Here is a 54553-nt window from a genome sequence, read left to right as displayed (position 1 = left end):
CGGCGTCTCCTCCATCGCCCTGCACGCCCGCACCGCGTCCGAGTTCTACTCCGGGCACGCGGACTGGAGCGCGATCACGAAGCTCAAGGAGACCGTCACCTCCGTGCCGGTGCTCGGCAACGGCGACATCTGGAGCGCCGACGACGCGCTGCGGATGATGGCGGAGACCGGCTGCGACGGCGTCGTCGTCGGCCGTGGCTGCCTCGGCAAGCCGTGGCTGTTCGGCGACCTCGCCGCCGCGTTCGGCGCCGGCGTCGCACCCGCGCCGCCGAGCCTCGGCCAGGTCGCGGACGCGTTCCGCCGGCACGCCGAGCTGCTCGTCGACTTCTTCGGCGACGACGCGGACGGCGGCGAGCACCGCGGCTGCCGGGACATCCGCAAGCACGTCGCCTGGTACTTCAAGGGCTACGGCGTCGGCGGCCAGCTGCGCGCGCAGCTCGCGCAGGTCGAGTCGCTGGCGCACCTGGACGAGCTGCTGTCCCAGCTCGACCGCGAGCAGCCGTACCCGGGCGAGGCGGCGGAGGGGCAGCGCGGCCGCGCGGGCAGCCCGAAGTCGCCCGCGCTGCCGGACCGCTGGCTCGAGTCGCGCACCCTCGACGACGACGACCGTGCCGCCGTCGCCGGCGCGGAGCTGGACTCGAGCGGTGGCTGACGCGAACGACGCCGACCTCGGCTACGGCGAGCACGACCGCGAGCGGTGGCTGCCCGAGGAGCACTCGTCCCGCCGCAGCGACTTCGCCCGCGACCGGGCCCGCCTCCTCCACTCCGGCGCCCTGCGGCGGCTCGCCGCCAAGACGCAGGTGCTGTCGCCGACCCTCGGACTCGACTTCGCGCGCACGCGCCTCACGCACTCGCTCGAGGTCGCCCAGGTCGGCCGCGAGCTGGCCGGCAACCTCGGGCTCGCGCCCGACGTCGTGGACACGGCGTGCCTGGCCCACGACCTCGGCCATCCGCCCTTCGGGCACAACGGTGAGCGCGCGCTGAACGAGTGGAGCCGCGAGATCGGCGGCTTCGAGGGGAACGCGCAGTCGCTGCGGCTGCTCACCCGCCTCGAGCCGAAGGTGTTCGGGCCCGACGACGAGGCGTACGGGCTGAACCTCACCCGCGCGAGCCTCGACGCCTCCCTGAAGTACCCGTGGGGGCTGGAGGCGCCGGTCGGCGACCCGAGCGGCCGCGCCAAGTTCGGCTACTACCCGGAGGACGAGGCCGCGTTCGCGTGGCTGCGCCGCGGCGCGCCCGACCGCCGGCCCTGCATCGAGGCGCAGGTCATGGACCTGTCCGACGACATCGCCTACTCCGTGCACGACTTCGAGGACGCCGTGGTCGGCGGCTCCGTGGACCTCGCGGCGCTGCGCTCGAACGCCGCCCAGCGCGACGTCGTCGGCGCGATGTGGGCGTGGGTCGGCGGCGCGTTCGACCAGGACGAGCTCGTGGAGGCGCTGCACCGGCTGCGTGCCGCGGACTCCTGGATCGCGGAGTGGGACGGCTCCCGCCGGGCCCACGCCGCGCTGAAGAACCTGACCAGCCAGCTGATCGGGCGGTTCGCGGGCGCCGCGACGGCGGCCACCCGACGCGCCCACCCCGCTGGCGAGCTCGTGCGGTTCCACGCCGACGTGGAGGTGCCGCGCGGCATCCAGGCGGAGATCGCGGCGCTGAAGGGGATCGTCGCCGCGTTCGTGATGGCGCACGACACCCGCCGACCCGTCTACGTGCAGCAGCGCGAGCTGCTGCAGGAGCTCGCGGAGGCGCTGCTCGCGGGCCCGCAGCACCTCGACACCGCGTTCGCAGCGGACTGGGACGAGGCCGAGGACGACCGGGCGCGCAAGCGCGTCGTCGTCGACCAGGTCGCCAGCCTCACCGACCAGTCCGCCCTGGCCTGGCACGGGCGGCTCGTGCGGTGAGCCGCCGCGCCCGCCGGCTGCCGACCGCGCCGCAGCTGCAGCTCGAGGGCGTGCTGCTCGCGGGTGGCCTGCGGGCCCTGCTGCTGCAGCTCGCGCACCCGGCGGTGGGGCACGGCGTCGCCGAGCACAGCGCCTTCGAGACGGACCCGCTCGCCCGCCTCCGCAGCACCCTGTCGTACGTCTACGTCGTCGCCGCGGGGGAGGAGGACCTCGTCCGCCGCGCCGCCCGGTCGGTCGGCCGCGCGCACCGCCCCGTGGTGAGCGAGCCCGGCGCCGCGGTGTCCTACGACGCGCGGGACCCCGCCCTGCAGTTCTGGGTGGCCGCGACGATCCACGACACCGCCATCCGCATCGCGGAGGCGGTGTGGGGACCGCTGCCGCTGCCGCTCGCGGACGAGCTGCTCGCCCGCATGGGCCGCATCGCCACCGCCCTCGGGCTGCCGGAGGCGGAGTGGCCCCGCACCCGCGCCGCGTTCGACGCGGCCTTCGCCGCCGCAGCGGCCGACCTGCGCTTCGACGAGCAGACGGTGCCCGTCGTGCGGGCCCTCGTCGCCGCGCGGGCGACCCCGCTCTGGATCCGCGTCGTGATGCCCGCCTACCTGCGGACGACGCTGTCCACCCTCCCGTCGCTGCGGCCCGCGCTCGATCCGCTGCTCGGCCGCGGCGCGCCGGACCTGCTGCCGCTGGCCCTGCGGCTCGCGCCGGCCACGCGCCTCCTGCCGGCCGGGCTGCGACGCCTCCCGGCCCGACGGATCCTCGCCGCCGCCCGGCGCGCAGCCGCCTAGCCCCTCCGCGGATCCGCAGAAGTCGGCCGACACGCCGGTCACGGACGCGCTCCAGCGGCGTGCCGCCGAGGATTTCCGGATCCGCGCACGATCTGCGGATCCGCGAGCCGTCCACAGGGGAGGCGGGCGGGCCGGCGGGGTCGCCGGACGAACCTAGAATCCGGTCTGTGGCAGGCCGGATCCGTCGAAGCGATGTGGACGAGGTCCGCAGCAGGACGGACATCGCGGCGGTCATCGGCGACCAGGTCGCGCTGAAGCCCGCGGGCGTCGGCTCGCTGAAGGGCCTCTGCCCCTTCCACGACGAGCGCAGCCCCAGCTTCACCGTGCGGCCCGCGGTCGGTCGGTACCACTGCTTCGGCTGCGGGGTCGACGGCGACGTCATCAGCTTCCTGATGGAGCTCGACCACCTGTCGTTCGCGGACGCGGTCGAGTCGCTCGCCGCGCGCATCAACTTCACGCTCACCTACGAGGACGGGCAGCCGCAGCAGGACGTCGCGAACCGCGTGCGCCTGCTCGAGGCGAACCGGCTCGCCGCGGAGTTCTTCGTCGGCGAGCTCGCGACCGCCGCCGCGGCGCCCGGGCAGCAGTTCCTCACCGAGCGCGGCTTCGACCAGGCCGCCGCCGCGCACTTCGGCGTCGGCTGGGCGCCGAAGTCGTGGGACGCGCTGCTGAAGCACCTGCGCGGCAAGGGCTTCTCGGACACCGAGCTGTCGACCGCGGGCCTCGTCTCCAGCGGCGACCGCGGCGTCTACGACCGCTTCCGCGGGCGACTCGTGTGGCCGATCCGCGACCTCACCGGCGCGACCGTCGGGTTCGGCGCCCGCCGCCTGCTCGAGGACGACCAGGGCCCGAAGTACCTGAACACCCCCGAGACGCCGATCTACCACAAGTCGCAGGTGCTCTACGGGCTCGACCTCGCCAAGCGGGAGATCGCTCGGGGCGGCCGGGTCGTGGTGGTCGAGGGCTACACCGACGTGATGGCGTGCCACCTCGCGGGCGTGCCGACCGCGGTCGCGACGTGCGGCACCGCGTTCGGCGTCGAGCACATCAAGGTGATCCGGCGCATCCTCGGCGACGCCGCGGGCTCGAACGGCGAGGTGATCTTCACCTTCGACCCCGACGCCGCCGGCCAGAAGGCGGCGGTCCGCGCCTTCGCGGAGGAGCAGCGGTTCTCCGCCCGCACCTTCGTCGCGGTCGGCGCGGACGGGCTCGACCCGAACGACCTGCGCGTGCAGCGCGGCGACCAGGCCGTGCTCGCGATGATCGAGACCAAGCGCCCGATGTTCGAGTACATGATCCGGCGGGTGCTCGACGCGCACGACCTCGACTCGGTGGAGGGGCGCGCGGGCGCGCTGCGGGAGGCTGCGCCCATCGTCGCCGACATCCGCGACAGCACCGTGCGGCCCGGGTACACCCGCGAGCTGGCGCGCTGGCTCGGCATGGACCTCGCCGAGGTGGAGCGCGCGGTGAAGCGCGGGCACGCCGGCGAGCGGCGCGACGCGGACCGGCGGGGCGCCGACTCCCGCGAGGCGACGCGGCGCGACGCCGAGGCGGCGCAGCAGCCGACGCGGCCGCCCGCCTCGCTCCGATCGCTGCCCGACGACCCGGCGACGCGCCTCGAGCGCGAGGCGCTGATGATGATCGTGCAGGTGCCGCACCTGGTCGGCGGCGACCTGATCCGCCGTTCGACCGAGGCCGGCTTCCACAACGCGACCCTGGCGATGGTGCGCGACGCCGTCACCTCGCAGCTCGGCGCACTGGGCGGCGCGGGTTGGCTCGAGCGGCTGACGGCCGAGGTGCCGGAGCCGATCGCGCCCATCGTGCAGGAGCTCGCGTTCCTGCCGCTGCCCGTGCGGACCGCGGGGGAGGAGCAGCTCGCCCGCACCGCGAAGGCGACCGTCGCCTCCCTCGTCGACCGGCACCTGCTGCGGCAGAAGGCGGACCTCGTGCGCCAGCTGCAGCGCACCGAGGGCGCCGCCGACGCCGAGCGCTTCCGCGCGCTGCGGCAGCAGCTGGTGGTCGTCGAGGCCGACCGCCGCACCCTCCGCGCGGTCTGATCCGACCCCTCCGCCGTGCGCCCCAGTCCGGGGGTGTCGCGGGGTCGTGCGGGCCGCCCCGGAACTACGCTCGCCCCGACCGGAGGGGGTAGGCGATGGTCGACGACGGCGCAGTGGTCGTGACGAGGGATCTGACCGTGGGCTACCCCGGTGCCGCCCGCTTCGAAGCCGTGCGCGGCGTCGACCTGCGGGTCGAGCCCGGCGAGCTGGTCGGGATCGTCGGCGAGACGGGCGCCGGCAAGTCCACCCTCGCCCGGGTGATCGCCGGCCGCATCGCCCGCCAGCCGGGGGAGCGCGGACCGCGCGTCGACGGCGGCTCCGTCTCCGTGCTCGGCATGCGCGCCGACCGTCCGGGTCGCTCGGCCCGCCGGGTGCTCGGCGCCCAGGTCGGCTACCTGCCGCAGCACGCCGGCCGCACGCTCACGCCGGGCCTGACCGTCGCCGAGAACGTGACCCAGCCCCTGTACGCCCGCGACCACCGCTTCGCCGAGCGCGAGGCGGGGGTGCGCGCCGCCGAGCTGATCGACGCGGTGCAGCTGCCGCTCGCGATCATGGACCGCTACCCGTGGGAGCTCTCCGCCGGGCAGCGCCAGCGCGTCGCCATCGCCCGGTCGCTGATCCTGCAGCCGATGCTCTGGGTGGCCGACGAGCCGACCTCCAGCGTCGACGTCGCCACCCGCGGGCCCGTGCTCGACACCCTGCTCGAGCTGCACCGCGAGCGCGTGTTCTCCGCGGTCGTCGTGAGCCACGACGCGGCCGTCATGCACCGCACGACCGACCGCGTCGTCGTGCTGCACCGCGGGGTGCTGATCGCCTCCGGCACCGCCGAGCAGGTGTTCACCGACCCGGTGCACCCGTACGTGCGCGGTCTGCGCGACGACTACTTCCTCCGCACGGGCGCCATCGGCCTGCCCGCCCGCCCTGCGCCGGAGCCCGCACCGGCCCAATAGTCTCGATCCGGGCGCCTGGCCCGGGAGGACGGTGCGAGTGCCCGGTCTGGTCCTCCGCGCGCTGCGCTGGCGAGCCGCGCTGTCGATCACGGTCTGGACCTGCGCGGTCGTCGTGTGCGCCGGCGCCGCCCTCGGCCCGGTCTTCGCGCTGGCCGCCGCCGAGAGCGGGCTGCAGGACGTGCTGCGGGACGCAGGAGCCCGCACGGGCGTGCGGCTGCAGGGCGACTCGGGCGGCTCCCCGCAGCTGACGGTGGAGGAGGCGGAGCAGCGCCTCGACACCGCGGCGGCGCTGCCGCCCCTCGCGCACCGGCCCGACCGCATCGGCTCCCTGTTCCTCGAGGCGCGGGCCTCCGCGGGCCCCGACCTCGGGAGTATGAACACCCGGATGCTGTGGCGTGACGGCGCCTGCGCCCTGGTGCGGCTCGACGCCGGACGGTGCCCGGACCGACCCGGCGAAGCGATCGTGTCCTCCCGCTCCGCGGCGCTCCCGTACGGGTGGAAGCGCGGCGCGACGCTCGTCGTGGGGTCGGCGCTCGACGGCGCGTCCGTCTCCGTGCGGGTCGTCGGTGTCTACACCCCGCGCTCGGCGTCGTCGCCGCGCTGGTCGGGGCAGCCGTACTTCCAGGTCGGCGTCGACTCCAAGGGCGTGCCGATCACGGACGCGGTGCTGGTCGATCGCGGCACCTTCGACCGGCTGGAGCCGCTGCCCGTCGCGCCGGATGCGGTGCCGGCGAAGCCGCTCGTGCAGGAGGCCGTGGACCTGCCGCTCGACGTCCGCTCCGTGCGGCTGGCGGACATCGGCTCCCTCCGCTCCCAGGTCCGCGCCCTGGAGCGCTCCGGCGGCGTCGACGCGTTCACCGTCGCCACCTCCCTCCGGGCGGTGCTCGCCGAGGCCGAGCAGGTGCGAGCGCGCATCGACGTCGCGACCGCGCTCGTCGTGCTGCAGCTGTGCGTGCTGGGGTGGCTCGTGCTGCACCGCGTGCTGGTCGACGCGGTCGACGCGCGCAGCGCCGACATCGCGCTCGCGAAGCTGCGCGGCTTCGACCGGACCGCACTGCTGCGCTTCGGCCTGGGGGAGCCCGTGGTGCTCCTGCTGCTCGCCGCGCCCGTCGGCGCGCTGCTCGCCGTGCTGGTCGCGACGCGGCTCGCGGACGCCGTGCTGCTGCCGGGTACGCCCGTGCGCTTCACCTGGGTGGCGCTGCTCGCGCTCGTCGGTGCCGTCGCCGGCGGCGCGGCGGCGGTGGTGCAGAGCGCGTGGTCGACGCTGCGCCGACCGGTGCTCGAGCAGTGGCGCAGGACGCGGTCGAGCAGCGGCGGGTCCCCGGCGGGACTCGTCGCCGACGTCCTGGTCGCGGCGCTCGCCGCCCTCGCCTTCGTCGCGCTGCGGGTCGCGGGACCGGAGGCCGGCGCGCTCACGCTGCTCGGTCCGGGGCTGCTCGTCTGCGCGGCGGGCTTCGCGGGTGCCCGACTGCTGCCGATCGTGCTGCGGCCGGCGGTGCCGGCGACCGCCGCGTCGCGACGCATCGCGGTCTTCCTCGCCGTGCGGCAGGTGGTGCGACGGCCGGCCGGTCTGCGGCTCGTCGCCCTGCTGACCGTCGCGGTCGGGCTCGCGGTCTTCGGCGTCGGCGGCGAGGTCGTCGCCGCGCAGAACCGCGTGACGCGGGCGGCCGCCGAGATCGGGGCGACGCGCGTCGAACGGGTGCGGTTCACGCCCGGGCAGGACGTCGCGGGCCAGGTGGCGCGAGCCGATCCGGACGGGCGCTGGGCCGCTGCGGCGGCGAGCTGGCTGCCCTTCGGCGGCGACGTCACCGACCCGGTGCTCGCGGTCGACGCGGACCGCCTCGCGGCGGTCGGCGCGGCGGCACCGGGGCTGCCGTCGGCGGGCCGCATCGCGGCGGTCGTGCACGAGGGCGCGGCGCCGTCGACCGCGGTGCGGGGGCGGGAGCTCGCCGTGCGGATCCGGGTCGCCGACCGCGTCGGCGGGCCCGCGCCGCAGGTGGTGCTCGCCCTCCGCGGGCCCGACGGCGTCGAGGTGGACGTCCCCACGTCCACGCTCCGCCGGGGTGCCGCCGTGTACCGGGCGGCCGTGCCGTGCGCGCAGGGCTGCGAGCTGATCGGGCTGAGCTGGGTGGGCGACGTGCTCGCCGAGGGCACCGTCTCGGGGACCGCGCTGATCGACCGCCTGACCGTCGACGGGAAGGCGGTGGCGACGGGGTTCTCGACGTCCGGGCGGTGGCGCTCCGCGATCGCCCAGGGCGACGCGAGCGACCGGGTGCGGCCGACCGCTGAAGGGCTGCTCGACCTGTTCCGGATCGGCCCGGGCGGCACCGGCGGTGCGGTGCTCGCCGATCTGCCCGATCCGGTGCCCGCGCTCGTCGCCGGTGCGGGCGCGCGATCGGGCCGGATGCTCGACGTCGCCTCGCCGGACGGGGCCGCAGCGCGCCTCGTCGTCGCGGGCGCCGCGCCCGTGCTGCCCGTCGTGCTCGATGCGGGCGTCGTCGTGGACCTGCGCTCGTTCCGCGCCGCGCTGCCCGGCTTCGCCGTCGACGCGCAGTGGTCGGTGTGGCTCGGGCCGCACGCGCCCGCGGACGCGGTCGCGCGTCTCCGGCACGCGGGTCTCGTGATCGACGGCGAGCAGAGCCTGGCCGCCCGGAACGCGGAGCTCGCCCGCCAGGGACCGGCGCTCGCACTCCTGCTGCTCGCCGTGTGCGCCGTCGCCGGCGCGCTGCTGGCCATGGGCGGCACGGCGGTGTCGATCGCGGCGGCGGTGCGGCGCCGCTCCTACGAGGCCGCCGCCCTGTCCACCGTGGGTGTCCGGCGGGGGCAGGTCTACCGCGCGGCGATCCTCGAGCAGCTGCTGCTGCTCGGCACCGCGGTCGTGGTGGGCCTGCCCGCCGGCGTGCTCGCGCTGGTGCTGGCGCTGCCCGCCGTGCCGCAGTCCGCCGACGACACCCCGGTGCCGCTCGCCGCGCTGCCGCCGGCCACGCCGCTCCTGCTCTGCGCCGCCGTACTGGTCGTCCTGGTCGGCGGAACGGTGCTGCTGTCCGCGGGCCGCGTCGTGCGGGCCGGGTCGAGCTCGCGCCTGCGGGAGGCGGAGGAGTGAGCGCGGGGCTGCCGGTGCGGGTCGAGCACCTCGGGCACGAGTACGACGCCGACGGCGAGCGGTTCGCCGCGCTCGTCGACGTCTCCTTCTCAGTGGGCGCGGGGGAGCGGTTGACCGTCGTCGGCCCCTCCGGCTCCGGCAAGTCGACGCTGCTGACGGTGCTCGCCGGGCTGCAGCGGCCGACGAGCGGCCGCGTCCTCATCGGCGACGACGACCTCACCGGGCTCACGGAGCGCGAGCTGTCGTCGGTGCGCCGCCGGTCCGTGTCGGTCGTGGTGCAGGACCCGCGCCGCAACCTGCTGCCCTACGGCACCGCGGTGGACAACGTGCGGTTCGCGCAGCGGCCGGCGGGCCGACGCGCGCCGAAGCGGGACCCGCTCGACCTCCTCCGGGCCCTCGGCCTGCAGTCCGTCTCCGGCGACCGCGTCGACCGGCTCTCGGGCGGCGAGCGGCAGCGGGTCGCGATCGCCGCCGGAGTCGCGCGGGATCCCGACGTGCTGCTGGTCGACGAGCCGACGAGCGCGCTCGACGCCCGCTCCCGCGACGAGGTGCTCGACCTGCTCGAGCGCGTGGCCGACGAGGCGGGCGCGACGCTCATCGCGATCACGCACGACCGGGTGGTCGCCGACCGTCTCGGCGGAGTCCTCGCACTCGACGGCGGCAGGGTGGTGACGCCGTGAGCGGGCCCCTCGTGCGGCTGCGCGGTGCGGGTGCGCGGCGTGCGGGCCGCACGGTGCTCGCGGGCGTCGACCTCGAGGTCGCCCCCGCCGCCTCCCTCGCGCTCGTCGGCCCGTCCGGCTCGGGCAAGTCCACCCTGCTCGCGCTGCTGGCCGGGCTGGAGGCGCCGGACACCGGCTCGGTCGAGCGCACGGTCCCCGCGGAGGCGGTCGGGCTGGTGCTGCAGGGCCACGGCCTGGTCAGCCTGCTCACCGCGGCGGAGAACGTCGCGCTCCCGCTGCAGGCGCCCGGCCGGCCGCGCACCGCGCGTGCCGAGGTGCGGCGGCGCGCGCTCGAGGCGCTCGAGCAGGTGGGGCTCGCCGCCGTCGCGGGCTCGCTCGTCGAGGCGCTGTCGGGCGGCCAGCAGCAGCGGGTGGCGATCGCCCGCGCCCTGATCGCGCGGCCCGCGCTGCTGGTCGCGGACGAACCGACCGCCGCGCTCGACGCCGACAACCGGCGGCACGTGGCGGACCTGCTCCTCGCGCTGCCCGCTGCGGGCACTGCCGTCGTGCTCGCGACGCACGACAGGACGCTCGCCGCGCTCGCCGACCGGGTCCTCCGCGTCGACGGCGGTGCCGTCCGCGAGGACTGACGCGCGGTCCCCACCACGCGCGCCGTCCTGAGCAGGGGCGCCGGGTGCAGTACACTCGTCGGGCCGCGGTGCTCGTGCACCGCTGATCCTCGATAGCTCAATTGGCAGAGCAGCCGGCTGTTAACCGGCAGGTTCTTGGTTCGAGTCCAAGTCGGGGAGCCGAAGGCCCGGTCGATCAGGAGAGCTCCTGATCGACCGGGCCCTTTCTCGTGCACGGGAGCGGCGCCCGCCCGATCCACCCAGCCGGCGGAGCGCAGGATCGGCGCATGAGCCAGTACGACAAGCGCGACCCGAAGACCCTCTACCCCGCCCCGCCGTTCCCGAAGCAGGAGCAGTCGCTGCCGGGCGCCGCCTGGAAGATGGACCCCCGCCCCGACCACGGCGAGCAGAGCTACGTCGGCAAGGAGCGCCTGCAGGGCTACCGCGGCATCGTCACCGGCGCCGACTCGGGGATCGGCCGCGCGGCGGCGATCGGCCTCTCCCGCGAGGGCGCCGACCTCGTGCTGGCCTACCTGCCCGACGAGCAGGAGGACGCCGAGGCCGTGCGCGACCTGCTGGAGGGCGAGGGGCGCCGCGCGGTGCTGTTCCCCGGTGACATCAGCGACGAGCAGTACTGCAAGGACCTGGTCCAGAAGGCGGTCGACGAGTTCGGCGGCCTCGACACGCTCGTGATGGTCGCCGGCCGCATGGACAGCAACGACGACATCCTCACCCTGGACACGGCGGCGATCGACTCCACGTTCAAGACGAACATCTACTCGCTGTTCTGGCTGACCAAGGCGGCCGTGCCGCACATGGAGCCCGGGTCCACGATCGTCACGACGGGATCGACGCAGGCCTCGTCGCCGTCGCCGGACAAGATCGACTACGCGGTCTCGAAGGGCGCCATCAAGCTCTTCACCCAGGCGATCGCGCAGCAGCTCGCGCCGAAGGGGATCCGCGTGAACTCCGTCGCCCCCGGCCCGGTGTGGACGCCGCTCCAGCCGGGCTCCGACGACGCCGAGACGGTGTCGTCCTTCGGCGAGGACTCGCCGCTCGGGCGACCGGGCCAGCCGGCGGAGCTCGCCGCCGCGTACGTGCACCTCGTCAGCCCCGAGTCGAGCTACCAGACGGGCTCGACCATCGCGATCGCCGGCGGCATGCCCGTCTTCTGATCGCCGACCGCGGTCACCGTCGGGGCGCGACGCAGCGCGGGCCCTCGTCCTCGGAGACCACGACGACCGACGTCGCCGTGGTCTCCGGGGCGGACCGCCGACGCGGCTGCGCCGTCCGTCCTGGCCTCAGACCTCCCAGACGGGCGGCGTGTAGGACTTCGACCACCCGTCGCGGAGGCGGGTCACGGCCCGGTCGTACGCCTCGAGCACGTCCATGTGGGGGCGGAGCATCGACTGCAGCTGCAGCCCCTCGTACATCGCGATGAGCTGCTCGGCGCCGCGCGCGGGGTCCATCGTGTCCGGCTCGCGGCCGACGGCGACGTCGTGCACGAGCGCTCGCTGCACGAGCGCGTGGAACTGGACCCACTGGCGCTGCAGCAGCGGCGCCGACGGGTGACCGGGGGTGGCCGCGACGTTCGCGAGCGCGGTCAGCAGTCGCATCAGCGCGGGGTCCTCGACGTTGACGGCGACGATCGCCCGGAGGAAGGCGGCCGCGCCGCGGCTGTGGGCGACCGGCAGGATCGGCTCCATCCGCCGTGCGTTCCACACCTGCACCACCGCCAGGACGAGGTCGTCGGCGGTCGCGAACTGCTCCGTCACCTCGGGCAGCGTGAGGCCGGCCTCCGCCGCGACCAGTTCCAGCGTGACGGCGTGGAAGGCGCGGACGCGGAAGGCCGCCATCGCGGTCTCGACGCAGAGCGCCCATCGCTCGGCACCGGTCCGCAGCTCCTCGTCCGCATCAAGAGCAGGCACACGGCCGCCGTCGAAGTCGTCCATGTCCGTACCGCTCTCATCCGTGATGCGCAGGTGACGAGCGGTTCCCCGCCGCCGTACCGGCCCGGAATCCGTTCCGAGCGCTCTGCCGCAAGGATGCTTCCGAGCGCACGTCCCGCGCGGAAGCTCCAGATCGAGGGACTCGCCGCACGGCCCGCCTGGACCGGTCGAGGGTGCTCCCAGGCGCACGGCCGCTCGCCGCCGTCCGCCGGCGACGGTCACAATCGCTTCATGGAGGAGCGGGGCTCGCTGGGCTGCAGGAAGGATGCGCTGCGCGCCGGATGGAGCCACCCGCTGGGACGGGATCGGCTCTGGGCGGCGCTGCGCGAGCGGGGCGTGCGGCCCGATCTGCTGGCGCTCGCGATGCCGGACCCCGAGGAGCGGTCGCTGCTCCTCGTCCGGGTCCGGCGCTCCAGCGACCTCAGCCACGAGGGCAGGTGGCGCAGCGCACGCGAGGACGCCCGCGGGGTGGACCCCGTGACGCTGCGGATCGGAGCGCTCCCGCGCGACCGGCTCCGCGCGGGACGGGACGCGCTCGAAGCCGGCACGCTGGACGCCGCGCTGCGGTGGATCGTCGAGGCGCGGGGTCGGGGGAACGCCTGGCAGGCGACGGAGCGGGTGTGGACCGCCCACCTCGTCGACGACGCCGTGGTCGTGGCCGAACAGCAGCGGCAGGCGAGAGGCGCATACCTCGGCTTCACCGGCGTCGAGGACCTCTGAGCCAGCGCGCTCTCGAAGCGCGGTCGTCACACTCCCGGCGGACCGGACATGTCCCTGGTGAGCGTCCGTACCGGGCGCTCATCGAGTCGGAGGACCACCATGCAGCTCCACCCCGCCCACCTCGTCGCCGCAGTGCTCGTCGCCGTGAGCGCTGCGACCTCCGTCGGCGCGGCCGGTGCGCCGACGCCGGTCGCCGACCAGCACGTGAGCCGGTTCGTCGCGTACCAGACGTGCCAGGCCCGGATGTGGGAGTGGACGGCGGAGAACGCGAGCGAGGGCACCGCCGTCGGCTCCTTCCGCCACCACTACCGGGCGAAGGACGTGTGGCGCGTGAAGGGCGGCTGGCACGTGCAGGTCGGCGGCACGCGCGGCGAGCGCGCCACGGCGACCAACGGCGTCGCGGACTGCGTGATCGGCGGCACGAACGCCCAGCCGAAGCTCGTGTCGTACACCTTCCCGCGCTGATCCGCCGGGGAGTCGGTCCGGGTGCCTCGCGGACGCAGCCGCCCGGAGAGCCGCCGGCGCACGTCAGGCGTCCAGCCCGCTCCCCGGGGGAGTTCCCCGCGCGGTCCCGCCCAGGTCGATTCCTGTTCATGTAAACCGCATGTGCTTCTCCAGGCCGTTCCACTGCGGGGCGGACCAGGCGCCCACCGGCGCGATGGAACGAAGGAGCTCTCATGAAGACCCGACCCCGACGCCTGCTCGTCGCCGGTCTCGCCGGCGCGACCGCCCTGGGCGTCACGCTCGCGGCCGCCCCGCTCGCGACCGCCGCCGACGCCTCCCGCCACCACGCCGCCGCGAAGAGCGTCATCTTCGTCAACGGCGACGGCATGAGCGCCGCCCACCGCGAGGCCGCGCGCCTCGCCCTGAAGGGCCGCTTCGGGCAGCTCGAGATGAACAAGCTCCCCGCGACCGGCCTCGAGGCGACGACGCCCGACGACCCGAAGACCGTCATCACCGACTCCGCCGCCGCCGCCACCGCGTGGGCGACGGGGAAGAAGACCTACAACGGCGCGATCAGCGTCGACACCGCCGGCAAGGCGCTCTCCTACCTCGGTCGGGAGGCGAAGAAGGCCGGCAAGGCGACCGGCATCGTCACCACCGCGCAGGTCACCGACGCGTCCCCGGCCGCGTTCTTCTCGAGCACCGCGCAGCGCGGCCAGCAGAGCGAGATCGCCCGCCAGTACCTCGAGGTCAGCAAGCCCGACGTGATCCTGGGCGGCGGCGAGGACTGGTGGTACCCCGCCGGGAACCCGGGCGCGTACGCCGACAACCCGCCGAAGGACCCCTCCGAGCAGAGCAAGAGCGACAAGGGCGACCTGATCGCGGAGGCGAAGACGAAGGGGTACCAGTACGTCTCCAGCGCGAGCGGGCTGCAGAAGGCGAACGGCAAGAAGCTGCTCGGCCTGTTCTCGAACGAGGAGATGTTCGAGCAGCGCCCCGAGGGCGAGGGCGACGTCTACGACCCGAAGCCGACGCTGCAGACGATGACGGAGAAGGCGCTGAAGACCGTCTCGAAGAACAAGAAGGGCTTCTTCCTCTTCGTCGAGGAGGAGGGCGTCGACGAGTTCTCGCACGAGAACAACGGCGAGAAGATGCTGAAGGCGATGGCGGCCCTCGACCGCACGGTCGGCATGCTGCGCAAGTACGTCGCGAAGCACCCGAACACGCTGCTCGTCGTCACCGGCGACCACGACTGCGGCGGGCTCACTGTCGAGGACACCGCGACGACCGACGAGTCCGGCGACGGCATCTCGGCCGAGGACGGACCCTTCACGGTCGCGGGCACGAAGTACACGTTCGACCTGGACTGGACGACGAGCGGTCACACCGGCGTCCCCACCCCGGTCACGGCCGTCGGCCCCGGCAGCAGCGACCTGACGGGCGTCTACCAGAACACGCACGTGCACTCGGTGCTCAAGCGGGTCCTGCTCGGCGAGTAGTCGGTCCAGCCCGGTCGATCCGAAGCGAGGGCCCCGCACCCGGAGGTGCGGGGCCCTCGTGCTGCCCGGGGTCAGTCCACGACCGCGGCGACCGCCTCGATCTCCACGAGCTGATCGGGCCACCCGAGTGCCGCGACGCCCAGCAGGGTGCCCGGCGGGGTGCGGTCGCCGAACAGCGCGTGCACGACGGCCCAGACGGCGGCGAGCTGCGCACGATCCGCCGACGCGACGAGCGCCCGCACGAACACCACGTCCTCGATCCCGGCGCCCGCGGCCGCGAGCGCGACCCGCATGTTCTCGATGCAGGCCGTCGTCTGCGCCACGACGTCGCCCGGCGCCACGACCCGCCCGTCCGCGTCGAGCGGGCACGCGCCGGCGAGGTGCACCGTCTTCGCGCCCGGCGGCGTGCTCGCGGCGTAGGCGTAGGGCACGCCCGGGTGGAGCCCGTCGGGGTGGAGGAAGGTCGCAGCTGCGGTCACGGCACGATCCTGCCGCCGTCGCTGCGCTCGGTCCTCTCGCCGCCGCACCGCTGCAGCTGCACGCGGACGAGCGCTGTCACGGTCGCGGCGCCGGCCACGGCGAGCAGCAGCCCGAGGACGAGCGCCGCGGTGAGCGGTCCGCGGGCGTCGACCTCCTGCCCGAGATCCCCGCCTCGCCAGCGCGGCCGGTGCAGCGCGACGAGTGCGCTGACGGCGATCGCGGAACCTGCGATCGCGGTCAGGGCGGCGACGACCAGCACGACGGCGCGGCGGTCGCTCATCGGCTGCACGACCCGCGCCGTTCCGGACTCGCGATGCATGAGGCGATCACCGCGTCCAGAAGTCCTCGGGCCGGCGGCCGGGACGGAACCCGAAGTGCTCGGCCATCGCCATCGCCTCCGGGAAGTTCCGCGCGATCGTCTCGGGCGCGAGCGCGTCGTGCGCATCGCTGCCGAAGGTGATCGCCCGGCCTCCCTCCTCCGCCCACCACTGCGGCAGCCAGGGCCAGAGGCGTCTCGTGTTCATCTCGAGCGCGCGCCCCGAGGCCGCGACGGCGCGCATGGCCGCCCGGAAGAGCTCCTCGTACCGGCGGGGGTCGAAGGGGCCGGCGGTGTCCGCGGGCCAGGACCGAGCCGCGTAGTCGAGGTGCGTGACGACCGCGATCGTCTCCGATCCGTCGACCATCCTCGGCACCTCGAGCAGGTACGCGGTGATGACGTCGTCCGGAGCCCACGTGCGGAAGAGCGTCCCGGGCTCCGCCCGGTCGTCGCCGTCGCGCAGGGTGTGCAGCGAACCGTTCACGCGGTCGAGCGCGCCGAGGTCGAGCAGCCGGCGCGCCTCCTCCTCGAACAGGTGCGGCTGTCCGAACTCCACGCCGGTGAGGATCCGGAGGTCGGGGAAGCGGTGCCGGCAGCGGTCGATCGAATCCAGGTAGCCGTCCACGTCGAACGGCGGCAGGATCAGGTGTCCGTCGTCGTCGAGGTACTTCTGCTGCTGCGGCAGCAGGTCCTGCGGGTCGAACCGGACGCGTCCGTCGAAGTCGAGATGCTCGGTGAACGCGATGGCCGGCAGCCCGATGCGCTGCGCCTGCAGGCACATCGCCGCCATGCGGCCCGCGTTCTCGGGGACGGGACCGCCCGTGTCCCAGGACCACTCGCTGTGGACGTGCGCATCCGCGGGGAGGTCCATCGCCCGAGGTTGCCAGCCGCTGAGGCGGAGGGCAACGCTTCGCCCCGCCTCGGGCTACGCGGCGTCGTCCGCCTGCGCGCCGCGAGCGCAGTCGGCTCCTCGATCACCGACGGCACGACCTCCGGCTCCTCGGCCGAGTGCGAACCCGTGGGCCAGGTACTCGGTGCCGAGTCGGCATGCCGATGCGGTGCAGTCCGGATCGGCCGGAGGCTCGCTCGGCACGTGCGCGCAGCGCCGCGGCCGCGTGCACGTTCTCGCCATGCGCCACTTTCGCAAGGAGGGCGCGCGACCATGGAACGGTGAGTGGCCAGGACCTTCTGCAGGCCGTGCAGACCCTCATCGACCTGGACGAGCGCGACCGGGCCGAGCAGGGCGCTGCGCAGCTGCCGGACGAGCTGCCCGTCGCCGACCTGCTGCGGGCCGCCGACGGCGCCCAGCGGCTCGCCCGTGCGCTCGCGCGACGCCGGCGCGACGGCGTCCCGATGAGCAGCGGAGCGCCCGGGCACGACCCGCACGACGTGCAGTCGCTCTACTCCTGAACCGCGGGTGGGGCGGAAGCCGCCTCAGACCCAGTGCGGCTGCGCGAACACCCCCTGCGGGTCCGCGCTCGCCGCGATGCGGCGCAGCCGAGCGGTGTTCTCCCCGAAGTACGCCGACGGGTCGGTGATCGCCGCGTCGCAGTAGTTCGCGTACGCGGCGTCGCCCCAGGCCGGTCGCAGCGCGGCGCGGAAGCCGCGCACATACGCGTCGAACGGCGCCGCATCGCGGCCGTCGGCGAAGCTCGCCGTGTACTGCGCGGTCCAGAGCGCCGACCGCCACGGGAAGGCGGTGTCGTCCGCGCCGAGGTCGCCGACGGCCCCGCCGAGCGCGTCGAGCGCGACCCCGCCCTCCGTGAGGCCCGGCACGGTCGACGCCTTCCCGACCTGGTCGAGCAGCGTGCGGATGTCCCCGGCGGCGAGCGGTCGGGTGCCGATCGACGACGTCGCCGCCTCCGAGACGCGGGCGCCGTTCCCGGCGTACCGCCGCATCGCGTCGCCGTAGGTCGTCGCGGTCGCGGTGTGGGCGAGCGGCCGGGCGCCGGTGTCGTGGAGAAAGGCGTCGACAGAGGCGTCGGCGCCGGACTTCGGCCCGGTCCACGTGCCCGACACGGTGACGGAGGGGCCGGACGGGTGTCGTGCGCCGCCGAGCAGCTTGAGGGACGACCACAGGCGTCGGTCGGCGGCGGGCGCCCACCGCTGCCAGGCGGCGACGACGTCGGCTGCAGCCGACCACGGGAAGCTGACGAAGAACATGAGCACGTCGGGTGCGGGGCGCGTGCGGAAGGTCAGCGAGGTCACGACGCCGAGCGTGCCGCCGCCTCCGCCCCGGCAGGCCCAGAACAGCTCGGGCTCGGCGCCCGCGGAGACCTCGTGCACCCGGCCGTCGGCGGTGACCAGCGTCGCGCCGGTGAGCTGGTCGCACGTGAGGCCGAACGAGCGCACGAGCACGCCCAGCCCGCCGCCCAGCGTGAGCCCGCCGATGCCGACGGTGGCGCAGGAGCCCGCGCCGATTGCGCGACCCGCTGCCGCCAGGCGCTCGTAGACGTCCAGCAGCCGTGCGCCCGGACCGATCGTCACCTCGGAGCCGTCGTCGGCGAGGCGGACGTCGCGGAGGTCGGCGGTGCTGAGCACGAGCGAGGGCGGCACGTCCGTGCCCGGGGCGCCGCCGGCCGACCAGCCGGTGTAGGAGTGGCCGCCGGCGCGCAGGGCCACCGGGGTGCCGGTGCGCTGCGCGAACGCCAGCCCGGCCTGCACGTCGGCGTTCCCGGCGACCCGCAGGACGGCCAGCGGGTCCGCGCCGTCATAGCGCGGGTTGCGCAGCACCCGCGCCGCATCCCATCCGGCTGAACCGGGCCGCAGCAGGGCGCCGGTCGTCGCGGCGGCGAGGCCGCTCCAGGTCCGTGGACCCGCCGCGACCGTGGGACCGGCCGTCGGACTGCGCGGTGCGCTGCTCGAGGCGGTCGGCAGCGGGGCGGGCGCCGCCGCATCGGTGCAGGCGGCGAGCAGCCCCGCGGCGCCGAGTCCCACCCCTGCGGTCAGCAGCGCACGCCGTGACAGCCGACCGCTCGGTCCCGCCATGCGCTCCCGCCTCCTCCGACCGATCGGACGCTACGCCCGCGAACGGTGCACCGGCGGCGCGACACCGGCTCGACCCGTCAGACGCCGAAGGTGTTCCAGTCGACGACCCGCACGCGGGCGAACGCGCGAGCGTGCTCGACATCGGGATAGGGGCGTCCGTCGTAGTGCTGGGAGAGGCGGTCGATGACCGCGCGATCGGGGTCGTCGCCGAGCTCGACCGCCTCCCCGTGCAGCGTGACCTGGCGGTACCAGCCGTCCTCGTCGAGCACCGTCAGCGTCAGTCGGGGATCCCGCTCGAGCTGCCGCCGGCGCGGACTCGCCGCGCCCATGCTCAGCAGCACCTCGCCGCCGCTCCACAGGTACCAGACGGCCGCGCTGACCGGTGCGCCGTCGCGGCGCACGGTGGCGACGACGGCCGGGTTCGGGCGCAGCAGCAGGTCGATGACGTGCGCGGGCAGCGCTTCCATGCCGGGATCCTGCGGGCCCCCTCCGACAGCGGTCCGTCGTCCCCGCCGGGCGGCACCGCTCGGTACGGTCGCCGCATGAGGATCGGGAGGCGTCGCCGCCTCGCCTGGACGCTCGGCGCGGCCGCTGCAGCCGTGCTCGCCGCCGTCGCTCTTGCGCTGCTGGTGCCGGTGCGCGGACCGACGCGGGGTGTGCAGCCCTACGCGGTCAGCCGCGTGCTGCGGTCCGCGGCGCTCGAGCGCTGCATCACGGTCTCCGTCCGGGGGGAGCTCGTCGGCACCCGGTCCGAGCGCTTCGCCGCCGTGCGCTGGTCGGGCGTGCGCGTCGTGGGCCCCACCGTCATCGCGGAGGGGTCGCTGCTCGACCACGGCAGGTGCGACCGCTCGCGGACGTGGCGGATGCGGGCCGTCCTCGCCCAGACCTGGACCGCCGACGGCGCCGCGGTCGGCACCCGGAGCACCGATCAGGGACCGGCGACCGGCCCCCTGCGCCAGTTCAACAGCGGCACGCCGATCGTCGTGCCGGACGTGCTGCGGCTCCGGTCGCCGGGAGCGGCTCCGGCGCTCGAGCTGCGGGCCCTCGTCTCCGTGACGGCGCGCACGGCCGCTGCGGAGGACGCGGTGCGCCTCCCGGTCGAGGTCGTGCTGCGCTGACGGCGGCAGGCGTCCGGGACTAGGAGGCGGAGCGGTCGGGCTCCGGGGTCCGCAGGGTGATGCCGAGGTGGCTCTGCGCGACCGCGTGCAGCAGCAGCAGCCGGTTCACGTCGCTGTCGTAGCCGACCAGCGAGTAGGCGTTCACACCGTCGGTGACGGCGAGCAGGTGCGTGGCGACCTCGTCCGGGTCGTCCGCGAGGAAGTCGCCCGACTCGATGCCCGATCGCACGACGGCGGCGACGAGCGTGTGCCAGGCGAGCTCCTCCGTGCGCACCGCGGCCCCGAGCGCGCGGTTCCGGCGGCCGAGGCTCCACGACTCCACCCACAGCGCGTCGAGGTGCGGCACCGGTTCGGCGAGCGACGCGAGCAGCTCCGTCAGCCGGTCGATCGGGGAGTCGTGCCCGAGCACGTCCTGCTGCACCTCCGCCAGCTCCGCGCCGACGACGCGGGAGAAGGCCATGGCGACCAGGGCCTCGCTGCTCGGCCACAGGCGCTCCACGAGCTTCCGGTGCACCTCGAGGCGATCGGCGACCGCCTGGATCGTCAGCGCGTGGAGGCCCAGCTCGACGGCGACCTCCGCCGCGGCGGCGAGGACCTCGTCCTGCTCGACGTGCCGGCGCTTCGGGTTGCGCATGGTGCTCCGCTCGTGATGGTCCGGCGGCCGCGGGGGAGCCCGGGTCGACGGACCGATGATGCGGCGTCGGGAGTGCGCATCCGGTCCCCGCCACGCGGGCGGCGGCCCCGATCTGGGGTCGTCAGGCGGCGTCGCGGCGCATACGCGCGGAGCGCACCGAGAGCCAGACGGCGAGCCCCATCACGATCGCGGCGACGACCACGTGCACGGGCGTCAGCGCATCGATGCCGAGCGTGGAGATCGCGTGGCCGAGCAGCCACTGCACCACGGTCGCGACGAAGTAGCCGGCCGCCGCGATCGGCAGCCCGCGGACGCCGCGGAAGCGCGTGAAGGCGACCACCGCGGCGACGAGCGCGAAGACCATGACCGGGTAGGCGCCGAAGCCGTGGACGTCGGTCCACACCTCGCGCGTGTGCTCCGGCATCCCGTCGGTGATGAACTCGCCGGAGGTGAAGTACTGGAAGACCACGAACAGCGCGCTGAGGCCGATCGAGATCGCGAAGACCCGGCGCGGGCCGGCGGCGGCGTGCGCGGTGGTGGTGCGGGCGGTGGTCGTCATCGGGAGCTGCTCCTCGTCGTCGTCGTCGCGGCCGCTGCGGACGCCGCGCAGCGACCCTCCTGCCGGGGGACCAAGGAATCGCCAAGACGGGACCGCCTCCCAGCAGCAGGGGGCGCGGAGGGCGCGCACCTCGAACGGCCGATCGGCGAGCGGCGCGGACGGTGCCGCCATGGCGGAGGACTCGAGCACGGACGTGAAGCGGCGCGCGGGCGGAGGCGCGGGACGAGGACGCGCCGCTCCATCCCGTGATCGCGGAGTCGCAGGAGCTGATCGACACCGATCCCGTGGTCCGCATGGACGTGACGCGGATGATCGAGCAGGGGCCGGCAGGCGAGCGGTACAGCGAGCGGCACGTGCAGGACGTGCCCAGCTGCTGCGCCTGATCGACGAGGTGCTCACGATCGCGCCCGAGTTCAGCGAGGGCTGCACGGTCAGCACACCGCCCGCCGCGGTCCTCGAATGGACGATGGCGACCCCTGCGGGGTTCGCGGCCCACCGGGACCCGCGGATCGACGCGATGCCGAAGAGGATCCTGAATGCATGGGGCGAGTTCCTGAGCAGCCCGGCGTCGCTGTCGCCGCCTCGCGGAGGGGGCTCGCCCGGTCGCAGCGCCGGACGACGACGAGGGACCGGACGCCGCGGAGCCCGAGGACTCGCGGGGCTGCATCGCGCGCCTCGCGACGCGGGCGTTCGTGCTGATCCGCGCGGCCGATCCCGTGATGGGACTCGTGGCGTTCGTCGCGATCGGCATGGTCGACGTCTCCTCCTGCCTCATCGGCGACCACGTGCGGCCCGGGTACCGCCTGACGAAGGGGGAGGAGCTCGGCTGCTTCCAGTCCGGCGGCTCCAGCGAGTGCCTGATCTTCCGTCCCGGCGTGATCGGCGGGTCCACGCTCGCCGCGATCCCGCAGCCGGGCGACGCCGACGCCTCCCCGGTCCGCGTGCGCTCACGGCTCGCCGTCGCGGGCTGACGCCCTACGGTGAGCGCGTGAACAGCCGTCCCGCGCGCATCGTCCTCCTCGTCGTCGGGGTCATCGCCCTCGTCACCGGCCTCGTCTGGGTCGGTCAGGGGGCGAACCTGATCCGGCAGCTTCATGACGGGCAGCCGCACCTGGTTCGCCATCGGCCTGGTCACCGCCGTGGTCGGCGTCGTCCTCCTCGCGGCGGGAGCCCGCCGGAGGTCCCGGCCGCGTCGCTGAACCCCCGCGGACGGGCGATCCGCACCGGCCTCAGACGCCGGTCGCACGGCGCGCGTACGATCCGGGAGGACCGGCACCACCGACCCCTGGAGGACCACCCATGGCCATCGACGACGACGACATCACCACCGGCCCCACGAGCAGCGGCGAGGGTCCTGCCGACGGCGGTGCGAACCCGAACGGACACGACGGCGGGGCCGACGGCTCGGCCGACGCGGGCGAGGGCACCGCGGACGGCGGCGCGAACCCGGGCGGCCACGACGGCGGTGCGGACGGCTCCGCGGACTCCGGTGAGGGTCCTGCGGACGGCGGTGCGAACCCGAACGGGCACGACGGCGGTGCGGACGGCTCCGCGGGCGAGGGTCCGGCCGACGGCGGCGCGAACCCCGGCGGCCACGACGGCGGGGCCGACGGCAGCGCTTGAGCACGACCGACATGCCCGTCTCCGACGGCATCGTGACGACCGAGGGCGAGCCGGGCGACCGGCCCGCCCTCGGGCGGTGCATCGCCGTCCCCGCCGACCGCTTCGCCGCGGAGTTCTGGGGACGTCGCGCCCTGCTGAGCCCGGCCGCCGATCTGCAGCGGGGCTTCGACGACCTGCTCACCGCCGACGCGGTCGACGAGCTGCTCGCCGACCGCGCCCTCCGCACCCCCTTCATCCGCATGGCGAAGGAGGGCTCGGTCCTGCCGCCGTCGCGCTACACGGCGCCCGGCGGGTTCGGCGCGGAGGTGTCCGACCAGGTCAGCACGGACCGGGTGCTCGCGGAGTTCGCGGCCGGCGCCACCATCGTGCTGCAGGGCCTGCACCGAACCTGGCGCCCGCTGCAGGACTTCAGCCGCCAGCTGATCCTCGACCTCGGCCACCCCGTGCAGATCAACGCGTACATCACGCCCGCGCAGTCCCGCGGGTTCGATCCGCACTACGACGTGCACGACGTGTTCGTGCTGCAGATCAGCGGCGAGAAGCGCTGGGTCGTGCACGAGCCGGTGCGCGAGCACCCCTTCGCCGACGAGCCCTGGTCGCAGCACGCGGCGGCCGTGCAGGCGCGTGCGGCCGAGCCGCCCGCGATCGAGACGGTGCTGCGGCCCGGCGACTCCCTCTACCTCCCGAGCGGCTGGATCCACTCCGCCGTCGCGCAGGGCGGCACCACCGTGCACGTCACGGTGGGCATGCCGGCGTTCACGCTCGCGGACATCGGCCGCGACCTCGTCGCCTCCGCCCTCCGCGCCGACGCCCTGCGCGAGCCGCTGCCGATCGGCGCCGACGTCGGCGACCCGCAGGCTCTGGCCGCCGCGGTGCAGGCCGCGTCCGCCGCACTGGTGGCGGCCCTGTCGGGCGGCGCCGACCCGACGGGCGTCGCCGACGTGCTCGGTCGGCGGCTCACCCGCATGACACGGCCCGAGCCCGTGCGGCCCTTGGCGACCGTCGACGCGCTCGCCGCACTCACGCCCGCGGCGTCCGTGCACTGGCGCCACGGGCTGCGCGCGGAGGTGCGGGCGACCGATGCGGAGGTGTCGATCCGGCTCGCGGACCGCACCGTGACCCTGCCGCCGCAGACGGCGGAGGCGATCACCGCGCTGCAGGCGGGGGCGACCCCGTCCGCAGGCGCGCTGCCGGCGCTCGACGAGCACGACTCCCTGGTGGTGGCACGGCGGCTGGTCCGCGAGGGCGTGCTGGTCCTCGCTCCGTGACGCGGTCGTGAGCGGCATCCGCTCGACCGTGCCGCGGGACGGCCTGCTGCCGCATCCGGCGGGCGGGCCGGCCTGCAGCGCCGCGTCCCGCCTCGCCGAGGAGTCGCTCGGCGCCACGGCGTCCCCCGGCGCCCGCTGGCTGCTCGTCGAGGTCGCCGGAGCGTGGGGCTGGAACGCCTTCACCGAGTCGCCGGTGCTCGACCCGGCGATCGGTCGTGCGCTCGCCCTCCGCGCGCACCGCGCCGGGATCCGGCTCATCGCGATCCGGCGACCGGGTCGCGCCCGCGGGCAGGGCCGGTGGCGGTGGGCCGTGGTCGACGCCCGCGCCGGCGTCGAGTCGGTGCGCTGGGGGGAGGCGGCCGCGCCGGAGGAGCTGCTCGAGCTGCCGCTCGACGGCTCCACGGGCGTCCCCTCCGCCGAGCCCGTGCTCGCCGTCTGCACGCAGGGGCGGCACGACGAGTGCTGCGCGGTGCGCGGGCGGCCCGTCGCCGCGCTGCTCGCGGAGCGCTGGCCCGAGGCGACCTGGGAGTGCTCACACATCGGCGGCGACCGGTTCGCGGCGACGATGATCCTCTTCCCGCACGCGCTCACCTTCGGGCGGATGGACGACCACGACCCGGTCCGCGTCGTCGAGGAGTACCTGGCGGGTCGCGTGGCGACGGAGGGGTTCCGCGGCCGGGCGACGCTGCCCCGCGTCGTGCAGGCGGCGCAGGCCGCGGCGTACGAGGCGACCGGCGACCGCCGACTGGCCGCGCACGCGCCGCTCGGGCTGCACGAGGGCGACGGGGCTTGGCTCGTCGACCTCGCGGGCGACCCGGACCTGCAGGTGATGGTGGAGGGGGTGCAGGAGGATCCGCTCTTCACCACCTGCCTCGCCACGGTCCCCGTCACCGCCGCCGGCTTCCGCGCGACGGTCGAAGGGGTGCGCCGCCGCATCGAGGACGTGCACGGCCTCGCGCGGCCGCTGCCCGCGGATTCCGGCCTCAGGAACACGACCGGCGCCTCGGACTGACTCGTCGATCCGTCGTTCCGTGCGCCTCCGACCTCCGCACCCGCACGATTCGTAGACTCGCGCGCATGCCGAGCCTGCCTCAGACCACGTGGCTCGCGATCGCGGGCGGGCTGCTCGTGCTCGCCGCGGTCCTGCTCGTGCTCTGGATCGCCGCCCTGCGCCGACTGCGCGCCGAGCGCCGCGCGGCGGGGGAGCGGTCGCAGCACGCCGCCCGCCTGCAGGTCGCCGTCGCGGATCAGGGCGGCCGCCTGCGCATCATCCGCGAGCTGCACGACGTGGCCGTGCACCGGGTCTCCGCGATGATCGCGCAGGCGGACGGCGCCCGCTACGCGGGCGCCACCGATCCGACCGCCGCCGTGCGGGCCGCGCAGGCGATCGCCGAGACCGGCCGCACCACCCTCGCGGACATGCGCCGCGTGATGACGCTGGTGCGCGAGACGGAGGCGGAGGCCGGCCCGCAACCGCGGCTGAAGACCACGCGCGAGCTGTTCAAGACGATGCGCGACGCCGGCCTGAACGTGGTCGTCGAGGAGCACGGCGAGCCCTACGACCTCGACTCGAGCGCCGAGCTCGCGATCTACCGGATCCTGCAGGAGGCCCTGTCGAACTCGCTGAAGTACGGCGGGGACGGCACGGAGGTGCGGGTCGGCTTCACCTGGACCGCCTCCGGCATCGCGGTGAAGGTCGACGACGACGGGTTCCGCAACGCGGTGCTGCAGCGCGGGCTGTCCGGGGACGAGGCGGCCGCGGAGCTCGCCTACGGCGTGGAGGAGGACCTGCGGTCGCTCACGCAGCAGCTCGCGGGCCCCGGCATCCAGGAGATGCGCGCCCGGGCCGAGCTGTTCGGCGGCACCCTGACCGCCTCGGAGACGCCTGGCGTCGGCTTCTCGATCAGCGCGACGTTCCCCTCCATCCGGTTCCACAACGGGGTCCACGGCGTCGACCTGTCGCGTCGGTGAGCCCCGAGCCGATCCGCGTGCTCCTCGCGGACGCCGATGCGCTGCAGCGGGAGGGCTGGCGCCGCATCGTCGACGCGCAGCCCGACCTCGAGGTCGTGGCGGAGGTGCCCGACGGGGTGCAGGCGCTCGCGGTGCTGCGGCGGGTCCCGGTCGACGTGGCCGTGGTCGACGCCCGCATGCCGCGGCTCGGCGGCGTGCAGGTGACCGCGACCGTCGCCACCGACGCGCGGATCCGGCTGACGCAGCACGCCCCGGTCACCCGCGTGGTGCTCGTGACCGCGACGGACCTCGACCGGTTCGCGACCAGCGGCCGCGAGGCGGGCGCCGACCGGGTGCTCTACAAGGACGCCGAGCCGGAGGTGCTGCTCCGCGCGATCCGCGACGCGGGCGCCCTCCGCAGGGTCCCGCCCGCCTGACGTCCGCGGAGGTCGTGCGGAACCCGGAGCGGGGTCAGGCGAGCAGGTGGGCGCGGTCGGGGTGCTCGTCGAACCACTGGGCGACGTACCAGCACATCGGGCGGACGCGCCTGCCGGCCGCCTCCGCCTGCTGCACGGCGTGCTCGGTGATCTCGCCCGCGTGGCCGCGTCCGCGGAACGGCGGGTTCGTGAAGGTGCGGGTCATGGAGACGACCTCGCCGTCGTCGGCGTAGTCCAGGGCGCAGACCACCTCGCCGTCGATGCGGCCCAGGTAGCGCCGTCGCGCCTCGTCGTGCTCGAACTCCACGGTCACGCCTCCAGGTCGTCGACCCCCGGCGTCCAGCTGTTGCCGGGCCGCCCCCACTTGTTGCCCTTGATCGCCTTCGTCGCGCGGCGCTGGTTGAGGAAGTCCAGCCGGTCGACGTACAGCACCCCGTCGAGGTGGTCGGTCTCGTGCTGCAGGACCCGGGCGAACCAGCCCCGCGCGTCCAGCGTGAAGGGCTTGCCCTCCAGGTCGACGGCGTCCAGGCGGGCCCTCGGCGCGCGGCGGAGGGGGAAGCGCTCGCCGGGCACGGAGAGGCAGCCCTCGCTCTCGGCGTCCTCGTCCGCCTCGCCGGTCGGCGTCGGCGTGATCCAGAGGGTCGGGTTGATGGCGACGCCGCGCTGGGGGCCGTCGGGGTCGTGCTCGTAGCTGTAGACGAACAGCCGCAGCGGCACGCCGACCTGCGGGCCCGCGAGGCCGACGCCCGGCGCCGCGTCCATCGTCTCGAACATGTCCGCGACGAGCGTGCGCAGCTCGTCGTCGAAGGTCACGACCGGCGCCGCCGGCTCATGCAGCACGGGGTCTCCGGTGATCCGGATCGGCAACACGGTCACCCTGCAGAACCTCCGGTACCACTTGCGAAACAGGCGTCTCATCAGCGTAGTGCCGTCCCTCTGAGCGATGCGTTCGCTAGGGTTCGGCCGTGCCGACCCTCCTCGAACTGCACCTCGGCCCGGAGGTGCTCAACACGGCGCAGGCCGTCGGCATCCCCATCGCCCTGGTCGGAGCCGTGTTCCTCAGCTTCGGCGCGCAGTTCCAGTCGCGCGGGGTGAAGCAGGTCGAGGCGCGGCGCCTGACGGCGGGCACGGAGCTCGGCGGGTCGGAGCTGCTGCGGCTCGTTCGCACCCGCTCGTGGCTGATCGGCACCGTGATGCTCGGCCTCGCGATCGTGCTGCAGCTGACGAGCCTCCGCTTCGCCGCCCTGATCGTGGTGCAGCCGATCGGCGCGATCGCCCTCGTCGTCACGGCGATCCTCAACGCCCGGATGAACCACGTGCACATCAGCCGCAAGGTGGTGCGCGCGATCGTCCTGTGCGTCGGCGGCGTCGGGATCTTCGTCGCGATCGCTGCGCCGAACGCGACCGACACCGCGATCAGCGACGACGACCTGCGCACGATCCTCGTGCTGCTCGCCGTGGTGCTGGTCGTGCTCGGCACGCTCTACGCGATCTACCGGGCGCGCATGACCCCCGTCGCCTACATCGCGGGCGCGGGCATCCTCTACGGCTTCGTCGCGACGATGGCCAAGACGGTCATCAACCGGCTGATCGCGGGCCAGTTCGACTGGTTCACCGTGCTCTGCGGCGTCGGGCTGCTCGCCGCGGGGGCCGGCGGCCTCTACCTCGTGCAGACCGCCTACGCCGTCGGCCCGCCCGACCTGGTGATCGCGGGCCTGACCGTCGTCGACCCGATCGTCGCCGTCGGCATCGGCGTGCTCGTGCTGGGGGAGGCGCAGACGGCGCCGTGGTGGGCCGGACCCGCCTTCCTCGCCTCCGGCGCCATCGCCGTGTTCGGGGTGTTCCAGCTCGCTCGGCACCACCCCGAGGTGGGCGAGCGGGAGGCGCCCCGAGCGGGCTGAGGCGCGCCGCGGCGCGAACGCTGCCCGTTCCCGGGCATGCGCTACCGTCGAAACGCCCAGGCCCCCGTGCGGGGGTACGAAGACGCCCGAGGAGACCGCCATCAGCGACCCGACGGACGAAGCGGTGCCGAGCGCCGGCGCGGAGCCGATCGACGAGGCCGCCCTGCCGCGCATGACCGTGCTGATGGGCGGCGACACGTTCGCCCCCGATGTGAACGGCGCGGCCAGCTTCTCGGTGCGCCTCGCGGCGGGCATCGCCTCCCGCGGGCACGACGTGCACATCATCGCCCAGAGCCACGGGCAGAAGCAGGGCGCGTACCGGGAGGAGCACCTCGGCGAGGTCCTCACGGTGCACCGCCTCAAGAGCTTCCGTTGGCCGCTGCACGACTGGCTGCGGGCCGTGTACCCGTGGGCCATCCACCGCAACGCGGCGCGCATCATCGACCAGGTGCGGCCCGACGTGTCGCACATGCAGTCCCACATGCTGATCGGCCGGGGCCTGACGAACGAGTCGGCCAAGCGCGGCATCCGCGTCGTGGCGACGAACCACTTCATGCCCGAGAACCTCATCGAGCACACGCCCTTCCCGAAGGCGACGTGGCCCCTCATCACCTGGCTGGCGTGGAAGGACTGCACGCGTCTGTACCGCAAGGCGGCGGCGCTCACCACGCCGACCAGGCGGGCGGCGGCGTACCTCGAGTCGCGCACCGGGCTGCGGCACGTGCACGCCATCTCGTGCGGCATCCGGATGAGCGACTACACGCCCGACTTCGGCCCGAAGCCCGACAACCGGATCGTGTTCGTCGGCCGGATCACGGGCGAGAAGATGCTGCCCGACCTGGTGGAGGCGGTCGCCCGCCTGCCGAAGGAGCTGGACGCGCAGCTCGACCTCGTCGGCGAGGGCGACCAGCGCAAGGCGCTCGAGCAGCTCGCGCAGCGCCTCGGCGTGAGCGACCGGGTGCACTTCCCGGGCCGCGTCAGCGACGCCGAGCTGCGGTCGATCCTGACGCGCGCCACCGTGTTCGCGATGCCGTCGACCGCCGAGCTGCAGTCGATCGCGACGATGGAGGCAATGGCGAGCGGGCTGCCGGTCGTCGCCGCCGACGCCATGGCGCTGCCGCACCTGGTCAAGGACGGCGAGAACGGGCACCTGTTCCCGCCTCGGGACGTGGCCGCCCTGGCGGATCGCCTCGAGCGGGTGCTGCGCATGCCGCACGACGAGTACGAGGTGATGCAGCGCGCCTCCCTGCGCCTGCTCGAGCCGCACGACATCGACACGACCATCACGATCTTCGAGCGCCTCTACCGGGGCGAGGAGGTCACCGACCCGGTGACCGAGGTGCCGCCGCTGTCCGCCAAGGTGCGCGAGCAGTTCCGGTCGATCGCGAGGCGCGCGCGCAGCGCGATGACGGATTGACCCGGCGTCCCCGCCGCGTCCATCAGCTCCTCCCCGCGCTCCTCGTCGTCGGCCTGCTGACCGGCTGCACGAGCGGCGCGACCGCGCCCGGGCGCGAGCAGTCGAGCGCGCCCGCCGCAGCGGCGTCCACCCGCCCGCCGGTGACGCCGACGCCCTCCCCGACCCCCGCGATCGACGCGCGGGCGACCGCGCTCGTCGCCGCGATGAGCACGAGCGAGCGCGCCGGCCAGCTGCTGATGACCGCCGGCACCGTCGCCGAGCTGCCGGGCCTCGCAGCGACCGTCCGCCGCTACCACCTCGGCGGCGTCATGGTGCGGGGCCGCAGCAGCGCGGGCACCGCCGCGGTCGCGAAGGCGCTCGCACCGCTGAAGGCCGCCGCGCCGCCGGACCTGCCGCTGCTCACCGCCACGGATCAGGAGGGCGGCACCGTGCAGGTGCTGAGCGGCCCCGGCTTCTCCGCGATCCCGAGCGCCGTGCAGCAGGGCCGCGGCTCGGCCGCCTCGACGCGGCGCGACGCCGAGCGCTGGGGGACCGAGCTCGCGAAGGCGGGCGTGCGCCTCGACCTCGCGCCCGTCGCCGACGTGCCGTGCGCCGCCACCGTGTCCGACAACCCGCCGATCGCGGACCTGCGCCGCCAGTACTCCTCCGACCCGGCGACCGCGGGCGCCCACGTCGCGGCGTTCGTGCAGGGCATGCGCGCCGCCGGCGTCGCGACGACGGTGAAGCACTTCCCGGGCCTCGGCTGCGTGCGCGAGAACACGGACACCGTCACCCACGTCGTGGACGCGGTGACCACGGCCGACTCCGCTCGGCTGCGCGCGTTCTCCGCCGGCATCGAAGCCGGTCCCGGGTTCGTGATGATGTCGAGCGCGGAGTACTCGCGCATCGACCCCGGCGTGCCCGCCCTGTTCTCCTCCCGCATCGTGCACGACCTGCTGCGCGAGCGCCTCGGCTTCACGGGCGTCGTCATGTCCGACGACCTCGGGGGCGCGGCCGCGGTGAAGCGCTGGTCGCCCGGGCAGCGCGCGGTGAAGTTCGTGCGCGCCGGCGGCGACCTGATGCTCGACATCGTGCCGGCGGACCTCGCGCCGATGCAGCGCGCGATGGTGCAGGAGGCGTCGAAGGACCCGCGGTTCGCGGAGGCGCTCAGCACCGCGGCGGCGCGCGTCGTCGCCGCCCGCCTCCGCCTCGCGGACTGATCCGCGCCGACTCCTGGGCGGCCCGACCAGCCCGCCTCGGTCCGGACGCGCCCGGGCCAGCGTCTCAGTCGGTGAAGAAGGCGGCGATCCGCCCGCCGAGCGCCCGCAGCTCGTCGGGGGTGTCGAGCAGCGCGAGCGTCGAGTCGGGCAGCAGGTCGTGCAGCAGCTCCGCCGTCGAGACGGGGTGACCCGGGTCGCCGACCCACGGCGCGAGCAGCACCGGCTGCCGGATCTCGGCGACGACCTCCGGCGCGGGGAAGTCGGTGCCGGCGGCGCCCCGGAAGACCGCGGGGAGGATCGCGGGGTCGATGTCGGGCGGCGGCGCGACCGTCCAGCCGCCCTCCTCGAGCAGCGGCAGCGGAGCGAAGGCGCCCATGGCGCGCACCAGCGCGTCGTAGCCGCGCTCCTCGGCCATCCGCGCCATCTGCCGGTAGCCGTCGCCCTGCCCGGCCCGGGTCGCCCACGCGGTCGGCGGGATCACGAGCGCCAGGCGGCGGAACCGCTCGGGCCGGCGCGACACGGCGTGCAGCAGCGTGCCGACGCCCATGGAGACGCCGATGGCGTCGACCGGCTCGTCGGGGGAGACGACGTCGAGCAGCGCGAACAGGTCCTCGGCGAGCGCGGGCCAGGCGTAGTCGTCGGGCTCCGCCCGTCCCGTCGAGCGGCCGTGCCCGCGCGCGTCGTACCGGACGAGCACGCGGCCGGCGCGGGCGACGGGGGACCAGTCGAAGAACCCGGCCGCGTCCTCGCTGCCGCGGGAGGAGGACAGGCCGTGCAGGGCCACGACGATCGGCCCGGCCCCCTCCTGCACCTCGTACGCGATCCGGGCGCCGTCGACGTCGAGCTGCAGGTCCGTCACGCCGCCCAGGCTAGAACGGCCGACCGACCGCGCAGCCGGGAGGGGCGCGGTGGTCGCCGGGTGCGGAGGGGAACCAGGGCACCGGTCATTCCGCTGGTCAGGGACCCCTTAACGTGTGCACGTGTTCGTCGTGGGTCTCCTGCTGCTGGTCGCCGCCGTCCTCGTCTTCGTCGTGCTCGCCGCCCGTTCCCGTCGGCGCAAGGGCGCCGAGTCCGCACCGCAGCGCCGCAACCGCCTGATCGGGCTGGCGAGCGCAGCGGCCGCCGCCGTGCTCGGGGTCGTGCTGCTCGGCGGCTCGAGCGTGTACGCGCAGGACACCGGCGACGCGAGCGTGATCGTCTCCTGGACCGGCGACATCCTCGGCCAGGAGATCACGCCCGGACTGCACGTGAAGGCGCCGTGGAGCGAGGTGAAGACCTTCAGCGTCCGCAACCAGCAGGTCGTCTTCGCGGGCAGCCGTGCGGAGACCGACTTCACCGGTGGCTCCGCCACCGGCCCCGACATCACGGTGCAGGACTCCGACGGCGTGACGAGCAACATCGACATCGCCGTCCGCTACTCGATCCGCCCGGACCAGGTCACCACCATCTACAAGCAGTTCCGCGACGAGACGAACTTCGTGTCGCAGTTCGTGACGCAGGACATCCGCTCCACGGTGCGCGACGCACCGAACGGCTTCTCGACGCTCGACCTGATCACGAAGCGGGCGGAGCTGAACACCGCGATCCAGAAGTCGCTGGAGCAGCGCTGGCAGGGCACGGGCGTCACCGTCGATTCGGTGAGCCTGCAGCAGATCACACCGCCCGCGAGCGTCACCGCGGCCTACGCCGCGGCGCAGAACGCGCAGATCAAGGTGTCGACGGAGAAGAACCTGCTGCAGGCCGCTCAGGTGTCCGCGCAGCAGCAGGTCGTGCAGGCGCAGGCGAAGGCCAAGGCGAACGACACCTTGAACAAGTCGCTGACCTCGAACGTGCTCAAGCAGAACTACATCGACACGCTCTCGAAGCTCGCCGCGTCGGGCAACGTGGTCGTCGTGCCGGAGGGCTTCGGCGGCATCGTCAACGTCAAGTAGCTGCCGCGGACGCGGGCTAGGGTCTGTGGCGGGGCGGTAGCTCAGCCGGTTAGAGCAGCGGACTCATAATCCGTCGGTCACGGGTTCAAGTCCCGTCCGCCCTACGGGATCCGGCGCCGTGCGACTCGCGCGGACCCATCACTGCGACGCCCTTCGCATCCTCGGCGTGTCGGCCGTTGTCGGGGTGCCGCTGCTGGTCATGGTCCTGCTCGGCGTCGACCTCGGGTCGTCCTGGGACCAGCTGCTATCCGGCTTGCTGGGCCTCACCGCGGTCGCAGCGGTGCTGCATCTGCATCGGAACCGTCGCCGCTGCTCGCAGGTGTTCCGGGTGGATCACCACCACTGGCGGGTCCTGGTCGACCGGGGCTGCGCCGACCCGCGGGTCACCGCTCGTCCTCGTGCCGGTCAGGCGAGCGTGCGACCGCGACGTCGCGGTGCACCGCGCCGCAGGACAGGCACACGACCGCCTCCACGTCCTCGTGACCGGGGATCAGCACCGCCACCAGGCGCCGCTCGCCGCACGACCCGCACGGTGAGCTCATCGGTCCACCCGCTCGACGGCGCCGGCCCACAGCCACGCCTCCTGCTGCCGGTCGTGCGAGTCCGTCCAGATCACCCGCACGCAGCGGCGGGTCCACGCGACCGCGGAGCCGAGCACCTGCGCCGAGGCGTTGCCGTAGTCGACCCACGCCCGGACCGCGACGGGCTCGCCCTGCTGCACCGGATCACCGCCCCGCTCCACGTCGGACAGGGTGCGCGGCACGAGCGCGTGCGACTCGGCCTCCCGGTTGAAGCGGCGCCGGGCGTTCCCGTCCGCGTAGCGCTTGCTCGTGCCCACGAGGGCCAGGCTAGAACGCACGTTCGACATCGCCTGCGGCGCCGCGGACAGCGTGCCGGTGGCCGTCCAGACGACTGCGCCAGAGTGGCCGGCCGAGGAGGCCCGGATGCGCGCGCGATCGACGACCCGAGGGCCCGAGTGGTCGACCACGGTGCTCGTCGACGGGTACCGGGTCGGCGTCACCGTCGCAGGCGAGGGCCCGCCGCTCCTGCTGCTGCACGGCATCGGCCGCGACCGGCGAGACTGGTCGGAGGTGCTGCCCCGCCTCGCCGAGCACCGGCAGGTCGTCGCCGTCGATCTCGAGGGCTCCGGCGACTCCGAGCCCTGGGCGGATCGGGTCACGCTGGCCTCGATGACGGCGGTGGTGCGCCGCACGCTCGTCGCGATCGGCGTCGTCGAACCGGCCGTCGTGATCGCCAGCTCGATGGGCGGCGCCGTCGCGCTGCGGCTGCACGAGGACGCGCCAGAGGCGGTGGCCGCTCTGGTGCTGGTGTCCTCCGCGGGCTTCGCGGCCGGCGCCGCCCTCGGGTTGCGGCTCATGGCCGTGCGCGGCTTCGGCCCCGCGCTGCTGTGGTTCCGGCCGATCGCCGCCCGGGTGCAGGTGCGCACGCTGTTCGCCGACAAGGCCTTCGCCACGAAGCGCCTCGTCGCCGAGGGCGTGGCCCGCCTCCGCCCGCGGCTGACGCGACGCACCTACTTCCAGATCGTGCACGACCTCGGCCGGTTCCGCGGCGTGCGGCCGGAGTGGCGGGCGAGGTCCCTGCACGCGCTCGCGATGGCGCGCACGCCGACGCTCGTGCTGTGGGGCGAGCGGGACGCGGTGCTGCCCGTCCGGCAGCTGGCGGCCGCCCGGGCGGCGCTGCCGCATGCCCGCGCCCGGGTGCTGCCCGGCGTCGGGCACATGGCGCAGATCGAGGATCCGGACGGCTTCCTCCGCGAGGTGCACGCGTTCCTCCGCGACGAGGTCGTTCCGCACGCCGCGGCTGCCGAGGTGCCGCCCGCGACCGAGCGCTGAGCCGCGCCGATCGGACGGCGACTGCGATCGCCCTCCACCGATCGGACCGCCCCGGGCGCCTCCACAAAGGAAGCAGGGGCTCGCGCGATACCCGCGACCGCCGGGCATGGAACCATTTCCCCCAGGAACTCCGCAGCCCGCCGGCGGCACGCTGAGCGCCTGACCCTCGGCCCGGACGGTCGTCGAGCGGATCACGCGGCGACGACGCCGCGGGGGAGCGGGGACGGATGAGCATCGAGCGCCGGACGGTCGCCACATCGGACTTCGACGTCGCGGTGGCGACGATGCGCTCGGTGTTCGGCGACGTCGAGCTGCAGCGCCCCGAGGGCCCGACGACGGACCTGGCGGTGCGGACCGCGACCTCGACGGAGCTGGCCGCGACGCGCTGGAGCCTCGCGGGGGTCGGCGGCGGAACGCTCGACCGTCACGAGTCGCCCGCGCCCGCAGTCCTCACCGGCGTGCTCATCGAGGGCGGGCTTCGGATCGACGCGGACGGCACCGAGGTCGACACCGGCAGGCCCTTCCTCTACCCGGAGCGCATCGACTCCGCCCTCGACCGCGTGGACATGGCGAACATGGCCGTCTCCCTCGATGTGCTGCAGAGCCGGGCGAGCGCGATGACCGGCGGCCGGATGCGGGAGGTGCGGTTCACCGGGACCGCGCCGATCAGCCCGGCGCTCGACGTCGTGTGGCGCGACACCGTCGTGTACGCGGCCCGCACGCTGGAGAGCCTCGCGGACCTGCCGGAGGCGACGCTCGCCGCGCGGAGCCTCGCGGATCACGTCGCGCTGATGATGCTGCGCACCTTCCCGAACTCCGCGCTCGAGCACGAGGACGAGCAGCGCATCGGCGGTGCGCGGCTGCCCTCCCTGCGCCGCGCGCTGCAGTACATCGACGACAACCTGGACAAGCCCTTCTCGGCCCCCGAGCTCGCGGAGGCGTCGCGGTTGTCCCTGCGCGGCCTGCACGCCATGTTCCAGCGTGAGCTGCAGGTCACGCCGATGGCGCACGTGCGCCGCGCGCGGCTCGCTGCCGCCCGCGCCGAGCTCGAGGCGGCCGATGCGGCTGCGGTCGACGTCGCCGCTGTGGCGTCCCGGTGGGGATTCGCGCGGGTCGCGCAGTTCACGGCCGCGTACCGCCGTGCCTACGACGAGAGCCCAAAGGAGACGCTCGAGCGCTGAGGTCGAGCCCGACCGTCCATCGGATCGCTCGACGTGTCCCGGGAAGCAGGGGTCGAACGGCGCGGGCAGGCATCGATCCGGATGTCGTGGAGGCAGGGAGGCGGCTCCGCGCGGCATGCTGCCGACATGGCGGCCGGAGACGAGGAACGACGTGGGGCGGCGATCTACGGCCGTGAGCCGGACGCCGCGCTGATCGCCGCGCTCGTCGCCGCCGAACCGGTGCGCTCCGCGCCCGAGACGGGGGAGGAGGCGTCGCACCGGGGCCGGTCCGGCCGCCGACCGCCGGTCCTCACCGCGGTCCTGGTCGCGGCGGCCGCCGTGGTCGCCGCCGGCGTCGCGGTGCACGTCGGGACCTTCGGGCGCCGCGCCGCGCCGGCCTTCCAGGCTCGTCCGAGCGCGACCGCGATCGCCGACGAGCTCACGAGGACGCGGACGATCCCGGTGTCGATCGCCGGCGCCCCCGAGGGCTGCCGGGTGGCCGTCGAGCTGACCCTCCGGGATCCGTCGCTGAGCGGGATCGCGCAGCTCGCCCGGCTCGAGTCCTTCCTCAGGACCCACGAGTGGTCCGCCGCCCCGACCGTCCCACGCGGGACCACGCCGAGTCCGGACCCGAGGACGGCGCAGTCGCTCCTCGTGTTCACGGCCCTGCGGCAGGGGATGACGGAGTTCCAGTCGCGACCGCGGGACGCGCACTGGCCGGACCGCGTGGCGATGCTGACCACCAGCCGATGCGACCGGGACTGACCGCATGACGTCGACCGAGGAGAGGACACGGCGTCCCGGCGGGCGGTCGTTCGTGCGCGACCTGGTCGTGGTGGTGGCGCTCGCGGTGCTCGCGTCCTTCCTCATCAAGACGTTCCTGATCCAGTCCTTCTACATCCCGTCCCAGTCCATGGAGAACACGCTGCTCGGCGACCCGGGGCACCACGACCGCATCCTGGTGGACCGCCTCGTGCCCGGCGCGATCCCGCTGCAGCGCGGCGACGTGGTCGTGTTCGAGGACCCGGGCGGCTGGCTCGCACGCGACGGCGCTCCGGCTCCGGCCCGCGCACCGGATCCGCTGCAGCGCCTCATCGGCGTCGTCAACCCGTTCGGCGCGGACAGCGACGACCACCTCGTTAAGCGGGTGATCGGCCTGCCCGGCGACCGCGTCGCGTGCTGCGACGCCCGCGGGCGCATGAGCGTGAACGGCACCCCGATCGACGAGCCGTACGTCCACCTGCCGCCCGGGGTGACCGCGGTCAGCCAGGACCGCTTCGACGTGGTCGTGCCGCCGGGGCGACTCTGGGTCATGGGTGACAACCGCGACGAGTCCGCGGACTCCCGGTACAACCGGGACACGCCCTCGAAGGGCTTCGTGCCCGTCGGCGACGTGACCGGACGGGCGTTCGTGGTCTCCTGGCCCGTGTCGCGCTGGAGCTGGCTGTCGAGCCACCCGACGACCTTCGCGGAGGTGCCCGCGCCGGTCGCCGCCCGCTGACGGTGCAGGCGGCTCGTCCTGGATCGGAAGCAGATGTGTGCGGTGTGCACATCGGGTCGGCGTCGATCCGGGTGGGAGACAACGTGGACGATCGGCTCCGGACGTCGGTCACGCCGATCCGCGTGGCGGACCTGCTCGCCGGCGACGAACGGCACGACGGTGTGCCGCGTGACCGGCGCACCGCGGGTCGCGTTCGTCGGGCACGGCGACGGCACGCAGCTCGGCTCGCCCGCCGAGTCGTCCGAGCCGACCGCACCGGCCGTCGTGATGCTGCGGCCCGGCGACGCGGCGCGGGCAGCGCTGCAGCACACGAACATCGACGAGGGCGGGGGTCCCCTCGACACCGCGTGCCAGGCGGAGCGGGCCGACGGCTACCGCGTCCGCCCGCCGCACAGCACCCGCTCCGTGTTCGTCCCGTCACCGCAGTGGGCCTGCGGCGCGGAGGAGCACTGGGGCAGCGTCTCCGCCGTCGACACCGTGCCCGTCGGCACGGCGAGGGGTGGTCGGCCGTGCGTGAACACGGCGAAGATGCCCGCCGGTGCCGTGATCGGCAGGACCGAGGACGTCGACCAGGACGGGCTCGCGGACACGCAGTTCTCCGGCGCTCGCGACGGTCGCCACCTCTACGGCATCCGCACCGCGGCCGGCGGCGTCTACACGATCACGGATCCGCTCACGGGCTCGGGAGTGCACGGCGGCTGGACGGTGAACACCGACAGCGTCGGGCGCACGATCACCGTCATCGACGACCAGCGCACGGCGAAGCTCTACGACTTCCGCGACTGCCGGTTCATCGCCGTGCAGCACCGGGGCGGCGGGGCCTACGAGTTCGCGATCGGCAGCACCGCGAAGCCGGGCACCGGCGTCGCGTGCAACGACCTGAACGGCGGCATCATGCCGATGCGGGCCGCCACGAAGCAGCGCAGCGGCGGCCGCTACGACATCGTCTGGACCCTGGTCCGGGTCAGCGCCGACGGCCGGACCGCGGTGCAGGACTCCACGAGCACGATCGTACGGTGGCCGGACCTGAAGGCCACCGATCCCCGTGTCGCCCAGGCGCAGGGGAGCAACTGCTTCGCCGCATTGAAGGTGGAGGCGCGGACGGACTGACCCGACCCGTCCGGCACACCGGCTCGGCGCCCGCACCCGGCGGTCGCCGTGCCGGTCGCCGTGCCGGTCGCCGTGCCGGTCGCCGTGCCGGTCGCCGAGCCGATCGCCGCGCCGGTCAGCCGGCGTCCACGGCGCCGAGCTCGCCCGACCGGGTGAGCCACAGGTTCACCCGGTCGCCGCGCTGCTCGTCGTCGGCCCCGCCGGCGGCGTAGGGGAGGACCCGGGCGCGCAGGCCCGCGCGCTCGACCATGGCGACGACGGCCTCGAGCCGCAGCTCGCCGAAGTCGAGGTCGTGGGCGTCGAGCCACGCCTGGGCTCGAACGGGTGCGCACTCCACCCCGTCAGTATCGGGCGGGGCGGCGACACCGGCCGCTCAGTCCTCCGTGTCGCCCGGCTCCTCGGGCTCGGCCCGCGTCTCGGCCACGCGGTCGCGCAGGTGGTCCGCCATCGCGCCGGCCCCCTCGTCGCCGTGGTCGTGCTCGACCTGCTCGATCAGTCCCGAGAGCTTCTCGTGCTGCGTCGCGTCGTCGCTGCCGTCCATGATCGGCCCGTCCTGCGTGTTCCCACTCATGCACCGGACGCTACGGCCGCCGCCTGGGCGCCGGGCGGGGTCAGAAGTCCGTCGGCCAGTCGAGCGAGAGGAACTGCTCGGAGCCGTCGACGTCGGCGTCCTCGTCGGGGATGTCGATCACCTCGAGGAGGCAGTCCACCGTCGGCGTGATCAGCACCTGGGGCGGTTCGGGCCCGCGCACGGGGATCGTGACCCACGCCGGCGCTCCCGCTGCCGCCGCCGCGATCTCGGCGAGCGTGCGGGCCGCTGCCTCCGGTTCGGTCAGCACGAAGACGCGCCCGTTGATCGTGATCCGTCGAATCCGCACGCCCGCCCCCGACCTCTGCTGCCCGCGACGGTACTTCGGCGCGTCCGCGGACGCGCAGGATCGGGCGAGGGCTTGACGCGGGCGCCGATCAGCGATCACCGGTCGGCGCGGCACGCCGTCGCGGGGGGTGCGGCGGCTGCGGGAGGATCGTCGGGATGGTCGTGCACGTCGGGTCGCTCACGCCGCTGCAGGCGCTCGGCATCCCGGTCGCGCTGATCGGCTCGGTCCTGCTCGCGCTGGGGGCGGAGTTCCAGCACCGGGGCGTGCGGCGCAGCGCCCGCCCGGACGGGACCTCGAGGGTCGGTCGCGTGCTGGCGCTCGTGCGGGAGCGGACGTGGCTGCTCGGCACGCTGCTGCTCGCGGCGGCGATCCCGTTCCAGCTGCTCAGCCTGTTCCTCGCGCCGCTGACGGTGGTGCAGCCGCTCGGCGCCGCGGCACTCGTCGTCTCCGCGCTGCTGAACGCCCGCGCCTCCCCGGGGCGCACGGACGGGCGGCTCGTCCGGGCCGTCGCGCTCTGCGTGCTCGGCGTCGGCCTCTTCGTCGCGGTCGCCGCGCTGACCACCACCTCGCGGCCCGTGCGCGACCCGCAGCTGCTCGCGGTGCTGGGCGTGCTCGCCGTCGTGCTGGTCGTGCTGGCACCCGTCGTCGTGCTCGCCCGTCGCCGGCTGCCGCCGATCGCGCTCGTCGCCGGTGCAGGTGTGCTCTTCGGCTTCGTCGGCTCGCTGACGAAGGTGGTGCTCGACCGCCTCCACACGATCTGGGCGCTCGGCACCGGCTTGACCAGCACCGACTGGCTGACCGCCGTGTGCGTGGTCGGGATGGGCGCCGCCGGCGCCCTCGGCGCGGTCCTGGTGCAGACCGCCTACGCCTCGGGGCCGCCCCACCTGGTCGTCGCGGGTCTGACGGTGATCGACCCGCTGGTCGGCGTCACCCTCGGCGTGGTCGTGCTGGGGGAGGCGGCGCAGGCGCCGGCGTGGGCGCCGGTCGTCTTCCTGGTCACCGGTGCGATCGCGGTGTCCGGCGTCGTGCAGCTGGCGCGCCACCCGATGCAGGCGGCGGCGCTGGAGGAGCGCGCCCGGGAGCAGGCGTCCGCGGGCTGAGGCGGCGGCTCCCGCAGGGGTTCCCGCTACTGTCCGAGCATGAGCGGCTCCGCTGACGACGTCGTCCCGCGCTCGAGCTCGGCCCGTCTCCGGCTGACGGACGAGGAGCGCCGCTCGATCCTCGACCGCGCCGTGACGAGGTACGTGGAGCACGGCTACCGCGTGCGGTCGAACACCGGGCGCCAGGCCGTGGTCGCGAAGCGGCAGTCGGTGAACGTGCCGCTCAACGCGGTGCTCGCGATCCTGACGGGCGGGTTCTGGCTGATCCTGCTGGCGGTCCGGCTGCTGAACTGGCCGACCGACCTCGTCGTGCTGAGCGTCGACGAGACCGGCGAGCTGCAGGGGCGGTTCTCCTAGTCGATCAGCCGACGTCCGACGGGTCGACGTCGGCGAGGTAGGAGATCGCGAGCTCGTCGCCGCCCTGCGCCGCCTTCCAGACCCACTCCTGCGCCTCGGGCCCGCGTCCCGTCTCCCACATCAGGACGGCCAGGTTCCACGCCGAGTAGGCGTCGCCGAGCTCGTACGCCCGTCGGTACAGCGCTTCGGCCGAGTCCTCGTCGCCCTGCTCGCTGAAGATGTTCGCGAGCGGCAGCATGCACTCCACGTGGCCGTCGCGCACGCCGTCCGCGAGGGTCTGCACGCCCTCGTCGCGGCGTCCGGTCGACATCAGCAGCTGGGCCAGGTCGGCCCGGGCGTCCGGGTACGCCTCCATCCCGGCGCGCAGCAGCGGCTCCGCCGTCACCTCGTTGCGGTGGTCCCACCGCCAGTGCCCCGCGACGCCGATCGGGTAGAGGCGGTCCGGGTCGTCCTCCAGCAGGGCGGCGACCTCCTCCATCAGCTCGATCGCGCGGGTCACGTCGCCGCGGTCGTGCTCGAGCCAGGCCCACTCGTACCAGCCGGAGAAGTAGCCGAGCTCGGCGACCTCGCGGCAGACCGCGACCGCGTCGTCGATGCGGCCGGCCGTGCGCAGCGCCTCGGCGTATCGGGTGCCGGTCTCGCCGTCGCGCACGGCATCCCACGCCTCCCGGAAGGGCTGCAGCTCCGACTCCTCCGCCACGCGTCCGACTGTAGGTCGCCCGTCCGGGCGCAGCCGCCGGGCGGCTGGACGGACGCCCCTGGATTCGGAGCCGGATCCCAGGGATCGCGGCGCACCGTGGATCCATGAACGAAGGACCGCGAATCCGGAGCCCGGACGAGTAGAGCGGACTCCATCCGATGAGCGCCCCGTCCTCCGAAAGCGGAGGGCGGGGCGTTCGCCGTCTCAGCGAGGCGCGGGGACCTCGAGGCGCACGCCGGTCAGCCGCTCCGACTCCGCGGTCAGCCGCCGCTGCAGGTCGCGCTTGCGGGACGAGCGGCTGGAGCCGACGACCATCGGCGCACCGCGCACCTCGGCGACGCCGCTCGGACCGACATAGGAGCCGCCGGGCAGGTCGCGCGCCGTCGCCGCGAGCAGCGTGGGCATCGCGCCGGCCGCTGCGCTCTGGCCGAGGACGCGCAGCAGCGCCTCGGACACGCCCGACACGGGCGCGGGCACGTGCAGGTCGCGCGTCAGGTTGGTGCCCGCCATCCCGGGGTGCGCCGCCATCGCCCGCAGGCTCGAGCCCGCTTCCGAGAAGCGGGCCTGCAGGTCGAACGCGAACAGCAGGTCGGCCAGCTTCGAATCCGCGTACGCGGCCCAGCGCGAGTAGCGGCGCCGGGTGCGGTTGAGGTCGTCGAAGACGAGCCGGCCGCCGTAGTGGGCGAGGCTCGACGTCATCACGACCCGGTCGGTGAGGCGGGGCAGCAGCAGGGCGGTGAGGGCGAAGGCGCCGAGGTAGTTCGTCGCGAACTGCAGCTCGAAGCCGTCGACGGTCCGCGTCTCGTCGGCGGCCATGACGCCCGCGTTGTTCACGAGCACGTCGATCCGCTCGGGCGCGTCCGCCGCGAACGCCCGCACCGACTCCAGCGAGCTGGTGTCGAGCAGCCGCACCTCGGTGCTGCCGATGATCTTCTTCGCCGCCGCGTCGCCCCGCTCCCGGTTGCGGACCGCCAGCACGACGTGCGCGCCCGCGGCCGCGAGGCGCTTCGCGGTCTCGAAGCCCAGGCCGCTGTTGCCGCCGGTGACGACGACGGTCCGCCCGGTCTGGTCGGGGACGGGCAGGGAGGAGGGGGAGGCCATCGCCCCTTGCTACCCGACCGACCTGGGGTCGGGCCCCGGCCCGCGGACCGCCGGGTCCGCGTCCAGTGCGGCACGATCGGTCGTCCGGTCACCGGATCGGTGTCGCTCGGCGAGGCGTCGGAGGGCGATCAGTCGGCGCCCCGGCAGTGATCAGGCCCTATCGCTGCCTGCTTCCGACGCTCTTCCGACTCGCGGAAACGTGACCGAATCGTTTTGCGTACCCCCGGAAGTCATGGCACTCTCACACCACTCGCTGAGGAACCGGTGACCAGGAACCATCGGACCCCCTCCTCCGCGGACTACTTGCCCGGTGCGGCCACGCCTTGCGCTACCCCCAGACCGCACCGTCTCGACCGTTCCGTTCTCGTCAGGGTGGGTAGCGGCGTGTCGAATCCCGGGGACGGGGCGAGCGGCGGCGGACCCGTCGGAGCACGTATCCATGGTCCTGTCCTTCCCTCGCGCCCTCGTGTCGGGTCTCGCCGCCGGTGCACTGGTGCTCGGCGGCGTCATCGCCGGCGCCGCACCTGCTGACGCCGCCGCCACCTCCACCTGGGACAAGATCGCCGCCTGCGAGTCGGGCGGCAACTGGCACATCAACACCGGCAACGGCTACTACGGCGGCCTGCAGTTCAGCATGGGCACGTGGCGCGCCCACGGCGGCAGCGGCAACCCCGCCGGTGCGAGCAAGAGCACGCAGATCCGCATCGCGGAGAAGGTCCTGAACAGCCAGGGCTGGGGCGCCTGGCCCGCCTGCTCGAGCCGGCTCGGCCTGCACGGCAAGCCCGCCAAGCACCAGGCGGTGCACCACGCGAAGAACCGCGTCAAGCACGCCCAGACGAAGAAGAAGGCGCACCAAGTCGCCGTGTCGAAGCGCACCGTCGTCGTCCACGCGGGCGACACCCTGTCGCGCATCGCGCAGCGCGCCCACGTGAAGGGCGGTTGGCGCAAGCTCGCCGCCGCGAACCCGCAGCTGAAGAACCCGAACGTGCTGCGCATCGGCCAGCGCCTGCACCTGCCGGCCTGATCGCTTCCGTCGAGCCCCTGCTCAGCCGTCGTTCGGACGGCGGTCGGCGGCCGCTCGGTGCCCGCTGAAGCGGCGCCGAGCGGCCGCCCACGCGGTCGTCGAGGGACGTCGGAGGAGCGCTTCCGCGGTGCGGAAACAACTCACCACCGGTGCGTCGTGCCCCCGGAATCCATGGCAACCTCTTCCCGCCCTCGGGGGAGCCGGCGAGCAGGAACCGCCGCGCAACCCTCCTCCCCGGGCTACTGCACGGTGCGGCCACGCCTCACGCTGTCCCCAGACCGCACCGGAGAATCCTTCTTTCGCTACATCAGGGTGGGCAGCGACGCGTCGAGCCCCAGGGATGGGACGAGCGCAGGCGGACCCGCTGGAGCACGTACCCCATGAAGATCCTGACCAACCCCCGTGCCGTCGTGTCCGGTCTGGCCGTGGCGGGGCTCGCCGCAGCCGGCATCGCGCTGGGAGCCGCGCCCGCCCAGGCCGCGCCCACCAGCGTCTGGGACCGCGTCGCCGCCTGCGAGTCCGGCGGCAACTGGCACATCAACACCGGCAACGGCTACTACGGCGGGCTGCAGTTCAGCCTCGCCACCTGGCACGGCTACGGCGGCTCGGGCAACCCGGCCGACGCGAGCAAGTCCACGCAGATCGCCGTCGCGGAGAAGGTCCTCGCGGGCCAGGGCTGGGGCGCATGGCCCGTCTGCTCCGTGAAGGCGGGCGCCCGCGGCTCCTCCAGCTCGGCCGGCTCGTCCTCCTCGAGCAGCGCCTCGTCCTCGGCGTCGTCGAGCCACTCGTCCTCGAGCAGCTCGTCCTCGTCGCGGTCGTCCGGCTCGTCGCGCAGCTACCACTCGTCCGCGTCGTCGAACTCGGTGCACGTGAACAACGCGCCCGCTCCGGCGGCGCGCCCCGCGGCCGTGAAGACGTCGGGCAAGACCTACACGGTCAAGTCGGGCGACTCGCTGTCGAAGATCGCGAAGAAGCTGAAGATCGAGGCGGGCTGGCACCGCCTGTGGGCCGCGAACACGAAGCTCGCGGACCCGGACCTGATCTACGTCGGCCAGAAGCTGCAGCTCCCGGCCTGACCCCGGCCGTCATGTGGAGGACCGCCACCGGAAGGGCTCCTAGGCTCGTCCGGTGGCGGATCCCATGACCGAGACCTTCGACGAGGCGACGTTCCGGCAGGTGCTCGCCCGATTCGCGACCGGGGTGGTCGTCGTCACCGGCGCGACGGAGTCCGGTCCCGCCGGGCTCACCTGCCAGTCCTTCTCCTCCCTCTCGCTCGATCCGCCCCTCGTGCTGCTGAGCACGGCCCGGTCCTCCACGACCTGGCCGCGCATCGCCGCGACGGGCCGGTTCGCCGTCAACGTGCTCGGCGCGGACCAGCAGGAGGTCAGCAACCGGTTCGCGGTCAGCGGCGGCGACAAGTTCGCCGAGCAGGGCTGGCGCCCGGGTGCGCTCGGCAACCCGCTGCTCGACGGCGCGATCGCCCACGTGGAGTGCGACATCGAGGCGACGCACGACGGCGGCGACCACGTGATCATCGTCGGGCGCGTGCGGGCCCTCGAGGCGCCCGGGCTGGAGTCGCGCTCGCCGCTCGTCTACTACCGCAGCGCGTACCGGACCCTCGTCGACTGAGCCCGGCGGGCGCGCCGGGGCCGGTGACGGTCAGTACCAGTAGGGGACGTGGCTCGTCTCGAAGGCGAGCGCTCCGCACGGCGTGGAGTACCGGGCCTGGATGTAGCCGAGGCCCCACTCGATCTGCGTGCGCGAGCTCGTGGTCCAGTCACCACCGGCGGTCGCCATCTTCGAGCCGGGCAGCGACTGCGGGATCCCGTACGCGCCCGACGACGCGTTGTAGGCGTTCCAGCGCCAGCCCGACTCGATCGTCCAGAGCCGGGTGAGGCACGGCATCTGACCGCCGCCCCATCCGTAGGCGCCGAGCCGCGACGCCGCGTACGCCTGCGCGGCCGCGGGGGAGAGGGAGGCCGGGCCGCCCGAGATGCCGCCGAGGCCCGTGCCGCCGCTGGTCGCGCCCGCCGCCGCTGCCGCGGCCTTCGCGCGCTGCGCCGCGGCGTAGGACGCCTGGAGGGAGGAGGACTTCGCCTGCAGGCTCGCGAGCTGCGCCTGCAGCGTCTTCCGCCGAGCCGCGGTCTGCGCCACCTGCCGGTCCGCCGCCTGCTCCGCGGCCTTCGCCGCGTCCGCCGCGGCCTGCGCCTGCTTCGCCAGGCCGTCGCGGATCGCGGCCTGCGCCGCGGCCTGGTCGCCGAGCGCCTTCGCCTGCCGCTGCTCCACCTCCGCCTGCGCGAGCAGGGCGTCGGAGGCGTCGCCGATCTGCGACAGCGCGCCGAGGCGGTAGAGGAGGGAGCCGGAGTCGCGGCCGGACAGCCAGACGGCGATCTCCGGGTCCCCGCCGCGGTACATCTGCGTGGCGACGGACGCGGCGGTGCGCCGCGCCGTCCGCGCCTTGCCGGCCGCGGTCGTCGTCTGCCGGTGCAACCGGTCGTAGACCTGCTGCGCGGACTGGAGCCGGCGCTCGGCCGCCGTCGCGCTCGCCGCCTTCTCGAGCGCGATCGTGCCGAGGCGCGCCGCCTCCTGCTCGAGGCCGTCCAGCGCTTCCTGGATCACCGAGACCTCGGCGGCCTTCTTCCTCACGTCCTTCTTCGCGGCCTGCACCTGCGCCCAGGAGGGGTCGTCGGCGTGCGCGGCCGTCGGCGCGAGACCGACCCCGATCGTGGCGAGGCCGAGGACGAGTGCGACGGCCGACACCGTCCGCAGGCCCGACCGCATCGCGCCAGGCTAGGTCCGCGTCCGCCCGCGAGCGGGAGGCACGCCCTACGCGTAGGTCTTGAGCACGTGCCAGCCGCCGCCGAAGGCGACCACGTCGAACACGAGCGTCTCGCCGTCGTGCACGCACGTGCCCTGGAAGCGCCAGCCGCGCACGGGCAGCGGGTGCGTCAGCACCGGGGCGAGCGCGTCCTCGAGCGGCGTCGGCGCGTCGGTCACCCGGTAGGTGCGGGCGCGCCAGTGCAGCATCCTGGGCCTGCCGCGGCTGCCGGTCACGACGTCCGCGTCCTGCTCCAGCCCGGCCGTGATCCCCGACATGCGCACCTCCTCGACTCGAACACGCGTTCGATGCGAGCACCGTACGCGTCGCCGCTGCGAGGAGCAAGATCCGCACGCCCTAGCGTGTCGGCATGGTCACCACCGCGCCCTACGGACAGTGGCGCTCGCCGCTCTCGGCCGACTCCGTCGCCGTCGGCAGCCACGCGCCCGACTCCGCCCGCTTCGTCGGCGACGAGGTGTGGTGGGCCGAGCCGATCGCCGCGGAGCGCCGCACGGCGCTGCTGCGCAGCGTCGACGGCGGCGCCGCCGAGGTGGTGCTGCCCGCGCCCTGGAACGTGCGCACGTCGGTGCACGAGTACGGCGGCGGGGCCTGGACGTCGGTCGACGGCGCGGTCGTGTTCGCGCACGCCGTGGACGGGCGCCTCCGCCGCCTCGACGGCGTCGGCGCGGCGCCGGTCCCGCTGACCCCGGAGGCGCCCGGCGTGGCGTTCGGCGGCCTCGTGCCGGCTGCCGGGGCGGTGCTGGCGATCCGGGAGGCGCACACGGGCGACGACCCCGGCGACGTCGAGCGCGACCTCGTGCTCGTGCCGCTCGACGGCTCCGCGGCGGACGACGCCGACGCGATCGTCCGCGTCGTCGGCGGCTCCCGCTTCCTCGCCCAGCCGAGCATCAGCCCGGACGGGACCCGGCTCGCCTGGATCGCGTGGGAGCACCCCGACATGCCGTGGGACGCGACGGAGCTGCGCGTCGGCGAGCTGGTCGAGGGTCGCGTGCCCGCCTGGCGGACGGTGCTCGGCGGTCCGGGCGAGTCGGTGCTGCAGCCCGAGTGGCTGCCCGACGGCGGGCTCGCGGCGATCTCCGACCGCAGCGGCTGGTGGAACCTCGTCCGCATCGACCTCGACGGCGGCGCCCCGACCCCGCTGCTGCCCGCGGAGCGGGAGACGGGCGGGCCGCTCTGGGTGCTCGGCCCGCGGTGGTACCGACCGCTGCCCGACGGCCGCATCCTGCTCGCCTCCACGCTCGGCAGCGACGAGCAGCTGCTGCTCGACCCCGCGGACGGCAGCACCACCACCCTCCGGTCCGACCGGTCCGGCACGTCGTGGGAGGACCTGCGCGCCGGGCGGGCGCTGCTCGTCGACGGGTCCGCCGCCGACCCCGCCTCCCTCTGGTCGCTCGACGTCGCCTCCGGCGCCTTCACGCTGGTGCGCAGCGGCGCGGACGCCCTGCCGCCCGAGCTGCTGCCGCAGGCCGAGCTGATCGAGGTCGACGGGGTGCACGCGATCGTGCACCGCCCGCGCAACACGGGGTTCGCCGCGCCGGAGGGGGAGCTGCCGCCGTTCGTCGTGCTCGTGCACGGCGGCCCCACCGCCCAGGCCGGGCTGCGCGTCAGCCCGGCGATCGCGTTCTACACGAGCCGGGGGATCGGCGTGGTCGACGTGGAGTACGGCGGGTCCACCGGCTACGGCCGCGCGTACCGCGAGCGGCTGAAGGGGCAGTGGGGCGTCGTCGACGTGCAGGACGTCGTGACCGTCGCCCGGGGCCTCGCCGAGCGGGGGATCGCCGACGGCGCCCGTCTGGCCATCGAGGGCGGCTCCGCGGGCGGCTGGACGGTGCTGAACGCGCTCACGAGGACCGACGTCTTCGCCGCCGGCGTCTCCCGGTACGGCGTCGCCGACCTCGTCGCCCTCGCCACCGACACCCACGACTTCGAGGCGCGCTACCTCGACGGGCTCGTCGGCCCGTACCCGGAGGCGGCCGAGCTCTACCGCGAGCGCGCGCCGATCAACCACGTCAACGGGCTGTCGGTGCCGGTCCTGCTCCTGCAGGGTCTCGAGGACCGGGTGGTGCCGCCGTCGCAGTCGCGCCTGTTCCGCGACGCGCTCGCGGCGCGGCGCATCCCGCACGCGCTGATCGAGTACCCGGGGGAGGGGCACGGGTTCCGCGGGCGGGACGCGCAGGTGTCGTCGCGCGAGGCCGCGCTCTCCTTCTACGGCCAGGTGCTGGGCTTCACGCCGCCCGACGTGCCGGTGCTGCCCCTCGACCGCTGACCTGCTCCGGCGTCCCGGGAAGGTCCGGGGCGCCCGCTACGTTGCTCCGACGACCGACCCCGGAAGGACCCCTTCGTGACCGACACCGCCACCGCACCCGCCCCCTCCGCAGCAGAGCGGCTCGACCGGTTCCACGCCGCCCGCGAGCAGTCCGTGCGGACCGCGAACGGCTTCCTCGCGCTCGTGAACACGCAGTGGATCGGCGAGGAGCAGACGATCTGGGGCGTCCCCGGCACCTGGGCGCCGCGCGCCGAGGGCGAGTCGGGCCTCACGGTGACCGCGACGGCGGCCGACGGCGTCGTGGTCGACGGCGAGCCCGTCGACGGCACCGTCGTGGTCCGCGGCAAGGACGACCCGGCCCCGTCCGGCATCGTGTTCGACGACCACACGACGGGCACGGTGATCCGCGGCGAGGACGGCCAGTACGCGCTGCGGGTCTGGGACGCGCAGTCGGAGGCGATCCAGGAGTTCGGGTCGATCAGCACCTTCGCCTACGACCCCGAGTGGGTCGTCAGGGGCACGTTCACCCCGAACCCCGAGGGCACGACCGTCGGGTTCTCCCACGTCAAGGACGACGGCGCCACGCGCGAGCTGCCCGTGCCCGGCGACATCGCGGTGACGATCCGGGGCGAGGAGTACCGGATCGCGGCCTTCAAGGACGGTCGGCGCCTGCAGCTCGTCTTCGCGGACGCGACGAGCGGCGACGACACCTACGGCGTCGGGCGGTTCCTCTTCATCGCCCCGAACGCCGACGGGTCGATCACGCTGGACTTCAACACCGCGGTCCTGCCGCCGTGCGCGTTCAGCTACAACTTCAACTGCCCGATGCCGCCGAAGCAGAACCGCTTCCCGTTCCGCATCGAGGCGGGCGAGAAGCAGGTCCTGAACAAGGACGGCGCGCTCCTGCACGAGTGACGCGCGGGGTGCGGGCCGAGCGCGGCCTGCACCCGACCTGCCGTGTCGGAGGTGCGGCCTACCGTCCGCGTGTGAGCGATCCAGCGGCTGCGGCGACGCGGGACCAGGCGGTCGTCGTGCACCGGTCCGGCGACGGCTACCGCCTCACCGCCGACGGCGTCGAGCGCGCCGTGCCCTTCACGGCGCTCGCGGCCGAGGCGGGCCGACTGGAGGCGTCCGGCGCGCGCTGGGTCTGGGACACCGCCGAGGTCTATCCGGCCCTGCTCGCGGCCGGGGTGCGCGTGGCGCGCGCCTGGGACCTGCGGCTCGGACGGGCGCTCCTCCGCCGCGCCGCGGGCGCGCCGGGCGGCATCGGCGCGCTGCCCGCCGACGGCTGGGACGACGCCTCCACCGCCGACGAGGGCGCGCTGCCGATCGACCTGGGCGGCGACCTCGACCCCGTCGCCGAGTTCGCCCGGCAGACGGCGGAGGTCGCCGGGTCAACCCGCCCGGGTGCGCTGCGCCTGCTGATCACCGCCGAGTCGGCCGGTGCCCTCGCGGCCGTCGAGATGCGGTACGGCGGGCTGCCGTGGCGCCGCGACGTCCACGAGCGGATCCTCGCCGACCTGCTCGGTCCCCGTGTCCCGGCGGACCGCCGCCCGGCGACGCTCGAGCGGCTCGCCGACGCCGTCCGCTCCGCGCTCGCCGCGCCGACGCTCAACCCCGACTCGCCCGGCGAGCTCGCGCGCGCCCTCCGGCTCGCGGGCATCGAGGTGGACAGCACCCGGGCGGCCGAGCTGCGCCGCGTCGACCACCCCGCCGTCGAGCCGCTGCTCGAGTACAAGAAGCTCGCGCGGCTGCATCAGGCGAACGGCTGGACGTGGCTCGACACCTGGGTCGCCGACGGCCGCTTCCGGCCCGACTACATCGTCGGCGGCGTCGTCACCGGCCGGTGGGCGGCGCGGGGCGGCGGCGCGCAGCAGCTGCCGAAGCAGATCCGCGGCGCCGTGGTCGCGGACCCGGGCTGGACCCTCGTCGTGGCCGACGCCGCGCAGCTCGAGCCGCGCGTGCTCGCCGGGCTCGCGCACGACCGGGCGATGGCGGAGGCGGGGCGCGGCCGGGACCTCTACGCGGGCATCGTCGCGAGCGGCGCGGTCGCGACCCGGGCGAGCGCGAAGGTCGGGATGCTGGCGGCGCTCTACGGCGCCACGAGCGGCGAGAGCGGACGACTCGTGCCGCGGCTGGCGCAGCGCTTCCCGCGGGCGCTCGCCCTCGTCGAGCAGGCCGCGCGCCAGGGGGAGCGGGGCGGCGCGGTCTCGACGCTGCTCGGTCGGTCGACGCCGCCGGTCTCCGCCCGGCACCGCGCCGTCGACCGCGACGCGGCCGTGCTCGACGCGGACGAGCGGGTGCTGCGGCAGGCGCGGTCGATGGCCAGGGACCGGGGCCGCTTCACCCGCAACTTCGTCGTGCAGGGCACGGCGGCCGAGTGGGCGCTCTGCTGGCTGGCGGACCTGCGCCACCGGCTGTGGGAGCTGGGGGAGGGGCCGTTCGCCGCGCGGCCGCACCTGGTCTACTTCCTCCACGACGAGGTCATCGTGCACGCGCCCGCCGAGCTCGCGGACCGGGTGGCGGAGGCCGTCGAGGCCGCCGCCGGCGCCGCCGGACGGCTGCTGTTCGCGGACTTCCCGATCGACTTCCCCCTCGACGTCTCGGTCGTCGACCGCTATTCGGACGCCGGCTGAGTGCCGCCCTCAGCGGCACGGCGTTTCCTCGCCTCCATGACGAACGGAACCGCGCGACGGATGATCGCGCCGCGCTACGGCGGACCAGAGGTGCTCGAGGTCGTGGAGGAGGAGGTGACGCAGGCCGGACCGGGTCAGGTGACCGTCGAGGTCCGCGCGGCCGGGCTGAACCCCGCGGACTACAAGATGGTCGAGGGCGCCTACTCGAAGGACCCGGACGGCCTGCCGGTGCGCCCCGGCTACGAGGTCGCCGGCGTGATCGCCGCCCTCGGCGCGGACACGGAGATCGCCTCCGGCGGGGGAGCGGTCGGCGACGAGGTACTCGCCTTCCGCGTGCAGGGCGGCTACGCCTCCGCGATCACGGTGCCGGCGAAGGACGTCTTCGCGAAGCCCGCGGCGCTGGACTTCCCCGAGGCGGCGAACCTGCTGCTCGCCGGCACCACCGCGGAGGACATGCTGCGGGTCGTCGAGGCGCGGGAGGGCGACACGCTGCTGGTGCACGGCGCCTCCGGTGCCGTCGGCGTGATGGTGCTGCAGCTCGCCCGCGCCCGCGGGATGCGCGCGATCGGCACCGCGAGCGAGCGCCGTTTCGACGAGGTGCGCCGGTTCGGCGGCGAGCCGGTCGCCTACGGCGACGGGCTGGAGGAGCGGGTCCGAGCCCTCGCGCCCGGCGGCGTCGACGCGGCGCTCGACTGCGTCGGCACCGACGAGGCCGTCGACGTGTCGCTCGCCGTCGCGCCCACGGAGCGGATCGTCACCATCGCGGCGCCGGCCCGCGCGCAGCAGGAGGGGTTCCGTGCGGTCGTCGGCCGCGACCCCGAGAGCGCGGCCTTCCGCGACAGCGTCCGCGCCGGCCTGATCGCCCTCGCCGCTCGAGGGGAGCTCGTCGTCCCGATGGCCCGCACCTACCCGCTCGAGGAGGCCGGAGCGGCGCTCGCCTTCCTGTCCGACGGGCACCCGGGCGGCAAGCTGGCGCTCCTTCCGTGACCTCCGCGGGGCGTCCCGAGAACTGGGGGCGCCCCGCGGCACGCCGAGCGGAGAACGATTCGGTTGAGTTCCCGGCGTGTCGTCCGGCATACTTCCCGGGAGCCGAATAGGCCCGCGCTAATTTCATAGAGGTGGCATCGGGGTTCCCGTTCACCACAGATCGTTGGGGAAGACGCATCTGTTCGAACGGAGGACGAATCCATGGTCACCTCAGTCGCCCGTGGCGTGCTGTACGTGCACTCGTCACCGCGAGCACTCTGCCCCCATGTCGAATGGGCGGCCGGTCATGCGATCGGTCGACCCGTGAACTTCGAGTGGACGGACCAGCCTGTGCTGCGCGGTGCGCAGCGCGCCGATTTCTACTGGGAGGGAGCACCGGGCACCGGTGCTGCCATCGCCTCGAAGCTGCGCGGGTGGGAGCACCTGCGCTTCGAGGTCACCGAGGACCCTCGGGACGGCGTCGACGGCAGCCGCTGGCTGCACACGCCCGACCTCGGGATCTTCCACGCGCAGACCGACGCGGCCGGCAACATCGTGGTCCCTGAGGACCGCATCCGCGCCGCGATGGACGCCGCGGGCACCAGCGCGATCGAGCTGCACCGCGAGTTGCGGCTCGCCCTGGGGCAGGCGTGGGACGACGAGCTCGAGCCGTTCCGGCACGCGATCGGCACCGCCTCGGTCACCTGGCTCCACCGCTCCGCGGTCTGAACCGGCCCGACACGCCCGGCGCGAACACGCGCATGACAAAGATGTAATTCATCGGCGTGTCATCCCTCGTGAACGGGTCCGGATTCAGTACCTTCATGACGTCCGCAGGTGCGATTTCTAGTGTTCGGGCTGTATGGGTAGCGGCCCTCGAACCTCAGCATCGCGCGGCAGAAGAGCCCCCGTCCGGATGGGTACCGGTCGGGGGCTCTTCCCTTTGTCGATGGACCTCGGATCCGCGGGCGGATCCGAGGTCTGTGCGCCTTCGGGGCCCTGAACGGGCCCCGGTACGGCGCGTCGGTCGGGGTCTCGAGGTCGGCGCAGTCCGTCGGCACGTCGGCGGAGAACCGCGGCGCCGGCGCAGGACACGCCGAGCTCCTGGTACCTGCGGCGGGTTCTCGGTCCTCCGGCTGCCACTGCCCGACGAGCCGGCGGAGGTGATCGGCCCGCCTGCGAACGCGTGGCACGGGGCGGACCGCAGCCGCACCGAGGCGCTGCGCCGTGGTCAGGACACGGGATGGACCTCAGGAACGAACGGGCTGCGTCGTCCTGATCGCGGAGCGGATTCCTGAGGTCGGCGCGGTTCCCACCCGACGTGCGGATCAGCCCGCCGCGCGGACGGACGTCGCCGCACGGCGGTCCGTAGCCGGCGCCCGTCCTGGGCGTTCTCGAGTCCGCCCCCCGAGACGACGCTCCTGATGGCGTGCAGCGGGCGAGCCCGTCAGTCGAAGGCGCCTTCCGCGTCCCAGCGGGACAGGTCGGCCAGCCAGGCCGCCGCGGTGCCGTCGGACGGCGCGCGCCAGTCGCCGCGCGGCGACAGGGAGCCGCCGGCGAGCACCTTCGGGCCGTTCGGCATCGCCGAGCGCTTGAACTGCGCGAACGCGAAGAAGCGGCGTACGAACACCTCGAGCCACCTCCGGATCTCCGGCAGGTCGTACTCGGCGCGCTTCGCGTCCGGGAAGTTCGGCGGCCACGTGCCCGCCTCCGCGTCCCGCCAGGCGTGCCAGGCGAGGAACGCGATGCGACCCGGGCGGAACCCGTAGCGCAGCACGTGGAAGAGCGCGAAGTCCTGCAGCGCGTACGGGCCGACCTTCGACTCCGTGGACTGCAGCTGCTCGCCCGGCACCAGCTCGGGGCTGATCTCGGTGTCGAGGATGCGGCCGAGCGTCGCCTCGACCTCCGCGTCGAACTGATCGGTGCTGATCACCCAGCGGATCAGGTGCTGGATGAACGTCTTGGGGATGCCGCCGTTGACGTTGTAGTGGCTCATCTGGTCGCCGACGCCGTAGGTCGACCAGCCGAGCGCCAGCTCGGACAGGTCGCCGGTGCCGAGCACGATCCCGCCGCGCTGGTTCGCGATGCGGAACAGGTAGTCGGTGCGGAGGCCCGCCTGCACGTTCTCGAACGTCACGTCGTAGACCGGCTCGCCCGAGCCGAACGGGTGCCCCATCTCGCGCAGCATCGTGGTCGCGGTCGGCCGGATGTCGATCTCGGCCGCGGTGACCCCGAGCGAGCGCATCAGCGACCGGGCGTTGCCGCTCGTCTCGTCGCCTGTCGCGAAGCCCGGCAGGGCGAACGCGAGGACGTCGGTGCGCGGTCGGCCGGTGCGGTCCATCGCCTGCGCGGCGACGAGCAGGGCCTGCGTGGAGTCGAGTCCGCCCGAGACGCCGATGACGACCTTGGGCCGTCCGATCGCCTCCAGCCGCTGCACCAGGCCGGCGACCTGGATGTTGTAGGCCTCGTAGCAGTCCTGCGCGAGTCGGGCCGCGTCGGAGGGCACGAAGGGGAACCGCTCGACGCGGCGTCGGAACCCGATGTC

Annotated in this window: 61 protein-coding genes, 2 tRNA genes and 1 pseudogene (2 of these 64 only partly in view); 43 read left to right on the top strand and 21 right to left on the bottom strand. The window is 74.6% G+C overall.

Annotation, left to right across the window (positions count from 1 at the left end; translation table 11 throughout):
• The 10 genes from dusB to ABEA53_RS07705 all read left to right on the top strand — a co-directional run.
• Positions 1-652, top strand: partial view of a tRNA dihydrouridine synthase DusB gene (gene dusB / locus ABEA53_RS07750; protein ID WP_345480481.1) — the 3' portion only. The gene continues 518 nt to the left of window position 1, outside the view; only the last 652 of its 1170 coding nucleotides appear in the window; the start codon falls outside the window, past its left edge; the stop codon is at positions 650-652.
• Positions 645-1901, top strand: coding sequence for a deoxyguanosinetriphosphate triphosphohydrolase (locus ABEA53_RS07745; RefSeq protein WP_345480480.1), 1257 nt, complete (start codon positions 645-647; stop codon positions 1899-1901). Before dusB ends, ABEA53_RS07745 begins: the two co-directional genes overlap by 8 nt.
• A complete protein-coding gene (locus tag ABEA53_RS07740) occupies positions 1898-2686 on the top strand; it encodes an oxygenase MpaB family protein (RefSeq protein WP_345480479.1) in 789 nt (262 codons plus the stop codon). The genes ABEA53_RS07745 and ABEA53_RS07740 overlap by 4 nt, the downstream gene beginning before the upstream one ends.
• A gap of 167 nt (positions 2687-2853) precedes the next feature.
• Positions 2854-4743: a DNA primase gene (dnaG, locus tag ABEA53_RS07735; protein ID WP_345480478.1), complete on the top strand. Its 1890-nt coding sequence runs from the start codon at positions 2854-2856 to the stop codon at positions 4741-4743.
• Positions 4744-4838: 95 nt separating this feature from the next.
• Positions 4839-5693, top strand: coding sequence for an ATP-binding cassette domain-containing protein (locus tag ABEA53_RS07730; RefSeq protein WP_345480477.1), 855 nt, complete (start codon positions 4839-4841; stop codon positions 5691-5693).
• A gap of 37 nt (positions 5694-5730) precedes the next feature.
• Positions 5731-8796: an FtsX-like permease family protein gene (locus ABEA53_RS07725; RefSeq protein ID WP_345480476.1), complete on the top strand. Its 3066-nt coding sequence runs from the start codon at positions 5731-5733 to the stop codon at positions 8794-8796.
• Positions 8793-9476: an ABC transporter ATP-binding protein gene (locus ABEA53_RS07720; protein ID WP_345480475.1), complete on the top strand. Its 684-nt coding sequence runs from the start codon at positions 8793-8795 to the stop codon at positions 9474-9476. Before ABEA53_RS07725 ends, ABEA53_RS07720 begins: the two co-directional genes overlap by 4 nt.
• Complete coding sequence (locus tag ABEA53_RS07715; protein WP_345480474.1) at positions 9473-10105, top strand: ABC transporter ATP-binding protein; 633 nt, start codon at positions 9473-9475, stop codon at positions 10103-10105. Before ABEA53_RS07720 ends, ABEA53_RS07715 begins: the two co-directional genes overlap by 4 nt.
• A gap of 86 nt (positions 10106-10191) precedes the next feature.
• Positions 10192-10264: transfer RNA gene (locus ABEA53_RS07710), tRNA-Asn, on the top strand.
• A gap of 107 nt (positions 10265-10371) precedes the next feature.
• Positions 10372-11259 carry an SDR family oxidoreductase gene (locus ABEA53_RS07705; protein WP_345480473.1) on the top strand — a complete coding sequence of 296 codons (888 nt, stop codon included), beginning with the start codon at positions 10372-10374 and terminating at the stop codon, positions 11257-11259.
• 126 nt (positions 11260-11385) lie between these two features.
• On the opposite strand, the gene ABEA53_RS07700 is transcribed toward ABEA53_RS07705, so the two are convergent.
• Positions 11386-11940, bottom strand: a complete 555-nt coding sequence (locus tag ABEA53_RS07700) for a TetR family transcriptional regulator C-terminal domain-containing protein (RefSeq protein WP_345480472.1) — start codon at positions 11938-11940, stop codon at positions 11386-11388.
• Here ABEA53_RS07700 and ABEA53_RS07695 point away from each other — a divergent pair.
• From ABEA53_RS07695 to ABEA53_RS07685, 3 genes are all read left to right on the top strand, one after another.
• Entirely contained in the window at positions 11911-12753 is an 843-nt protein-coding gene (locus tag ABEA53_RS07695; protein WP_345480471.1) for a hypothetical protein, read from the top strand. The two genes, ABEA53_RS07700 and ABEA53_RS07695, sit on opposite strands and share 30 nt — an antisense overlap.
• A gap of 99 nt (positions 12754-12852) precedes the next feature.
• Positions 12853-13218 carry a hypothetical protein gene (locus ABEA53_RS07690; protein ID WP_345480470.1) on the top strand — a complete coding sequence of 122 codons (366 nt, stop codon included), beginning with the start codon at positions 12853-12855 and terminating at the stop codon, positions 13216-13218.
• 212 nt (positions 13219-13430) lie between these two features.
• Positions 13431-14696 (top strand): alkaline phosphatase, encoded by a 1266-nt coding sequence (locus ABEA53_RS07685; protein WP_345480469.1) that lies wholly within the window; start codon positions 13431-13433, stop codon positions 14694-14696.
• Between the two features lie 71 nt (positions 14697-14767).
• Here the strand turns inward: ABEA53_RS07685 and ABEA53_RS07680 are convergent, their stop codons facing one another.
• From ABEA53_RS07680 to ABEA53_RS07670, 3 genes are read right to left on the bottom strand one after another with little or no spacing between them, the layout of a single operon-like run.
• Positions 14768-15175: a RidA family protein gene (locus tag ABEA53_RS07680; protein WP_345480468.1), complete on the bottom strand. Its 408-nt coding sequence runs from the start codon at positions 15173-15175 to the stop codon at positions 14768-14770.
• On the bottom strand, positions 15172-15495 hold the full coding sequence (locus ABEA53_RS07675) for a hypothetical protein (RefSeq protein ID WP_345480467.1): 324 nt from the start codon (positions 15493-15495) through the stop codon (positions 15172-15174). Before ABEA53_RS07675 ends, ABEA53_RS07680 begins: the two co-directional genes overlap by 4 nt.
• Before the next feature lie 7 nt (positions 15496-15502).
• The gene (locus tag ABEA53_RS07670) at positions 15503-16363 is read right to left on the bottom strand and encodes a PHP domain-containing protein (RefSeq protein ID WP_345480466.1); all 861 of its coding nucleotides are present in this window, start codon (positions 16361-16363) and stop codon (positions 15503-15505) included.
• Between the two features lie 299 nt (positions 16364-16662).
• Here ABEA53_RS07670 and ABEA53_RS07665 point away from each other — a divergent pair, with 299 nt between their 5' ends.
• Positions 16663-16902, top strand: a complete 240-nt coding sequence (locus tag ABEA53_RS07665) for a hypothetical protein (protein WP_345480465.1) — start codon at positions 16663-16665, stop codon at positions 16900-16902.
• 24 nt (positions 16903-16926) lie between these two features.
• On the opposite strand, the gene ABEA53_RS07660 is transcribed toward ABEA53_RS07665, so the two are convergent.
• Positions 16927-18480 (bottom strand): FAD-binding oxidoreductase, encoded by a 1554-nt coding sequence (locus ABEA53_RS07660; protein WP_345480463.1) that lies wholly within the window; start codon positions 18478-18480, stop codon positions 16927-16929.
• Between the two features lie 77 nt (positions 18481-18557).
• Entirely contained in the window at positions 18558-18947 is a 390-nt protein-coding gene (locus tag ABEA53_RS07655; protein WP_345480462.1) for a PPOX class F420-dependent oxidoreductase, read from the bottom strand.
• Positions 18948-19022: 75 nt separating this feature from the next.
• On the opposite strand from ABEA53_RS07655, the gene ABEA53_RS07650 reads away from it, so the two are divergent.
• Entirely contained in the window at positions 19023-19598 is a 576-nt protein-coding gene (locus tag ABEA53_RS07650; RefSeq protein WP_345480461.1) for a hypothetical protein, read from the top strand.
• Between the two features lie 19 nt (positions 19599-19617).
• Here ABEA53_RS07650 and ABEA53_RS07645 read toward each other — a convergent pair whose 3' ends face one another.
• Complete coding sequence (locus tag ABEA53_RS07645; RefSeq protein ID WP_345480460.1) at positions 19618-20232, bottom strand: TetR/AcrR family transcriptional regulator; 615 nt, start codon at positions 20230-20232, stop codon at positions 19618-19620.
• A gap of 121 nt (positions 20233-20353) precedes the next feature.
• The gene (locus tag ABEA53_RS07640; RefSeq protein ID WP_345480459.1) at positions 20354-20791 is read right to left on the bottom strand and encodes a hypothetical protein; all 438 of its coding nucleotides are present in this window, start codon (positions 20789-20791) and stop codon (positions 20354-20356) included.
• A 245-nt stretch (positions 20792-21036) separates the two neighbouring features.
• Here ABEA53_RS07640 and ABEA53_RS07635 point away from each other — a divergent pair, with 245 nt between their 5' ends.
• From ABEA53_RS07635 to ABEA53_RS07605, 8 genes and pseudogenes are all read left to right on the top strand, one after another.
• Positions 21037-21174 carry a hypothetical protein gene (locus ABEA53_RS07635; protein ID WP_345480458.1) on the top strand — a complete coding sequence of 46 codons (138 nt, stop codon included), beginning with the start codon at positions 21037-21039 and terminating at the stop codon, positions 21172-21174.
• Positions 21175-21182: 8 nt separating this feature from the next.
• Positions 21183-21305: pseudogene (locus tag ABEA53_RS16925) on the top strand (phophatidylserine decarboxylase associated domain-containing protein); the annotation flags it as partial.
• A gap of 151 nt (positions 21306-21456) precedes the next feature.
• Positions 21457-21762: a phosphatidylserine decarboxylase gene (locus ABEA53_RS07630; protein WP_345480592.1), complete on the top strand. Its 306-nt coding sequence runs from the start codon at positions 21457-21459 to the stop codon at positions 21760-21762.
• Between the two features lie 328 nt (positions 21763-22090).
• A complete protein-coding gene (locus ABEA53_RS07625; protein ID WP_345480457.1) occupies positions 22091-22414 on the top strand; it encodes a BatC protein in 324 nt (107 codons plus the stop codon).
• An 11-nt stretch (positions 22415-22425) separates the two neighbouring features.
• Positions 22426-23682, top strand: coding sequence for a cupin domain-containing protein (locus ABEA53_RS07620; RefSeq protein WP_345480456.1), 1257 nt, complete (start codon positions 22426-22428; stop codon positions 23680-23682).
• Between the two features lie 7 nt (positions 23683-23689).
• Entirely contained in the window at positions 23690-24694 is a 1005-nt protein-coding gene (locus ABEA53_RS07615; RefSeq protein ID WP_345480455.1) for a ferredoxin family protein, read from the top strand.
• Positions 24695-24759: 65 nt separating this feature from the next.
• Positions 24760-25653, top strand: coding sequence for a sensor histidine kinase (locus ABEA53_RS07610; RefSeq protein WP_345480454.1), 894 nt, complete (start codon positions 24760-24762; stop codon positions 25651-25653).
• A 17-nt stretch (positions 25654-25670) separates the two neighbouring features.
• Complete coding sequence (locus ABEA53_RS07605) at positions 25671-26069, top strand: response regulator (RefSeq protein ID WP_345480453.1); 399 nt, start codon at positions 25671-25673, stop codon at positions 26067-26069.
• 34 nt (positions 26070-26103) lie between these two features.
• Here the strand turns inward: ABEA53_RS07605 and ABEA53_RS07600 are convergent, their stop codons facing one another.
• Both ABEA53_RS07600 and def read right to left on the bottom strand, forming a co-directional pair.
• Positions 26104-26382, bottom strand: a complete 279-nt coding sequence (locus ABEA53_RS07600; RefSeq protein ID WP_345480452.1) for a GNAT family N-acetyltransferase — start codon at positions 26380-26382, stop codon at positions 26104-26106.
• Positions 26379-26945: a peptide deformylase gene (def, locus tag ABEA53_RS07595; RefSeq protein ID WP_345480450.1), complete on the bottom strand. Its 567-nt coding sequence runs from the start codon at positions 26943-26945 to the stop codon at positions 26379-26381. Before def ends, ABEA53_RS07600 begins: the two co-directional genes overlap by 4 nt.
• An 89-nt stretch (positions 26946-27034) precedes the next feature.
• Here def and ABEA53_RS07590 point away from each other — a divergent pair, with 89 nt between their 5' ends.
• From ABEA53_RS07590 to ABEA53_RS07580, 3 genes are all read left to right on the top strand, one after another.
• Complete coding sequence (locus ABEA53_RS07590; protein ID WP_345480449.1) at positions 27035-27970, top strand: DMT family transporter; 936 nt, start codon at positions 27035-27037, stop codon at positions 27968-27970.
• A gap of 124 nt (positions 27971-28094) precedes the next feature.
• Complete coding sequence (locus ABEA53_RS07585) at positions 28095-29387, top strand: glycosyltransferase (protein ID WP_345480448.1); 1293 nt, start codon at positions 28095-28097, stop codon at positions 29385-29387.
• Complete coding sequence (locus tag ABEA53_RS07580; RefSeq protein ID WP_345480447.1) at positions 29384-30586, top strand: glycoside hydrolase family 3 N-terminal domain-containing protein; 1203 nt, start codon at positions 29384-29386, stop codon at positions 30584-30586. Before ABEA53_RS07585 ends, ABEA53_RS07580 begins: the two co-directional genes overlap by 4 nt.
• Before the next feature lie 64 nt (positions 30587-30650).
• Here the strand turns inward: ABEA53_RS07580 and ABEA53_RS07575 are convergent, their stop codons facing one another.
• Positions 30651-31445: an alpha/beta fold hydrolase gene (locus ABEA53_RS07575; RefSeq protein WP_345480446.1), complete on the bottom strand. Its 795-nt coding sequence runs from the start codon at positions 31443-31445 to the stop codon at positions 30651-30653.
• A gap of 121 nt (positions 31446-31566) precedes the next feature.
• On the opposite strand from ABEA53_RS07575, the gene ABEA53_RS07570 reads away from it, so the two are divergent.
• Positions 31567-32517, top strand: a complete 951-nt coding sequence (locus ABEA53_RS07570; protein WP_345480445.1) for an SPFH domain-containing protein — start codon at positions 31567-31569, stop codon at positions 32515-32517.
• A gap of 30 nt (positions 32518-32547) precedes the next feature.
• Positions 32548-32621: transfer RNA gene (locus ABEA53_RS07565), tRNA-Ile, on the top strand.
• Between the two features lie 279 nt (positions 32622-32900).
• On the opposite strand, the gene ABEA53_RS07560 is transcribed toward ABEA53_RS07565, so the two are convergent.
• Positions 32901-33059: a hypothetical protein gene (locus ABEA53_RS07560; protein ID WP_345480444.1), complete on the bottom strand. Its 159-nt coding sequence runs from the start codon at positions 33057-33059 to the stop codon at positions 32901-32903.
• Entirely contained in the window at positions 33056-33355 is a 300-nt protein-coding gene (locus tag ABEA53_RS07555; RefSeq protein WP_345480443.1) for a hypothetical protein, read from the bottom strand. Before ABEA53_RS07555 ends, ABEA53_RS07560 begins: the two co-directional genes overlap by 4 nt.
• A 106-nt stretch (positions 33356-33461) precedes the next feature.
• Between ABEA53_RS07555 and ABEA53_RS07550 the strand changes: the two genes are divergently transcribed.
• From ABEA53_RS07550 to ABEA53_RS07530, 5 genes are all read left to right on the top strand, one after another.
• The gene (locus tag ABEA53_RS07550; RefSeq protein WP_345480442.1) at positions 33462-34370 is read left to right on the top strand and encodes an alpha/beta fold hydrolase; all 909 of its coding nucleotides are present in this window, start codon (positions 33462-33464) and stop codon (positions 34368-34370) included.
• Between the two features lie 227 nt (positions 34371-34597).
• A complete protein-coding gene (locus ABEA53_RS07545; RefSeq protein WP_345480441.1) occupies positions 34598-35551 on the top strand; it encodes a helix-turn-helix domain-containing protein in 954 nt (317 codons plus the stop codon).
• Positions 35552-35677: 126 nt separating this feature from the next.
• Complete coding sequence (locus ABEA53_RS07540) at positions 35678-36295, top strand: hypothetical protein (protein ID WP_345480440.1); 618 nt, start codon at positions 35678-35680, stop codon at positions 36293-36295.
• A gap of 4 nt (positions 36296-36299) precedes the next feature.
• Positions 36300-37031 carry a signal peptidase I gene (gene lepB, locus ABEA53_RS07535; protein WP_345480438.1) on the top strand — a complete coding sequence of 244 codons (732 nt, stop codon included), beginning with the start codon at positions 36300-36302 and terminating at the stop codon, positions 37029-37031.
• A gap of 33 nt (positions 37032-37064) precedes the next feature.
• Entirely contained in the window at positions 37065-38141 is a 1077-nt protein-coding gene (locus ABEA53_RS07530) for a DUF4232 domain-containing protein (RefSeq protein ID WP_345480437.1), read from the top strand.
• Between the two features lie 115 nt (positions 38142-38256).
• Here the strand turns inward: ABEA53_RS07530 and ABEA53_RS07525 are convergent, their stop codons facing one another.
• Genes ABEA53_RS07525 through ABEA53_RS07515 form a run of 3 tightly spaced genes read right to left on the bottom strand, consistent with a single transcriptional unit; the run spans position 38257 to position 39019 of the window.
• Positions 38257-38478, bottom strand: a complete 222-nt coding sequence (locus ABEA53_RS07525) for a hypothetical protein (RefSeq protein WP_345480436.1) — start codon at positions 38476-38478, stop codon at positions 38257-38259.
• A gap of 36 nt (positions 38479-38514) precedes the next feature.
• A complete protein-coding gene (locus ABEA53_RS07520) occupies positions 38515-38712 on the bottom strand; it encodes a hypothetical protein (protein ID WP_345480435.1) in 198 nt (65 codons plus the stop codon).
• Between the two features lie 40 nt (positions 38713-38752).
• Positions 38753-39019: a hypothetical protein gene (locus ABEA53_RS07515; protein ID WP_345480433.1), complete on the bottom strand. Its 267-nt coding sequence runs from the start codon at positions 39017-39019 to the stop codon at positions 38753-38755.
• 155 nt (positions 39020-39174) lie between these two features.
• Between ABEA53_RS07515 and ABEA53_RS07510 the strand changes: the two genes are divergently transcribed.
• Positions 39175-40119 (top strand): DMT family transporter, encoded by a 945-nt coding sequence (locus ABEA53_RS07510; protein WP_345480432.1) that lies wholly within the window; start codon positions 39175-39177, stop codon positions 40117-40119.
• 39 nt (positions 40120-40158) lie between these two features.
• Positions 40159-40476, top strand: coding sequence for a hypothetical protein (locus ABEA53_RS07505; RefSeq protein ID WP_345480431.1), 318 nt, complete (start codon positions 40159-40161; stop codon positions 40474-40476).
• 4 nt (positions 40477-40480) lie between these two features.
• On the opposite strand, the gene ABEA53_RS07500 is transcribed toward ABEA53_RS07505, so the two are convergent.
• Together ABEA53_RS07500 and ABEA53_RS07495 are read right to left on the bottom strand one after the other, a co-directional pair.
• Positions 40481-41176: a tetratricopeptide repeat protein gene (locus tag ABEA53_RS07500; RefSeq protein ID WP_345480430.1), complete on the bottom strand. Its 696-nt coding sequence runs from the start codon at positions 41174-41176 to the stop codon at positions 40481-40483.
• A 204-nt stretch (positions 41177-41380) separates the two neighbouring features.
• Positions 41381-42277 (bottom strand): oxidoreductase, encoded by an 897-nt coding sequence (locus tag ABEA53_RS07495; RefSeq protein ID WP_345480429.1) that lies wholly within the window; start codon positions 42275-42277, stop codon positions 41381-41383.
• 439 nt (positions 42278-42716) lie between these two features.
• Between ABEA53_RS07495 and ABEA53_RS07490 the strand changes: the two genes are divergently transcribed.
• From ABEA53_RS07490 to ABEA53_RS07480, 3 genes are all read left to right on the top strand, one after another.
• The gene (locus tag ABEA53_RS07490; RefSeq protein ID WP_345480428.1) at positions 42717-43301 is read left to right on the top strand and encodes a transglycosylase family protein; all 585 of its coding nucleotides are present in this window, start codon (positions 42717-42719) and stop codon (positions 43299-43301) included.
• A gap of 380 nt (positions 43302-43681) precedes the next feature.
• A complete protein-coding gene (locus ABEA53_RS07485) occupies positions 43682-44377 on the top strand; it encodes a transglycosylase family protein (protein WP_345480427.1) in 696 nt (231 codons plus the stop codon).
• A 52-nt stretch (positions 44378-44429) separates the two neighbouring features.
• Positions 44430-44930: a flavin reductase family protein gene (locus ABEA53_RS07480; RefSeq protein ID WP_345480426.1), complete on the top strand. Its 501-nt coding sequence runs from the start codon at positions 44430-44432 to the stop codon at positions 44928-44930.
• Positions 44931-44960: 30 nt separating this feature from the next.
• Here the strand turns inward: ABEA53_RS07480 and ABEA53_RS07475 are convergent, their stop codons facing one another.
• Entirely contained in the window at positions 44961-46082 is a 1122-nt protein-coding gene (locus tag ABEA53_RS07475; protein ID WP_345480425.1) for an aggregation-promoting factor C-terminal-like domain-containing protein, read from the bottom strand.
• A gap of 45 nt (positions 46083-46127) precedes the next feature.
• Positions 46128-46397, bottom strand: coding sequence for a hypothetical protein (locus ABEA53_RS07470; RefSeq protein WP_345480424.1), 270 nt, complete (start codon positions 46395-46397; stop codon positions 46128-46130).
• A gap of 92 nt (positions 46398-46489) precedes the next feature.
• Here ABEA53_RS07470 and ABEA53_RS07465 point away from each other — a divergent pair, with 92 nt between their 5' ends.
• The 5 genes from ABEA53_RS07465 (at position 46490) to ABEA53_RS07445 (ending at position 52737) form a co-directional block, all read left to right on the top strand.
• Complete coding sequence (locus ABEA53_RS07465; protein WP_345480423.1) at positions 46490-48406, top strand: S9 family peptidase; 1917 nt, start codon at positions 46490-46492, stop codon at positions 48404-48406.
• Between the two features lie 75 nt (positions 48407-48481).
• Positions 48482-49321, top strand: coding sequence for a DUF1684 domain-containing protein (locus tag ABEA53_RS07460; RefSeq protein ID WP_345480421.1), 840 nt, complete (start codon positions 48482-48484; stop codon positions 49319-49321).
• Between the two features lie 71 nt (positions 49322-49392).
• Positions 49393-51042, top strand: coding sequence for a bifunctional 3'-5' exonuclease/DNA polymerase (locus tag ABEA53_RS07455; protein ID WP_345480420.1), 1650 nt, complete (start codon positions 49393-49395; stop codon positions 51040-51042).
• A 36-nt stretch (positions 51043-51078) separates the two neighbouring features.
• Positions 51079-52029: an NADP-dependent oxidoreductase gene (locus ABEA53_RS07450; protein ID WP_345480419.1), complete on the top strand. Its 951-nt coding sequence runs from the start codon at positions 51079-51081 to the stop codon at positions 52027-52029.
• Positions 52030-52230: 201 nt separating this feature from the next.
• On the top strand, positions 52231-52737 hold the full coding sequence (locus tag ABEA53_RS07445; protein WP_345480418.1) for a DUF3145 domain-containing protein: 507 nt from the start codon (positions 52231-52233) through the stop codon (positions 52735-52737).
• 718 nt (positions 52738-53455) lie between these two features.
• On the opposite strand, the gene ABEA53_RS07440 is transcribed toward ABEA53_RS07445, so the two are convergent.
• Positions 53456-54553, bottom strand: the 3' portion of a protein-coding gene (locus ABEA53_RS07440) for an NAD(+) synthase (RefSeq protein WP_345480417.1). Its footprint extends 948 nt past the window's final position; the window shows 1098 of its 2046 coding nt (coding positions 949-2046); its start codon lies beyond the right edge, outside the window; the stop codon is at positions 53456-53458.

Source organism: Amnibacterium soli (assembly GCF_039544415.1).
Classification (GTDB): Bacteria; Actinomycetota; Actinomycetes; order Actinomycetales; family Microbacteriaceae; genus Amnibacterium; species Amnibacterium soli.
This window is presented reverse-complemented; position numbering and strand designations above follow the sequence as displayed.

Bases quoted from the DNA above. Each gene is read 5' to 3' on its own strand.
- ABEA53_RS07730 (WP_345480477.1), top strand. From the start codon at position 4,839: ATGGTCGACGACGGCGCAGTGGTCGTGACGAGGGATCTGACCGTGGGC.
- ABEA53_RS07705 (WP_345480473.1), top strand. From the start codon at position 10,372: ATGAGCCAGTACGACAAGCGCGACCCGAAGACCCTCTACCCCGCCCCG.
- ABEA53_RS07700 (WP_345480472.1), bottom strand. From the start codon at position 11,940: ATGGCGGCCTTCCGCGTCCGCGCCTTCCACGCCGTCACGCTGGAACTG.
- ABEA53_RS07690 (WP_345480470.1), top strand. From the start codon at position 12,853: ATGCAGCTCCACCCCGCCCACCTCGTCGCCGCAGTGCTCGTCGCCGTG.
- ABEA53_RS07685 (WP_345480469.1), top strand. From the start codon at position 13,431: ATGAAGACCCGACCCCGACGCCTGCTCGTCGCCGGTCTCGCCGGCGCG.
- ABEA53_RS07675 (WP_345480467.1), bottom strand. From the start codon at position 15,495: ATGCATCGCGAGTCCGGAACGGCGCGGGTCGTGCAGCCGATGAGCGAC.
- ABEA53_RS07670 (WP_345480466.1), bottom strand. From the start codon at position 16,363: ATGGACCTCCCCGCGGATGCGCACGTCCACAGCGAGTGGTCCTGGGAC.
- ABEA53_RS07660 (WP_345480463.1), bottom strand. From the start codon at position 18,480: ATGGCGGGACCGAGCGGTCGGCTGTCACGGCGTGCGCTGCTGACCGCA.
- ABEA53_RS07655 (WP_345480462.1), bottom strand. From the start codon at position 18,947: ATGGAAGCGCTGCCCGCGCACGTCATCGACCTGCTGCTGCGCCCGAAC.
- ABEA53_RS07650 (WP_345480461.1), top strand. From the start codon at position 19,023: ATGAGGATCGGGAGGCGTCGCCGCCTCGCCTGGACGCTCGGCGCGGCC.
- ABEA53_RS07645 (WP_345480460.1), bottom strand. From the start codon at position 20,232: ATGCGCAACCCGAAGCGCCGGCACGTCGAGCAGGACGAGGTCCTCGCC.
- ABEA53_RS07640 (WP_345480459.1), bottom strand. From the start codon at position 20,791: ATGACGACCACCGCCCGCACCACCACCGCGCACGCCGCCGCCGGCCCG.
- ABEA53_RS07625 (WP_345480457.1), top strand. From the start codon at position 22,091: ATGGCCATCGACGACGACGACATCACCACCGGCCCCACGAGCAGCGGC.
- ABEA53_RS07620 (WP_345480456.1), top strand. From the start codon at position 22,426: ATGCCCGTCTCCGACGGCATCGTGACGACCGAGGGCGAGCCGGGCGAC.
- ABEA53_RS07610 (WP_345480454.1), top strand. From the start codon at position 24,760: ATGCCGAGCCTGCCTCAGACCACGTGGCTCGCGATCGCGGGCGGGCTG.
- ABEA53_RS07560 (WP_345480444.1), bottom strand. From the start codon at position 33,059: ATGAGCTCACCGTGCGGGTCGTGCGGCGAGCGGCGCCTGGTGGCGGTG.
- ABEA53_RS07550 (WP_345480442.1), top strand. From the start codon at position 33,462: ATGCGCGCGCGATCGACGACCCGAGGGCCCGAGTGGTCGACCACGGTG.
- ABEA53_RS07545 (WP_345480441.1), top strand. From the start codon at position 34,598: ATGAGCATCGAGCGCCGGACGGTCGCCACATCGGACTTCGACGTCGCG.
- ABEA53_RS07540 (WP_345480440.1), top strand. From the start codon at position 35,678: ATGGCGGCCGGAGACGAGGAACGACGTGGGGCGGCGATCTACGGCCGT.
- lepB (WP_345480438.1), top strand. From the start codon at position 36,300: ATGACGTCGACCGAGGAGAGGACACGGCGTCCCGGCGGGCGGTCGTTC.
- ABEA53_RS07530 (WP_345480437.1), top strand. From the start codon at position 37,065: ATGTGTGCGGTGTGCACATCGGGTCGGCGTCGATCCGGGTGGGAGACA.
- ABEA53_RS07520 (WP_345480435.1), bottom strand. From the start codon at position 38,712: ATGAGTGGGAACACGCAGGACGGGCCGATCATGGACGGCAGCGACGAC.
- ABEA53_RS07510 (WP_345480432.1), top strand. From the start codon at position 39,175: ATGGTCGTGCACGTCGGGTCGCTCACGCCGCTGCAGGCGCTCGGCATC.
- ABEA53_RS07505 (WP_345480431.1), top strand. From the start codon at position 40,159: ATGAGCGGCTCCGCTGACGACGTCGTCCCGCGCTCGAGCTCGGCCCGT.
- ABEA53_RS07495 (WP_345480429.1), bottom strand. From the start codon at position 42,277: ATGGCCTCCCCCTCCTCCCTGCCCGTCCCCGACCAGACCGGGCGGACC.
- ABEA53_RS07490 (WP_345480428.1), top strand. From the start codon at position 42,717: ATGGTCCTGTCCTTCCCTCGCGCCCTCGTGTCGGGTCTCGCCGCCGGT.
- ABEA53_RS07485 (WP_345480427.1), top strand. From the start codon at position 43,682: ATGAAGATCCTGACCAACCCCCGTGCCGTCGTGTCCGGTCTGGCCGTG.
- ABEA53_RS07475 (WP_345480425.1), bottom strand. From the start codon at position 46,082: ATGCGGTCGGGCCTGCGGACGGTGTCGGCCGTCGCACTCGTCCTCGGC.
- ABEA53_RS07470 (WP_345480424.1), bottom strand. From the start codon at position 46,397: ATGTCGGGGATCACGGCCGGGCTGGAGCAGGACGCGGACGTCGTGACC.
- ABEA53_RS07465 (WP_345480423.1), top strand. From the start codon at position 46,490: ATGGTCACCACCGCGCCCTACGGACAGTGGCGCTCGCCGCTCTCGGCC.
- ABEA53_RS07450 (WP_345480419.1), top strand. From the start codon at position 51,079: ATGACGAACGGAACCGCGCGACGGATGATCGCGCCGCGCTACGGCGGA.
- ABEA53_RS07445 (WP_345480418.1), top strand. From the start codon at position 52,231: ATGGTCACCTCAGTCGCCCGTGGCGTGCTGTACGTGCACTCGTCACCG.